Consider the following 55903-nt stretch of genomic DNA (forward strand, 5'->3'; position numbering starts at 1 on the left):
TAGCTGTCGAACGCCTCCTGCTGCGCCCGCGCCTGCGCGATCTCCCGGCGCCCCATGTTCTTGCCGCGGGCGATCACGTAGACGAAGACGCCCAGGAAGGGCAGGACGACCGTGAACACCAGCCAGCCCGCCTTGGCCCAGCCGCTGAGGTCGTCGTCGCGGAAGATGTCCATGACGACCCGGAAGAGCAGGATGATCCACATGATCCACAGGAAGAAGACCAGCAGGGTCCAGAAGGCGCTCAGCAGGGGATAGTCGTACGCGAGATACGTGACACCGCTCATCTTCGTCCTCCGTCCCGGGCGTGCGCCCGACAGGTCGTTCGGCCCCGTTCTCAGCGTCCGCTCGCCGGACGGACACCGCCTCACCCGGGGCGGGTGAAGGGCGACCGGGCGGGGCCCCCGTCCCCGCCGGGGCCGCCGGATTCCGTCGGGCGGCTCCTCAGCCCGCGCCGGCCCGGCCGTGGGCCCCGATGCCCGACCTGCGCAGCGCGGACCGCCAGGCCAGGGCCACGGCCGCTTCGACCAGTCCCATGAGGACGAGCCACAGGCCGAGGAGGCGGGTCAGTGCCAGGGCGGACTCGGCGGGCAGGGCCAGCACCACGATGCCCGCGATCACCGCCAGCAGCGCCGCCCCGAGAACGACCGCACGGTGCGGCAGATCCCGCGAGGCGAGGGCCGTGAAGAGGGTGAGCATCCCCGACACCAGCCAGACGACCCCGACGATCAGGGACAGGGCGGCGATCGTCTGCAGCGGGTTGCGCAGGCAGAGCACCCCGGCCAGGACGTAGAGCACCGCCAGCAGCAATTCGGGCAGCCGCTGGCTCGGCTCCTCCCGTCCGAACACGCCGACGAACCGGAACACCCCGGCCGCCAGCAGGTACAGGCCGATGAGCACGGCGAGGACGTGCAGCGTGGTGTCCGGCCACACCAGCACGATGATGCCCGGGACGAAGGTGGCGGCCGCGGAGGCGAGGATCCACTTCCATGAGCGCCCGAGTGCCGCCAGCAGGTCATCCGGCGAACCGAGGGCCGCACCGCGGGACAGGTACTCCTCGTGTCCGGCCCCCGGCGCCGGACCAGGTGTCGCAGCCATGGCTCCTCCTCCCGCACGGTGCGGCAGCGCACGCGGGCCGCCGCACGAGCGCATGACCAGCCTCCCGCCCGGCCGCGGTCGCCGGGTCACCCCCGACGGGTGATCCGGCCGGGGACGCCTCGCGGTGGGATGGGTAGTCGTCCACGGTGCAGGCGGGAGACAGCCATGGCCGTACCGAGTCCCTTCATCGCCTCCCTCACCCCGGCCGAGCGCGCCGCGTACGGCAAGGAGGCCCGGGGCCGGGCCCCGCGCTCGTCCCACGGCTCGTTCGAGGCGCCGCAGGACCGGCCGGACCCGGTCGACGTGATCGAGCGGCAGTCGGCGACCCGGCTGCCCGAGCTGGTGCCGGTCCGCTACGGCCGCATGCTGGAATCGCCCTTCCGGTTCTACCGGGGCGCTGCGGCGATCATGGCGGAGGACCTCGGCCGGGCCCCGAGCACCGGGCTGGCCGTGCAGCTCTGCGGTGACGCCCATCTGCTCAACTTCCGCCTGCTGGCCTCCCCCGAACGGCGTCTCGTCTTCGACATCAACGACTTCGACGAGACGCACACCGGCCCCTTCGAGTGGGACGTGAAACGGCTGGCGGCGAGCTTCGCCATCGCGGGCCGGGCGAACGGCTTCCCGGCCGGGGAGCAGAACCGCGCGGTGCGCGCCTGCGGGGAGGCGTATCGGCGCCGCATGCGGGAGTTCGCGGGCATGCGCACCCTCGACATCTGGTACGCCCAGGACGACGCCGACCAGTTGCGGGAGCTGATGGCCTCGTCGATGACGCGGGAGGCCCGGCGCCGTACCGAGGAGGCGACGGAGCGCGCCCGGACCCGCACCCACCTGCAGGCCTTCGCCAAGCTCACCCACGTCTCCGCCGGGGCACGCCGCATCACCGCGGATCCGCCGCTGATCACCCCCCTGCGCGATCTGCTGGACGACCCGTCCGCCGAGGAGAAGGGCCTGCGCGAGGTCCTGGACGGCTATGTGCGCTCGCTGTCGTCACAGCACCGCCATCTCCTGGGCCGGTACCACCTGGTCGACGTGGCCCGGAAGGTGGTCGGCGTCGGCAGTGTCGGCACCCGCTGCTGGATCGTGCTGCTGCTCGGCAGGGACGACGACGACCCCCTGCTGCTGCAGGCCAAGGAGGCGCAGGAGTCGGTGCTCGCCCCGTACGCGGGCGGTGAACGCTTCGACAACCAGGGCCGGCGCGTGGTGGCGGGCCAGCGGCTGATCCAGACCACCAGCGACATCCTGCTCGGCTGGACGCACGCCGTGGGTCTCGACAGCCGCCCCCGGGACTTCTACGTGCGTCAGCTGCGCGACTGGAAGGGCATCGCGCGCCCGGAGACCATGGACCCGGGCATGCTGCGGCTCTTCGCCCGCCTGTGCGGGGCGAGTCTGGCGCGGGCCCACGCGCGCTCCGGGGACCCTGTCGCCATCGCCGCCTACCTGGGGCGCGGCGACCGCTTCGACGGGGCGCTGGCCGGGTTCGCGCAGGACTACGCCGACCGGAACGAGCGCGACTTCGAGACGCTGGCCGCCGCCGTCCGCTCGGGCCGGGTGCGTGCCGAGAGCGCCTGAGGCCCAGGGCGGGCACGTTCACTCCGGCACCTGGCGCATCTCCAGGACGCGCAGGCCGAGGGACTGGCAGCGGGCCAGCAGCCCGTACAGATGGGCCTCGTCGACGACGTGCCCGAACAGCAGGGTCTGCCCCGACATGGTCACGTGGTCGAGTTCCGGAAAAACCTTGATCAGCGGTTCCGAGAGATGCCCGTCCACACGGATCTCGTAGCGCATGAGCCGCTCCCCGGGTGGCTGGAACGGACCGGCCGCCCCCGTACCCGTCCATCGTCCGCCCACGGGCGCCGGCCCGGTTCACCCCGTACAGGTGAGGCACCGCCCGTCCGCCTGCCGTGGCCCTCAGTGTTTCAGCCAGAGCTTGCCCGAGAGGATCACCAGGCCCAGCACGAGGTTCACCAGGGCCGACAGTACGATCAGGCGCCGCGTGGCACCGGCCGTGCGGGCCGCCGCCACCGACCAGCCCACCTGCCCCGCCACGGCGACGGACAGCGCGAACCACTGGCTGCCCTGCACCCCGAGACCCAGCACGGGGCTGACGCCCACGGCGACCGCCGGCGGCACGGCGGCCTTGACGATCGTCCACTCCTCCCGGCACACCCGCAGCACGACGGCACGGTCCGGGCTGCGCTGCGCCAGCCGCGCCCCGAACAGCTGCGCGTGCACGTGCGCGATCCAGAAGACCCCGCCGGTGAGCAACAGCAGCAGCACCAGCTCGAGGCGCGGGAACGAGCCGAGCGTGCCGGCCCCGACGATCACCGACGCCGCGAGCATGGAGCCGTAGACACCGCCCGTGTAGTCGGCGTGCGCCACCCGTCCGGCGGTTCGTGGTGGGGGGGCCGTGGGTCCGGGGCCGGCCATCACGCCCTCCTCCGGCCGGACCGGTCCGGGGCGTTCGTCCCCTGGCGCTCGGACGCCGGGCCCGGCAGCCGGGATGTGACGAGGAAACTGGCGAGGGTGATACCGCCGGTGGCCAGGATCGCCGCCTTCAGCCCGTCGAGCTGCGCCGACGCATAGGACTCCGTCACGGCGTCCACCTCGCCGGGCGGCAGTCCGGCGCGGGTGGCCGCGTCGCGCACCTGCGCGGTCGGGACGAAGGTGACTCCGGCCTCCAGGGCGACGCCGACCTCCTGTCTGGCCTCCTCGGACAGCCGGACGTCGTCCTCGACGTGCGAGGTGAAGGCCTGCGCGAGGGAACCGACGAGGAGCGAGCCGATCAGCGCGGTGCCGAGGGCCGAGCCCAGGTTCTGCGCCGTGTACTGGAGCCCGCCGACCTCACTGCGCTCGTCCTCCTGGGCGCTGGACTGGACGACGTTGCCGAGCTGCGAGGCGAACAGTCCCATGCCGACGCCGAGCAGGGCCATCGCCCAGGCGAACTGGGCGTCGTCGATGACCGGGTCGATGGTGGCCAGCAGCCACACGACGGCCGCCGCCACGGTGACCAGGGCCAGCCGGACGATCCGGCGGGGTCCCGCCAGGCGCCCCAGGCGGGCCGCGCCCAGCGAGGTGACCAGCATGGCGGCGGACACCGGCAGCAGCCTGAGCCCCGTCTCGAAGGCGTCGAAACCCTGGACGACCTGGAGGTACAGCGGAATGGTGAAGAACAGGCCCAGCAGGATCAGGTTCTGGCTCACCAGCGACAAGAGGCCGGAGCCCAGGGCCGGCCGTCGCAGCAGGGACAGATGCACCAACGGATCGTCGCCGCGCCCGTCCCGGTGCCGCTCCCACCGGCGGAAGACCGCGAGGACGGCCACCCCGGCGGCGATCACGAACAGCGTCGGCGCGAAGCCGAGGACGGTGAAGGGCGGGTTGCGCGGCTGCACCCAGCCCCATGTGCCGCTCTGCAGGACGCCGAGCACCCCGAGGGCCAGACCCGCCGCCGAGAGCACGGCACCGACCCCGTCCAGCCGGGGACGCGTCCCGGCCCTCGGTTCCTCGGTGATCGCGCCGCGCAGGAGCAGGACGGCCAGCACGACCACGACCTCTCCCACGAAGACCAGCCGCCACGTGAGATACGTCGTCACCCAGCCGCCGAGCAGCGGCCCGACCGCGATCCCCGCTCCGGCCAGTCCGCCGACGACTCCGTAGGCGACGGCCCGGTCGCGGCCCCGGTAGGACTCCGCGACGAGCGCCGCCATGGCGGGCAGGACCAGCGCGGCGCCGAGCCCTTCGATGACCGACCAGCCGAGGACGAGGACCCACAGCGTGGGAGCGACGGCGGTCAGCGCGGAACCTGTGGCGTACACGACGAGACCGGAGAGGAAGACCCGCCGCCGTCCGAGGATGTCCCCCAGCCGCCCACCGATGATCATGAACGCCGCCATGACCAGGGCGTACAGCGTGATGACGGCCTGGATCGCGGTGACCTCGGTGTCGAAGTCGTCGACCAGTTGGCTGATGGAGACGTTCATGACCGACGTGTCGAGGACCATGAGGAACTGCGCGGTCCCCAGGACGATCAGCGCCCTCCAGTGCGTCACGGCGTCCGTCCCTTCACAGCAGGTCCAGCTCGCGGGCGCGGCGCACCGCCTCGTTGCGGCGGCTCACGGACAGCTTCCGGTAGACGCTCTTGAGGTGGGTCTTGACCGTGTTCACCGACACGTACAGGTCGGCGGCGATCTCCTCCGTGGACATCGTCAGCGCCAGGCGCCGCAGCACGTCGAGCTCGCGACCGCTCAGTTCCTCGACGAGCGGGGGCGGGGGCACCGGCCGGCTCGGGGACGGCCCCCTGGTGCCGGGTGCCGACGGCCTGCCCCCGACCCGCCCGCGTGGTGCCGCCGCGCCCTGACGGGGCCGGATTCCCGGCCTCTCCTCCGCCGAGGGGCGCCGCAGCCAGGCGGCGGCCCGCCGGTGCAGCTCGGGTTCCAGTCCCGGCCTGCGCAACCGCAGATGGGCGCGGAGGATCTCCGCGAACAGCGGGTGGAGTCGGTACGCGTCGTGACCGAGCTGCTCCACGAAGGCGTTGCCCCGGCTCAGCCGGGCCAGAACGGCCCCGGCGTCGTCGCACCCCGTCACCGCGTTCGCCAGCCCGGCCTTGAACCGGTCGAGCACGCTCACCCGCAGCAGGAGTTCCCGCGTCCTTGCGTCCTGCTGCCTGAGCACCTCCGCCAGCAGAAAGTCGGCGATCGTGCTCCGGTCGGCTTCGAACTCCTTGAGGTACATCTCGGGATCCGGGCTCTCCCCGGCCGCCAGCGCGGCCAGCCGCAGCCCGGCGGCCCAGCCCCGAGTGCGCTCCACGAGCGCCCGCACCGCCGCCGGGGGCAGCCGCAGTCCGTGCAGTTCCAGCAACCGGGCCGCCTCGTGCGGGGTGAAGGCCAGCTCCGCGCCCCTGATCTCGGTCAGCGCGCCGGCGGCCCGGTAGCGGTGCAGGGGCAGCAGCGGCTCGGTACGGGTGACCAGGACGAGGCGCAGCCCGGCCCCCGCGTGGTGCAGGACGAACTCCAACTGCTCGGCGATCTCGGGGGCGGTGACGCGATCGAACTCGTCGAGCACCACGACCACCGGCAGTTCCCGGGCGCTCAGCTCCGCCGCGAGCCGGGTCAGCAGGGCCGGGTCCACCCGGTTCGCGTCCACCGGGACACCGACGTCGGCGGACAGCGGCACACCGGCCGTCCGCAGCGCCCGCAGCAGATACGCCCAGAACATCCCGGGCCCCTCCCCGGTCACGTCGGTGGTCAGCCAGGCCACGGGGAGCCTGACGCGGTCCGCGACCCAGTCCGCGACCAGCAGGGTCTTCCCCGCCCCGGCCGAGCCGTTGACCATGGTCAGCGGGGTGTCCAGCGCCTGGTCGAGGTGCCTGGTCAGCCGCTCCCGCCGCAGGTACGTCGCGGGGCGCGCGGGTACGGCGAACCGGGTGCGCAGAAACGGGTCGCCGCGTGGGTCGGCGAGGTCGTCCGCCACCGAGTGATCGTCCGCTTCGAGGCCGGTCATGGCACTCACCGCCCCTGTTCGGCTGTGCTCCCTCTCAGCATCCCAGCACCGGGGCCGGAGGGCGCGCCGTGACGGGCGGGTCGGTTAGCGTCGCCGGTATGAGCACCACTCCCGACCTGGCGTCGGCCCTCGCGGACGGCACGGTCGTCCTCGACGGCGGCATGTCCAACCAGCTCGCGTCGGCGGGACACGACCTGAGCGACGAACTGTGGTCGGCGCGGCTGCTCGCCGAGGATCCCGGGGCCGTGACGGCGGCGCACCTCGCGTACTTCGAGTCGGGCGCGGACGTGGCGATCACAGCGAGCTACCAGGCGACGTTCGAGGGCTTCGCACGGCGCGGGATCGGCCGGGAGGAGGCGTCCGAGTTGCTCGCGCTGAGCGTCGAGTGCGCCCGGGAGGCGGCCCGGCGGGCGCGCGTCTCCCGACCGCTGTGGGTGGCGGCCTCGGTCGGCCCGTACGGGGCGATGCTCGCGGACGGCTCCGAGTACCGGGGCCGGTACGGGCTGTCCGTCACGGAGCTGGAACGCTTCCACCGCCCCAGGATGGAGGTCCTGGCCGCCGCCGCACCCGATGTCCTGGCCCTGGAGACGATCCCCGACACGGACGAGGCGGAGGCGCTGCTGCGCGCGCTGCGCGGGCTGGACGTACCGGCCTGGCTGTCCTACTCGGCGGCCGGCGACCGCACCCGCGCGGGCCGGCCGCTGGAGGACGCGTTCGCGCTCGCCGCGCGGGCGGACGAGGTGATCGCGGTCGGCGTGAACTGCTGCACGCCGGACGACGCGGACCACGCGGTCGCACTCGCCGCCCGGGTGACGGGGAAGCCGGTCGTCGTCTACCCCAACAGCGGGGAGGCGTGGGACGCCGGGGCGCGAGCGTGGACCGGCGTTCCGACGTTCACCGCCTCCCGGGTCACGGGGTGGCGGGCGTCGGGGGCCCGGCTGATCGGGGGCTGCTGCCGGGTGGGACCGGAGACCATCTCGACGGTCGCCGAGGCGCTGCGGGGGCAGCCGTAGCGACCTCACGCCGGCCCCGGCACGTCCCACACCGCCCCGACGCCCCACGCACCACGCAGCGCCGCGTTCCGACCGGACAGGGATCCACACCTCCAACGCCCCACGCCCCGCCCCACGCCCCCCGCACCGTCCAACGCACCTACACCGCCACCAACCCCCACCGGCCGGACGCGTCTCGCCTCGACCTGCACACGCCCCGCCGCCCCGTCAGCGGTCGGTGCCCGGCCCGTCCGGATCGGGCACGGCGAGCAGGAGCAGGGTCACGTCGTCGTCGTGGTCGGCCGGGGCCGGGATGAGGGTACTGATCAGCCGGTCCGCCACTCGGTCAAGGACCTCCGGGTCCGCGCGGACGCCCTCCAGTGCGGCGCCGGCGGTAGTGGCGAGGACGTCGATCCGCTCCTCGATGTCGGTGCCGGGCTGTTCGACCAGCCCGTCCGTGTAGAGGACGAGGACGCTGCCGGGCGGCAGCGGCCGGGTCACCTCCTCGAACGGCACCCCACCGCCGGCCGGGTCGTTGACTCCCAGGGGCACGCCGACCGGTGCCCGCAGCCGGCCCGGAGGCCCGCCGGGAGGCAGGACGACGACGGGCGGGTGACCCGCGGAGCAGACGGTGACCTCGCCGGTGTCCTGGTCCAGGATCAGATAGAGACAGGTGACGAGCTGACCGGCCAGGTCGCCGACGAAGGCGTCCAGTGAGGTCATCAGGCGGCTGGGCGCAGCGCCCGTACGGGCCAGCGCGTGGGAGGCGGCGCGCAGCTGGCCCATGACAGCCGCCGCCTCCAGTCCCCGGCCCATCACGTCGCCGATGATGACGCCGGTGCGGCGACCGCCGAGGGGGATGACGTCGAACCAGTCGCCGCCGACCCCGGGATCCTGGACGGAGGCCAGGTACCGGCGCGCGCTGGGCAGGTACGCGAGGGTGGGCGGCTCCCCCATCAGGCTGTGCTGCAGGGTGTAGGCGATGCGCCGCTGCTGCTCGTAGCGTTCGGCGCGCTCGGCCTCCGCCCGCCTGCGCTCGGTGATGTCCCGTACGAACAGCACGGCGAGGGTCTCCCGCTCGGTCTGGAGACTGCTGATACTGACCTCGACGGGGAAGGAGGAGCCGTCGCCGCGCAGCCCGTAAAGGTCCCGGTCCACGACCGCCGGCTGCGGGTCACGCCGTCGCAGGTAGGCGTCGAGGAGGGCCCCCTGCCGCCGGCGCGTCGAGGAGGGCGCCAGGTCGGCGACCCGGGTGCCGACGAGGTCGCCGGGCGATCGGCCGAAGACACGCTCCACCTGGGCGTTGGCCATGACGACGATGCCGCTGCCGTCCGTGATGAGCGTGGCGTCGGGTGCGGATTCCAGCAGCGCGCGGAACCGCCGTTGCGCCCGCTCCACCTCGCGCTGGGCGGCGACACGTTCGGTGATGTCGGTGACCACCCCGCAGACGGCATAGGGGTCACCGGACGCGTCGTTGAGCGGGAAGAGGGTGGTGAAGAACTCCCTCGGACCGTCGGGCAGGGTGAGCAGTTCCTCCCGCTGCACGGGCCTGCCCCGGGCCAGCATCGCGAGGTCGGCATCCCGCGCGTGGCGGGCGAGGCCGGACGGCATGACGTCCACGTCGCGGCGGCCCAGCACCCGGTCACGGGGCAGCTCCAGACTCTCCTCGAACCGCGTGTTCACCGCCAGGAAGCGGCCCTCCAGGTCCTTGATGAACACCACCGCGGGCGTGTGGTCCATGAAGTCCTGCAGCAGTGCGTTCTGGCGCACCTGCCACTCGAGACGGGCGTGGGACACCTCGATCCGGCGGCCCACGGCCAGGACGGGGAAGATCACCACGGTGAGGGCGGCCACGTGGCCCCACACCAACAGGGCGGTCCCCAGCCTCGGCCCGAAGAGCCCCGCGGTCTCGCCCGCCAGGACGCCCCAGCCGAGCAGGGGCGGCACGACCACGGCGATGACGATCAGGCGCCGCCCCAGCGCCCCCGTCGTGCCCGCGTTCATGACGAGCCCGCTCAGCCCTTCGTCCGGCCGGGCCAGAAAGGCGGCCGCGCCCAGGAGGACCAGGGCCGGCGCGGTATGCAGGGCCATGCCCGTGTAGGCGCCGAACCGCTCCAGTTCGGGCACCGCGTAGGCGGCCCCGTACAACCGCAGCATGCCGATGGCCCCGACGGCCAGCCCCAGTGTCTGACCGAACCACGCGGGGAGCCGGCGCGCGCTCAAGCCCAGGGACGCGGCACCCGCGAGCGCCACGGCCACGGCGGTGTTCGGCGCCATCCGTCCCGGCGCCGTCGTCTGGACGTCGGCGGTGTCGTCCTCGACGAGGACCTCGTCGATGCCGAGATTCGTCCCCGCGACGTACTCCACCAGCGTGAGCACCCCGAGCACCAGTGCCAAGCCTGCCCCCGCACGGGCCGCCGCGGTCGCCCACGGGCGCACCGGGCCGCGTGCGACGACACACAACGAGGCACCGAGCGCCACGACGGCCACGGCGGAATTCGCCTTCATGGACACCGCGACACCGGGCAGCACGCTCTTCAGCACGTCGAGGTCGAGGATCCACCCGGTCAGGCCCACCAGACCCAGGAGAGCGGCGAGCAGCGCCATGACCGCGGCCGCCGCGCGGGCGGCCGCCAGAGCGGGCGGGTGGAAGGGCAGGCCGTCGGCCCGTTCCGCCCCCTGTACGCCGGGCAGTCCGGACGCGCGCTGCTGTCTCGTCACCGCGTTCTCATCCCTGACGGATGGCACACCCGCCGCATCCAACGGCTCATACCATGCTAAATAGCGCGCAATACCTGGGCATCCGCCCCGCACGGCACCAGGGGTGGGCCACGCTGGAGCGCTGTGACCAGGGCGGGTGCCGGGCGAGGAGGGTGGCCGGCCGCAGGCCGTCGTCGCCCCGCTCCGCGCATGACGCGCGGTCACGGGTGAGGGACGGTAGGAGTGGAGTGAGGAGGCGAGACGACGGGCGTGGGACGTCGGCGGGACGGGATCGTCGCGGCGGGGCGGGACGGTCCGCGGTAGTGCCGGTGCCCCCGTGCCCGGGCGCCGGCCTCGAGGCCAGAACAGGCGATGATCATATGCGCGACGCCATCTCGTTCGACGGCGATGCGGACGGTCTCCCGGACCGGGCGGCCCCCGCGCTGGCCGTCGTCGACGCCCAGGGGGTGGTGGTGGGGTGGAGCCCGTCCGCCGAGCGCGTGTTCGGGTACCCGCCCCAGGCGGCCATCGGGCATCCCGTGGACCGTCTGCTCGGCGCGGACGCCGGTACGGACAACGGGGCGACGGTCCGCGCGGCCCTCGACGGGCGGAACGCAACGGCCCTGCTCCGGCACCGGGACGGCAGGCGGCTGGAGGTGCGGCTGCGGGCGTATCCCTGGGTGGACGGCGAGGGCCGCGCTCGGCGGCTCGTCGTGGCGACGCCGCCCGGGGGGCCCGAGGCGGACGAGCCGCCGAGCGCGGCCCCGGCGCCCGAGGAGGCGGCGGCGTTCGCGCAGTGCCGTCTGCCGGTCATGGTGTTCGACTCCTCGCTGCGGGCCGTACGGGCGAGCGCCGGCGCCCAGCACGAGCTCGGCCGGAGCGAGGAGCGCATGGCGGGCGTGCGGGTCGCGGACCTCCTGCCCGACGACCATGCCTGCCAGCAGGTGGAGGACAGCATGCGCCGTGTCCTCGCCACCGGCGAGACCGAGCAGTTCCGGGTGCGGGGCAGGGCACGGCCCGCACTGCGCGAGGGCGTCTGGTCCATGACCGTGTCACCGCTCAAAGGCCCCGACGGACGGACACGGCAGGTGGAGGTGTCCGCCCTCGACGTCACCGAGCAGCACCTCGCCCGGGAGCGGCTCACCCTGCTGAACGACGCCAGCACCCGGATCGGCACCACCCTGGACGTGATGCGGACGGCGCAGGAGATGGCCGACCTGGTGGTGGGCCATCTGGCGGACTTCGTCACCGTCGACCTGCTGGACTCCCTGTTCCGCGGGATCGAACCGCGTCCCTCCCCCTCCGGCGCCGTCACTCTGCGGCGCGCGGCGCAGCAGTCGGTGCTGCCCGGGGTCCCCGAGGCGCTGTACCGGCCCGGCGACGTGGACGACTACCCTCCGTCCACACCTCCCGCCCGGTGCCTGGCCACCGGAGAGGCCTCGCTGCACCGCACCGTCGACCCGGCCATCAGGGCCTGGCAGCGGGTCGACGAGGCCCGCTCGGGAGTGCTGCGGACCTTCGGGGTCCATTCGGTGATGGTCATTCCGCTGCGGGCCCGCGCCATCACCCTCGGCGTGGCACTCCTCGTCCGGCACCGCCGCGAGGAGCCCTTCACGGAGGACGACCTGGTGCTGGCCGAGGAGATCGGCGCGCGGGCCGCCGTGGCCGTGGACAACGCCCGCCGCTACACCCTCGAACGCGAGACCGCGCTGGCCCTGCAGCGAAGCCTGCTGCCCCGGCGGACCGCCGCCCAGGAGGGGGTCGAGGTGGCTCACCGCTACCTTCCGGCCCGCACACGGGCGGGGCTGGGCGGCGACTGGTACGACGTCATCCCGCTGTCCGGCGCCCGGGTCGCGCTGGTGGTGGGGGACGTGGTGGGCCACGGGCTGCGGGCCTCGGCCACCATGGGGCGCCTGCGGACCGCCGTCCGCACCCTGGCCGACGTCGATCTGCCCCCCGACGAACTGCTGACGCACCTCGACGACCTGGTCACCCACGTGGTGTCCGAGGAGGAGACGCCGGCGCCCCGCGGGCCCGACCTGGAGGTGCCCACCGACCTCGTCGCCACGTGCCTGTACGTCGTCCACGACCCCGTGTCGGGGAGATGCACGGCCGCCTCCGCCGGTCATCCGGCACCCGCGGTCGTCACGCCCGTCGGCACGGTGGACTTCGTGGACATCCGTCCCGGTCCTCCGCTCGGCCTGGGCGGTCTGCCCTTCGAGACCCGTGAGTGGGACATGCCGCCGGGTGGCCTGCTCGTGCTGTACACGGACGGACTCGTCCAGGGCACCCGCCACGACCTGGGCAGCGGCCTCGCCCGGCTGCGCCACTGCCTGGAGCGGCCCGCCGCATCGCTGGAAGCCATCGGCGACGACCTGTTCCGCACGCTGCTGCCGGCACAGCCCCAGGACGACGCCGCCCTGCTGCTCGCCCGCACCCGAACCTTCGACGCGGACCACGTCGCCACCTGGGACCTGCCGTCCGACCCCGCCGCGGTGGCCGACGCCCGAGCGGACGTGGCGGCCCGGCTGGCCGCGTGGGACCTGGAGGACGTGGCGTTCACCGCCGAACTCGTGGTGAGCGAACTCGTCACCAACGCCATCCGCTACGGCCAACCGCCCCTCCAGCTACGGCTGATCCTCGGATCCGCCCTCACCTGCGAGGTGTACGACAGCAGCGACACCGCCCCGCATCTGCGGCGGGCCCGCAAGTTCGACGAGGGCGGCCGGGGCCTGCTGCTGGTCGCCCAGTTCTCCCGGCGCTGGGGGACGCGCCATCGCGCCCGGGGGAAGACCATCTGGGCGGAGATCGAACTGCCGGCCCGCGGCACGTGACGGCACGGGGGCCGCGCCCGGGTCGGCCGGACGGTCGCGCCGAAAGCGGGACGCGGCGGACGCGGTGACGAACTCGCACCACACCGTCGTGCCCGGCGTCCGCGCAGCCACGCTCGGCCCACGCCGATGGGGTATCGGTGAGGTGGGGGGCGTGCGGGGTCTTGGAGTCGCGGATGTGGATGGCGGTGGCGTGGGCCGCCTTCCTCTCCGTACCCACGGAGTCGGACGCACCGTAAGCGGCGTTCTCACCCGCGCGGTGCCTCCAAGTACCGCAACACAGCCAGCACCCGGCGATGCCCCTCCTCCGTGCGAGGAAGGTCGAGCTTCGTGAAGATGCTCGCCGTGTGCTTCTCGACCGCTCGCTGTGAAATGCCGAGGGCCGTGGCGACGGCCGCGTTGGTGCGGCCCTCGGCCATGAGGGTCAGGATCTCGTGCTCACGGGGGGTCAGGGCCGCCAGGCCCTCCCCCGCGCGGCGGGCCGCGAAGAGCTGGGCGACGACCTCCGGGTCCAGCGCCGTGCCGCCCGCCGCCACGCGGTGCAGCGCTTCGACGAACTCGTCCACGTCGACCACCCGCTCCTTGAGCAGATAGCCGAAGCCCGCCATCCCGGTCGCCGCCAGCCGGTCCGCGTACCGCGTCTCGACGTACTGCGAGAAGAGCAGCACCCCCAGCCCCGGATGCCGTTCCCGCAGCTGCAGTGCCGCGCGCAGGCCCTCGTCACGGTGTCCCGGCGGCATCCTGATGTCGGCGACGACGGCGTCCGGGCGGTACTCGTCCACGGCCGCCAGCAGCGCCTCGGCATCCGCGACGGCCGCCACCACCTCCAGCCCCCGGTCGCGCAGCAACTGCGCCAGGCCCTCCCGGACGACGGCCGCGTCCTCGGCGATCACGATGCGCATGCGTGGAGTGCTCCTACCCGAGCGGCAGTTCGGCGGTGACGGTGGTGGGTCCGCCGTCCGGGCTGTCGATCAGCAGCCGTCCGTCCACCGTACTCACCCGTTCCGCCAGCCCGGTGAGGCCCGTACCGCTTCCGGCCCCCTTGCGAGCGCCGCCCCGGCCGTCGTCGCGCACGACGAGACGCAGGACGCCGTCGCGGTCGTACGCCTCGATCTCGGCGCGTGTGGCCCGCGCGTGGCGGGCGGCGTTGGCGACGAGCTCGGCCGCGCAGAAGTAGGCGATGGACTCGATGGCCTGCGACGGCCGTGTCGACAGGTCGACACGTGCGGTCACCGGCAGCCCGGCCCGCGCGGCGAGCGTCTCAAGGGCCACGTCGAGCCCGTCGTTGAGGGCGGGCGGATGGATACCCCGTACGAGGTCGCGCAACTCGGCGATGGCCGCACGGGAGTTGTCCAGCGCGGAGCCCACCAGCTCCCGGCCACGTACCAGTTGGGGCGCGTCGCCCGGGGTCCGGGCCAGTTGGTCCCGCGCCCCGGCGAGCGCCATGGCGATGGCGATGAGCCGTGACTGGGTCCCGTCGTGCAGGTCTCGTTCGATGCGGCGCAGTACGGCCGCCGAGTCCTGCACGGCCAGCGCGCGGGTCTCCTCCAGCACCTGCACCCGCTCGTCGAGCCGCCCCGGCCCGAGCAGCGCCCGCGCCAGGGGACGTACGACGAGCGTGAGCAGCCCCCGCGTGGACCAGGCGGACAGGGCCAGCACCGCCAGGCCCGCGAGGGCGGTGAGCAGCGCGGCCGGCCAGTTGTCCATGCGGATGTCGCCCGCCAGTCCGATGCCCCGTTCGCCGTTCTCCTCCACCTGCCGCCACCACAGCGGGTAGGTCAGCGCGGCGAGCCCGTACAGCCGTACGCCGACGGAGACGACGAGCAGGAGCACCCCGACGGGCGCGAACGCCACGGCGAACGCCGCCGCCCGCCATCCGTCGCCGTCGGTGAGGGCGGCGCAGCCTGGCGAACAGGCCGTGCGGCTGGGACCGTCGTGGCGGCGGCGCGATGTCCTCGCCGAGCATCCCCCGCAGCATCGCCCGGTGCAGCGCGCCGGTGGCGCGGGCGACGGCGAGCACGCCGACCAGCAGGATCAGCCCGATCTGGGTGACGGAGGCGACGAGGGACACCGCGAGCAGCGCCAGCATGGCGACACCGCAGACGAAGCCGGGCACCGGGGCCAGGAGTGCGTACACAGCGTCGCGGGGGCTGCCGAGCAGTCGGCGGAGGACAGAGTGCATGGGTGGCTTTCGTGGGGGTCGTCGGGTCCATGGTGACCGGTGGGACCGCCGCCGGGCGGCAGGCGGCTCAACTGCTGCGCCGCGTCACCCCCTCGACCGGCCGCACCCGCAGCAGCCGCCCGAGCGGCGCACACGAAGCCGCCCACACCAGCGCGGCACCACAGGCGAGGACCGCGGCCCACGCCCACAGGGGCAGCCCCGAGACGGGCGTCCCGGTCTTCTCCCCCAGCGGCACCATCACCGCGCAGCCGACGAGCACCCCCGATCCCGCCCCGGCCAGCGTGATCACGGCACCCTCGGCCACCACCACGGCGACGACCTGCCGTTTCCCGGCACCCACCGTCCGCAGCAGCGAGAACTCCCGGAGCCGCTCCAGCGTCAGCATGACCAGCGTGTTCGCGGCCACCAGCCCGGCGAAACCGGCGTACAGCAGGGTGCCGAAGATCTCCATCCAGTCCGGCTCCCCGACACCTGTCAGGGACACGAACTTGGCCACCGCGAACGCCGTCACCAGGGCGACCGGAGTGATGGCCGCCGACAGCCGTCGCGCACGCGCCCGGCAGCCCGCCACGGCCAGTTCCCCGGCGACCCCGCCGAGACGGTTGAGCAGCGGAGCCGCGAGCGCCGTCGCCAGTCGGCCGATCCACGGGCCGGCGAGCCCGATGGCGACGAGATACGCCAGAAGCACGAGGGGGATCACGGAGGCCGCGTCCTCCGCCGGGCCGGCCGCGGCCGCGACGGTGAGCGCCCCCGCGCCGACGAGAAAGACGATCGAGGCCGCTCCCCGCACCCGCCCCGGCCGTTCGCCGCCCTGCACGGCGGAGCCGGCGAGCGCGGCGGAGGGCCGGGTCCGGGACGCGCGCCAGGCCCCGACCACCCCGCCGAGCTGCGAACAGACGAGAAGCACCCCACCCGCGGCGTACAACGGGGGCAGCCCCACGTCCAGTGTCATCCCGTCCGGGATCATCCCCTCCCCCGCCATGCCGTCGAACCAGACCCGCGCCAGCAGCGCCCCCAGCCCGTACCCGACGGGCAGGGCGAGCAGCGCCGCCCAGAGCGCCTCGGTCGCCACCATGCGCCGTATCTGCCAGGGCCCGGCCCCGACGGCCCGCAGCAGGGCGCTCTCCCGGTGCCGCTGGGCGACGGCGAGGGACATCACCTGCCCGATCACGAAAACCGACATGTAGACCGTGACCAGAGTGAACGCGACCCCCATCTCGGAGACGTTCGCCTGCTTGGGGTAAGCCGGCACCCCGGCCGCCGAGACCGCCATGGCCACGCACGCGGTGACGACGGTCGCGGAGAAGACCAGCGCGGCGAACGTCCCGGCGAAGGCGGACGGCCGGGCGCGGACGGAGGCGGTGGCGAGACCGGTGGAGCGGAGCGGCCTCATGCGCATACCGGCGTCGCCCCCGCCGTGTCCTGCACCAACCGGCCGTCCGCCAGCCGCAGTACGCGGTCCGCGCGGGCGGCGACGGCGGGGTCGTGGGTGACGACGACCACCGTGGCGCCGTGCGCGCTCACCGCCTCCCGCAGCAGGGCCAGCACCTCCGCCGCCGTTTCCTGGTCGAGCGAACCGGTGGGCTCGTCGGCGAAGACGACGTCCGGGTCGGTGATCAGCGCGCGGGCGATCGCCACCCGCTGCTGCTGGCCGCCGGACAGTTCCCCGGGCCGGGCCCTCTCCCGTCCCTCCAGCCCGACACGGGCGAGCATGCGGCGGGCCGCCGCCGTGTCCCGCCGCCGTCCGGCGAGACGCAGAGGCAGCAGGACATTCTGCTCGGCGGTGAGGGTGGGCAGCAGATTGAACGACTGGAAGACGAACCCGATCCGCTCCCGCCGCAGCCGGGTGAGCTCCTTCTCCCCCATGCGGCTGATCTCCCGCCCGGCCAGCCGGACGGTCCCGTGGGTCGGCCGGTCCAGCCCGGCGGCGCATTGCAGAAAGGTCGACTTGCCGGAGCCGGAGGGCCCCATGACGGCGGTCAGCGAGCGGGCGTACACGGTCGCGTCGAGCTCCCGCAGCGCGTGCACACTGCGCGCCCCACGCCCGTAACTGCGCCCGACGCGCTCCATCTCAAGAACGGTTTCCATGTCTCCGACGGTACGAATCCCCAGCTCAGGGCCGCTATGGGGAAGGCACCCGGATCGGAGGTTCGGTTCTTCCGAACCCTCACTCGCCGAGGACCGGCCACTCCCGGCGGACGCTTTGTAAGAGGCGCTCGCGTATGCCGCCGCCGGTCTGGTGGGGTTGTGGGGGGTCTCGCATGTGATCCCGACGCGGGCCGTCGTCGACGGATTCGGGGAGATCTCCGCGGACAACCGTCGCGTACTGGTCCAGGAGTGGCTGGCTGAGGCGGTGACCATGTGGTCTCTTGCTGCGCTGGTCATCGTGGTCACCGTGGTCGGTGGGGGGACGTCCGTGGCCGACTGGGTATACCGCGTGATCTCGGGAACGTTGCTCGTCCTCGCGGTGCTGACAACTGTCACCGGCGCCCGCACGAAGGTCGTCTGGTTCAAGGTTTGCCCAGTGTTGCTGACCGGCTCGGCAGTGCTGTTGCTCGTTGCCGGCCTCAGCTGAATCGCGATCCTGGAAGAACGATCACGGTGACTCGGCCTGTCAGGCGGCCTGAGCTTCACCCACCGGCCCGTCGGGCCGTTCGGCGATTTCCGCGACGTCGTGGAGGGCAAACGGGCGGTTCCTCCGAACGAATGAGTCCGCCCGTGGACAGGGCAGGCCGCCGAGGGCACGTGGTAGGTCCCTGGAAAGGACCCTCCGTACAACGGGAGCAAGGGTGCGACGCATTCTCGTCATCGACGGCCATCCGGACGCCGGCAGTTACTGCGCCGCCTTGGCGGACGCTTACGTCGAGGGCGCCGGGGAGGGCGGGCACGAGGTACGACTGTTGCGCTTGAGGGACATGCGTTTCGACCCGGTCCTCCACGGCGGTTTCACCCGCCCGCAGCCGCTGGAGCCCGATCTCGTGGAGGCGCGGGACGCGGTGCGTTGGAACCGCCGTCGTAGCGGAACATCGACGCCCCGTCGGTCACCTTGCGCTCGAAGGCAGAGGGTGCGGCCTGGTTGACGGTCCGTCAGGGCCTGCGGAGTGCGGCTGTGCCGTACTCCCAGAGGCGGTCCGCTGTCTGTGGGGCGAGCGCGTGGGTGGCCACGCCGGCGGTCGGGTTCTCGTCGCCCCGGACGGTGCGCGCCTCCTGGTTGTCCTCGAAGTAGCGGCCGGTGACGCCCTCGACGAGGGGCGAGGCGGCCAGCAGGACGGAGGTCGCGGCGCCCTGGGCGGGGGTCTTGTAGTACGGCAGCGGCCGCAGGTTGCCCTCGTCGTCCATGACACCGAACGCGCGCATCGTGTCGTCGTCGAGGTGCCGTTGCAGGCCGGTGAGGATGTAGCCCGGGGTGAGGGCGTTGGCCGTGATTCCGTCGGCCGCCCAGCGGCGGGCGGCGCCCACGGTGAGGAGGACACCGGCGGTCTTCGACTGCCCGTAGGCGACCCAGGGGTCGTACGGCCGCCGCTCGAAGTGGGGGTCCTCGAAGTCGAAGGGCGCGCCCAGGTGGGCGCCGGAGCTGACGACGACGATGCGGGCGGAACCGGCGGACCTCAGGGCCGGATGCAGGCCGGCGGCCAGGGCGAAGTGGCCCAGGTAGTTGGTGGCGAGCTGCATCTCCCAGCCGCCGGGAGTGAGGGTGCGCGCAGGCAGGGCCATGATCCCCGCGTTCGCGACGAGGACGTCGAGCGGGCCGTGCCACGCCCGCGCGAAGGCGTCGACGGACGCCGGGTCGGAGAGGTCCAGGGGGGCCGCGCGCACGGTTCCCGCGCCGGGTACGGCGGCCAGTTCCCGGACGAGCGGTTCGGCGGACTCCGGGCGGCGCGTGGCGACGGTGACCTCCGCGCCGGCGGTGGCCAGAGCCCGGACGGTCTCGGCGCCGAGGCCGGAGGCGCCACCGGTGACCACGGCCCGTCGGCCGGCGAGGTCCACGCCGTCGATCACCTCCTGCGCGTCGGACCGGGAGGTGAAGGGGGTGGTGAGGAGGGCGGGACCGGGGTCGTTCGGTACGGGCCGGCCGGCTTGAGGGGTCGTCGTCATGCCTTCACGCTACGGTGGGTGGACTGGACGCTCCATGGGTGAGCGTCCGCCATCCTTTAGTCATCGTCCAACAGGGAGGTCTCTCGTGGATCCGCTCGAGGATGTGCTCACCCTGCTGGAGACGCGCAGCCATCTCTCGACGAGCCTGGCGGCGGGAGGGCGCTGGGCGGTGCGGTTCGCACCGCCTGGCGGTGTGAAGTTCAACGCCGTCCGGCGCGGCTCCTGCCTGCTGGAGGTCGACGGCGTCGACGAGTCGATCGCACTGGCGAAGGGTGACTGCTACCTCCTCGCGCACCGGCGCCGCTTCACCCTGCGCAGCGATCCGGGGACCACCCCGGTGGCCGCCGGTCCCGTGTTCGCCCGGGCCGAGGGCGGCGTCGCGAGGGTGGGCTCGGGCGACGACGTGTTCCTGGTCGGAGGGCGGTTCTCGTTCGGCGCCCGCGCCCAGGAGCTGCTGCTGGACCGGTTGCCACCGGTGATCCTCGTTCCGGCCGGCACCCAGCACGCGGAGACGGTGCACTGGGCGCTCACCACGATCGACGAGGAACTGGCGCGCGGGCGGATGGCCGCGACTCTCGTGGCCGAGCACCTCGCCGTCGTCATGCTCGTCCACGTGCTGCGCCTGCACCTCGCGCGCGAGCCCGACGCGGTGTCGGGGTGGCTGGCCGGCCTCGCGGATCCGGTGATCGCGGCGGCGCTGGCCTCGCTGCACCGCGAGCCGGCGCGCTCCTGGACCGTGGCCGACCTGGCACGAACCGCAGCGGTGTCCCGGTCCACGCTGGCCGCCCGCTTCAAGTCCACCGTCGGACAGGGGCCGCTGGAGTACCTCACGCGGTGGCGCATCGAGCTCGCGGCCCGGCAGTTGCGGGACGGCGGCGCCACGCTCGCCTCCATCGCCCACTCGGTGGGATACGGATCCGAGAGCGCCCTCAGCGTCGCCTTCAAGCGAGTCATGGGAACGTCCCCCGGCAACTACCGCAGGCGCCGGGCGAAGCCCCCGTCATAAGCTGAGGCCCGCCGGCGAGGGACGGGAGGGCCCCGATGACCGGGACGACGACGGCGACGGTGGCCGAGGTGATGGCCGAGCTGGCCGCGCTCGAGGATCCGAAGGTCCGTGCGGTGAACGAGAAGCACGGCGACGACCACGGGGTGAACCTCGGCAAGCTGCGTGCGCTCGCCAAGCGGCTGAAGACGCAGCAGGACCTCGCCCGCGAGCTCTGGGGCACGGGGGACACCGCGGCCCGGCTGCTGGCGCTGCTCATCTGCCGCCCGAAGGCGTTCGAGCGCGACGAGCTGGACGGCATGCTGCGCGAGGCGCGCACGCCGAAGGTGCACGACTGGCTCGTGAACTACGTGGTGAAGAAGAGCCCGCACGCCGAGGAGCTGCGCGTCGCCTGGTTCGCCGATCCCGATCCGGTCGTCGCGAGCGCCGGCTGGGCGCTGACCACCGACCGTGTGGCGAAGAAGCCCGAGGGACTGGATCTACCGGCGCTGCTCGACGTCGTCGAGGCGGAGATGAAACATGCCCCGGACCGTCTGCAGTGGGCGATGAACCACTGTCTGGCCCGGATCGGGATCGAGCACGCCGAACACCGCGCCCGCGCGATCGGCATCGGTGAGCGTCTGGAGGTGCTCAAGGACTACCCGACGTCCCCGGGCTGCACATCGCCGTTCGCACCGGTCTGGATCGATGAGATGGTGCGCCGGCAGCAGGGTGAGTAGCTCCAGCGGCTTCGCCCCACCCCGGGCGGCGAAAAGGAATGGCGGTCCCATGGGCGCGGCGTCGAGCATGTGGCCCATGACTGATGAACCCGCGCGATGGACCAAGGCGACCGTCTACCCCGACATGTGGGCCGACCCGGACGACGATCCCCGGAACAACGAAGGGCCGGGCCCGGACGGGGAGTTGCCGACACTGGAGGGGGTCCTCAGGGATTACCGGCTGACCCTGCGGATGAAGTGCGAGGGCCTGGACGCGGAGCAGTTGGCGCGGCGGTCGGTGCCGCCGTCGACGATGTCGCTGCTCGGGCTGCTGCGTCACCTCGCCGAGGCGGAACGGGACTGGCGCAACTGGATCAGCGACGGGGAGCCGCTGCCGAAGCTGTACGGCAGGCGCGACGGGGACTTCGACGGGGCCGTGGCGGATCAGGCCGTGGTCGACGCCGCGTACGCCGATCTGGAGCGCGAGCAGGCCGCGACCGACGCCGCGCTGGCCGGACACCCGGACCTGGGTGAGCGGTTGGGGCAGGAGGGCGTCGCGGTCCGGGAGCTGCTCGTGCACCGGATCGAGGAGTACGCCCGGCACTGCGGCCACGCCGACCTGTTGCGTGAGTGCGTCGACGGACGGGTGGGCCAGTAGAGGGTTGGACGGGGGCTGTCGTCCGCCGGGGGTCAGGTGCGGCGGAGGGCGCCGCTGCGGCGTAGGCGGCGTACGACGGAGCGGAGTTCGGGGGTCGGCGCGGGGGCGGGCTCCCCGGGGGTGGGCGCGGTCCACAGGGCCAGTTCGCGGTCGTGGGGGCCGTGGACGGTGTGCGGGGTGCCGTCGCCGAAGACGCGGACCGGGTGGTCCTCGTTCCAGCGTTCCCACCCCGGGGACCCGTCGGTGACGAACCGTACCCACGCCCCGTGCATCGCGTCGGCCAGGTCCTGCGGCGCGCCCTCGCCGGCGAGCTTGCGGGCGTCGGGCTCGTCGCCGCTGTCGAAGACGAAACCCAGTTCCAGGGCATGGCAGGCGCCCATGCCGGGGCGCCGCGAGGGCCAGGCGAACTCGTAGACGTACGACGGCTCTTCGCGGCCGTCGGCGAGGCGGTGCAGGGGGATGCGGAGCAGGTGGTCGGTGACCATCTGGCCGACGAGTTCCGCGGTGCCGGCGTCCGGGCGCAGGGCGCGGTAGCCGCGCGGCACCTCGCTGCCGACACGGCAGCGGGCCATCGCGCCGGCGAGGGCGACCGCGCCCAGGCGGTCGACGCGTTCCACCAGGCCGCCGGGGACGAGCCAGAGACGGTACTCGTCGCGGGTCCAGCCGGTCAGGAGGCCGACGCCCCGGGCCGCGCCGTCGGTGAGGGCCTCCAGGGGGTCGCGCGGTACGAGGTCACCGTCGACGACGACGCCGAAGGCGGGGCCGCCGAGTATCGGGCTGCTGCGGCGGCCGATGTCGGCCTGGACGCGCAGCAGGTGGCCGCGGTCGACGGCGGCGAAGGCCTCCGCGGTCGCGGGGACCTTCAGGCGGTGCGCCATGCGGCGGACCATACGGCGCACCTTGTCGCGGTCCGTGACCTCGGGCGGGCCGCTCTGCAGCACGGCCCGTCGGACCAGCCCCCGGGCCTGCGGGGCGGCGAGGAGCGCACCCGTGCTGATCGCTCCGGCGGACTGGCCGCCGAGGGTGATGCGGTCCGGGTCGCCGCCGAACGCCTCGATCGAGTCGTGCACCCAGCGGAGCGCGGCGAGCTGGTCGCGCAGGCCGGGGTTGGCGGGGGCGTCCGGGAAGAGGCCGTAGCCCTCGACGCCGAGGCGGTAGTTGAGCGACACGAACACCACGCCGTCGCGGGCGAAGGTGTGGCCGTCGTAGACGGGGACCGCCGAGGAGCCCCTGGTCAGGGCGCCGCCGTGGAGCCATATGAAGACCGGCAGGCGGGCGCCGGGGCCGGGGTCGGGGGTCCACACGTTGAGGTTGAGGCAGTCGTCGCCGGGGATCGCCGGGTCGGAGAGGTACTGGGCGAAGGCGTCCGAGTACGGGGGTTTGGGGGCCGTCGGGCCGAAGGCGGCTGCTTCGCGTATGCCGTCCCAGTGGTCCGGCGGGACCGGCGGGCGGAAGCGGCGGGGACCGAAGGGGGGTGCCGCGTAGGGGATGCCCCGGAAGACGGCCACGGACCGCTCCCAGCGGCCGCGCACGGCTCCGTACGGGGTTCTGATCACGGGGTTCTCACGGTCTGCCGTCATGTGTGCCCACCAGCCCTTCATGGCGCCGCGCCGCTTCGCGCACCGGCCGAACCCGCCGGTAACAGAGAAGCACCTCTGCGCCCCCCGGTATTCCTGGGGGCATGTCGGCGTTCTTCCCGCCCCGGTACGCCGGATCTACAGTAGGAGCACAATAGGAAGCGCTTTCTATCGCGCTGTCCGATCGGTGAGGGGTGGGGACTCGATGGCCCGTGCGGGGAGTGCCGGCGCGACGGCGGGGCCGACGCTGGCGGTGGTGGCCCGGGAGGCGGGGGTGTCGGTGCCGACCGCGTCCAAGGTGGTCAACGGCCGTCAGGACGTGGCTCCCGAGACCCGCCGCCGCGTCACCGAGGCACTGGACCGGCTCGGCTACGTCAGAAGACCCCGGTTCGACGGCGGCAGGCCGCCGCGTCTGGTGGATCTGGTCGTGCACTCGCTGGACACCTCCGGTGCGGGCGCGGTGCTGCACGGCGCGGAGGACGCCGCCGACGACGCGGGACTGGAGCTCGTCGTCTCGGCCGCCCTGCCGCGCAGCCGTCCGGAACGTCCGGAGCCGCCGGAGCGTCCGGAGCGGAGCTGGCTGGACAAGCTCGTCCTGCGGGGGTCGTCGGGGGTGCTGTTCCACCTGGCCGAGCTGAGCGACCCGCAGTACGCGTGGCTCGAGCAGCACCGCATCCCGTACGTGATGATCGACCCGGCGCGCGAACCGCCGGCGGGCGTGGTCTCGGTGGGGGCGGCGAACTGGCGGGGCGGGGTGACGGCGACCGAGCACCTGCTGTCGCTGGGCCATGAGCGCATCGCGGTCATGGCCGGGCACCGCCACACGCTGGGCGCCGACGCGCGGATCGCCGGCTACCGCTCGGCGCTCGCCGCGGCGGGCGTACGGCACCGGCCCGAGTACGTGCGGCACGCCGGTTCCGGTGAGAGCGCGGCCGGCCGCCGCATGCGTGAACTCCTCGCGCTGCCCGAGCCGCCCACGGCCGTCTTCGTCTGCTCGGACCGCATGGCGCTCGGGGTCTACGCGGCCCTGGCCGAGCGCGGTCTGCGCGTGCCGGACGACATCAGCGTGGTCGGCTTCGACGACCTGCCCGAGGCCCGCTGGCTCACCCCCGCGCTGACGACCGTCCGCCAGCCCCTCTCCGAGATGGCGGCGACGGCGCTCCGCCTCCTCCTGCGCATGATGGACGGCCACCGCCCGGAGAGCACCCGTACGGAACTGTCGACCCGGCTCGTGCAGCGGGCCAGCACGGCACGGCCGCAGGGTCCGGCCGACGGGGCGGGGAGGCTTCCTTAGCACGGCGGAACACGTGGGAGGACCGTTTCGGCCCGCCATCAACCGTGCCGGTGACATGGCCCGTTGTGTCCCCGTCCCTCCCCATATCCTGCGCGCGTGACGAACGACGTGACGAGCGCCATACCGGGCGCGTCCGCCGGGACCGGATCCCCGGAGGGCGACGGGACACCGCGTCCCCCGTGGCTGCGGCGCGCCGCGCTGCGGGTGCGCGACGCCGCCGCCGGAGCCTGGGTGATCACCCTCCTGCTGCTGGCCGATCTCGTGACCGTCCTCGGGGCGGGCGCGGTCTGGCTGACGCTCGGCGGGGACCCCGCGGTGGTGGGCGTGACGGCGGCGGCCCTGCTGGCCTTCGCCGCCGCGATGCTGCCGCTGATCGCGCGCCGGGGTCCGGACGGACAGCCGCCGCTGTGGCCGCCGTTCGTCCTGGTGGTGATTCCGCTGGCGGTGCTGGCCGTCGGCCTGCCCGCCTTCGGCACGTGGATGTTCCTGGACAGCCGTCCCGTGGACGTGAGGCATCGCGTCACGCTCGACGGCACCCCTCCGCTGGCGCACGGCGACACCGTCGTCGCCACCGTGCGCACCGACGACCCCAGGCCTCGGCTCACCATCGCCTTCGACGTGGCCCCGCACGACCCCGCCGCCCCGGTGTGCGTGCCCGGCACGAAGCTGACCGTGACCTCCAAGGCGGGCGCGGGCAAGGACCAGGCGCGTACGGGCGTCCCCGGTCAGGAGTTCACCTTCGACCTGGGACGGGGCATGCGCGAGGTCGAGCTGTCCGTCCTGCTCCACGCGGAGCCCGGCTGCGAAGTGAACCTGTCCGTCGCCTCCGCGCACCTGGACGACTAGGAAGAAGGCCCAGTGACGAACGAGCCACGCCGCCCGCGCCCCCTCCGCTCCCTCGGTCACCGGTGCGCGCGGGTCGCTGCCGCGGCCCTGCTGCTCGCCCTCGCGGGCTGCGGCTGGACGGCGGACGGAGCGGACGAGAAGTCCTCCCTGATCGGCCATGTCTTCATCGGCGGCAAGAACGACCAGCCCGGCTTCAACCTCCACAGCGGGCACACCGACCGCGGTTTCGAACCGGACCTGGCCGCCTACCTCGGCAAGCGGATCGGTTTCGCACCGAAGTGGCACGACGTGGTGTCCGCCAAGCGGGAGCAGGAACTCGTCGACAAGGCTTCCGCCCTGGTCATCGCCACCTACTCCATCACCCCGCAGCGGGACGAGCAGGTCGACTTCGTGGGGCCCTACTTCGTCACCCGGCAGGGCTTCCTGGTCCGCGAGGACTACCAGGGCATCAGGACCGAGAAGGACGTGGCGGGAAAGGTGATCTGCACCGTCGAGGGTTCGACGTCGGCCCTCGCCGCGCTGCCCGGCGGAGCGACGCCGCACACGGAGAGCGACTACTCGACCTGCGTGCGCAAGCTCCAACAGGGCGACATCGACGCCGTGTTCACCGACGAGGCGCTGCTCTACGGGTACGTGGAACAGCAGAAGAACAGCAGCACACCCGTGAGGGTGGTGCCCGACGTCTCCTTCGGCAACATCAACCGGTACGGCATCGCGCTGCCGGAGGACCGGCGGGGCGACTGCGACAAGCTGCGCGAGGCCCTGCGCGACTACATCAGCGAGGAATGGGCCAGCGATGTGAAGGCCCAGCTGCCCGCGCTGGTCGCCGCCTATCCGGGCGACTGGGAGAACCGCTTCCGGCCCGACCCCGAGGACGTGGACACGTACTCCTCGTGCAAGCCGTGATCAACGGCCGGCGGCCCAGGTGATGCCGCCGAGCAGATGGGCGCGGAAGTCCGGGTCGGCATAGGCCTCGGCGGTGTGGCCGAGGGCCGTGTAGAAGACCCGGCCCGCGCCCTGCTCGCGGCACCAGACCAGCGGGTGGTCCTCGCCCATGCCGCCGCCGTCGTACGACGTCTCGTCGGCGGAGACCAGGACCCGCGCCTTCCCGCGCGGGCTGGTGCGGAAGTCGTACCACTCGTCCGTGCGGTGCCAGACGGGGGGCAGGTGCCGGGTGGCCGGGTGGTCGCCGTCCTCGACCACCGCCCGGCCCGGCTGGAGGGCGGGGTGGCGTGCGAAGCGGGCGCCGAGGAGTTCCCCGTAGTACGGCCATGCGTACTCCGTGCAGGCGGCGGCGTGCACCCCGACGAACCCGCCGCCCGACTCGACGTACCGCGTGAGCCGCTCGCGTCCGGCCGGCGTGAGCACCGTTCCGCTGGTGGAGAGGAAGACGACGGCCGCATACCGGTCGAGGGCGTCTTCGAGGGCCTCCGGGGCCTCGGTGGCGTGCACGTCGAAGCCGCCCGGGCCGCGCAGGGCGGCGACACCGGCCGGGATGGATTCGTGCCGGTAGTCGGTTGTGCGGGTGTAGACGAGAAGTGCGGGCGCGGCCATAGCCGGAGCCTACGACGACCACAGCGGGGCGGGCCGGCGGTCCGCCGCGGAGAGGGGACGGGAGCCGATGAGCCTTCGTCAGTTCGAGTACGCCCTGGCCATCGCCGAGGAGGGCTCGGTGACGGCGGCGGCGGAGCGGCTGCACGTCGCCCAGCCGTCGGTGTCCCAGCAGATCCGCGGCCTGGAACGGGAGCTCGGTGTGCAGCTGTTCGCCCGCACACCGACCGGGCTGGTGCCGACCGTGGTCGGCCGTGCGTTCCTGCGGGAGGCGCAGGTCGCGGTGAGCGCGTCGCGGCGGGCGCGGGCGACGGCGCGGGCCGGTGCCGACGACCTGGTGGGCGAGCTGGTGGTGGCGGTGCAGATGGGCTTCGGCACCCGCCAGTTGCCACGCGCGCTGGGCGAGCTGCGCCGGCGCTTCCCCCGGCTGGAGGTCAGTGTCTTCGAGGAGCCGAGCGGCGCCGAGCTGGACCGGCTGTGCCGCCGGGGCACGCTGGACTTCTCCCTGATGGCGGCGTGCGAGCGGAGCCCCGCCAACGCCCACCACCTCGGCGACGAGGAGCTCGTCGTGGTGCTGGGCGAAGGGCATCCGCAGCTCGCCGCGGACCGGGTCGAGCTGCGGGAACTGGACGGGGAGCCGTGGGTGAGGTTCGACCGTGACAGCGTGCTCGACGGCGCACTGCTGAAGGTGCTGCGGGACAACGATCTGGCCCCGGTCACGGCCGCCCGCGTGTCCCAGACGTCGACGGCCGTGCGCTGGGCCGCCCACGGGCTGGGGGTGACGCTGGTCCCGGCCTCGGCGGTGCCCCAGGGTCATGAGCACCTCGTCCGCCCGGTGTCCCCGGCGGTGTCCCAGCCCGTCATCGCCGTGGTACGGCAGGAGGCGGGCCCGGCGGAGACGGCGTTGCTCGAACTGCTGCGGCAGGAAAGCTGGTCCGGGTCCGAGGCCCGCTCCTCGTCGAAGGCCCCGTCCGTTCCCGCACCCGCTTCGTACACCCCCGTGGCCTGACGACCGGCGCCAACCCGGGGGTGCCGGTTCAGAGCTGGGTGGCGCCCCCGTCCACGGCCAGCTCGGTTCCCGCCGTGTACGTGGCGTCGAAGGCGAGGAAGGCGGCCGCTCGCGCGATCTCCTCCGGGGTGCCGAAGCGGCGCATGGGATTGGCCGCGACCCGCTCCGCCTTGAACTGCTCGGCGGCCTCCGCGGTCATCGTCTTCTCCAGGATCCCCGTGTCGATGGGACCGGGGCTGATCGCGTTGACACGGATGCCGCGCGGCAGCAGGTCGCCGGAGAGGGTGCGGGCCATCGAGCGCAGAGCCGCCTTTCCGGCCGAGTAGACACTGCTCTCCGGCAGGCCCATGACGTTCGCGGCCGAGGTGGTGAGGACCACCCCCGCGCCCGGGGTCAGCAGCGGGGCGAGTTTCTGCACGGTGAAGAAGGCGCCCTTGACGTTGATCGCGAACAGCTCGTCGTAGACCTCCTCGGTCGTCGACTCGAACGGCGTCGGGACGGTGACACCGGCGTTGATGAACAGCGCGTCGACCGTGCCGAGTTCGCCCTTCACCCGGTCGGCCAGGGCGTCCAGGTCGGGCAGTGAGGCCACATCGCCCCGGACGGCCGGCGCGTTCTCACCGAGCCGCTCCCGCGCCGCGTCGAGCGTGTCCTGCGAACGGCCGGTGATCACCACGCGCGCTCCGCCGTCCACCAGCAGCTTCGCCGTCGCGAATCCGATTCCGCTGCCGCCGCCGGTGACCACCGCTTTCTTGCCGTCGTACGCACCCATACCGAAGTCCTTTCGGTCCATCTGTCAGACATTGATTCCAGAGATCGGTTGCGGAATTCCGCCGTGGTCACGCCCGGGGGAATTCGCCGCCGTCCACGACGAGATGGGCGCTGGTGATCCAGCTCGCCCGGTCGGACACGAGGAACAGCACCGCCTGGGCGAGGTCGTCGGGCGTGCCGTCGCGTCCCAGCGGCGGGGTGGCGGTGGCGGTGCCGTCCCCGTACAGGCGGGCCCACTCCTCCCGCGTCGCCTCGCCGCCGGGGGTGGCGGTCCTGCCGGGAGACACGGTGTTGACCCGGATCCCGGAGGGGGCCAGCTCCGTGGCCAGTCCCCGGCTGTAGTTCTCCAGCGCCGCCTTGGCCGCCGTGTAGTGCAGGAAGTAGGGGCCCGGCACGGGCGTCGCGGCCGAGGAGACGTGCACGATCGCTCCCGAGCCGCGTTCGCGCATCTCCGGGATCACGAGCCGGTCCAGCCGCACCGCCGCGAGCAGGTTCAGGTCCAGCGTGTCCTGCCACGCCTCGTCGGAGGTGCCCGTGGCGCCGCCCTGCGCCCGCGCCCCGCCCACGGTGTGGACCACGATGTCGACCCCGCCCAGGACCTCCCGCGCGGACGCGGCGACCGCGTCGATTCCCGCCCGGGTCCGCACGTCGGCCGCCACGAAGTGGGCCTTCCCGGGTATCCCGCTCGTCGCCGACCGGGCGGTCGTGAGCACCTCGGCGCCCGCGTCCAGCAGATGGCGCACCACGGCGGCTCCGATGCCCTGGGAACCGCCCGTGACCACGGCCCGCTTTTCCGCGAGTTCCGGCTTTTCGAATTCGCTCCGGACTGTGCCCATGCCACCCACTCATTTCTCTCGATTGCTTTTCCGTTCACGCCGTTTCACCGTACGTTCGCGAAATGGCGAGGGGCAAAGACGAAAAGGCAGCAGGGGGCATAGGCGTGCCCTATGGGCTCGCAGGTCCGGTCTTCCGGTCCGGTCTTCCGGGTCCCACCCGTGTCCGATTCCTTCAAGACCCGTCCGCCCGGCCGGCCCTACGGTGGGCCGCATGAGCGCACGATTCGATGCCATCGGGATGGTCGTCTCCGACATGGCCGCCTCTGTCGCCTTCTACCGGCGGCTCGGGTTCGCCTTTCCGGAGGGGGCCGGGACACAAGGACATGTGGAGGCCGAACTGCCGGGCGGGCTCCGGCTGTTGCTGGACACGGAGGAGGTGGTCCGGTCCTTCCACCCGGAATGGGAACCGCCGTCCGGCGGGGGCAGGACGTCAATCGCGCTGCGGTGCGACAGTCCCGCGGAGGTGGACGCCCTGTTCGCGGAGCTCACCGCGGCCGGAAGCGAGGGCGAGCTGAAGCCGTGGGACGCGGTGTGGGGGCAGCGGTACGCCGTCGTCCTCGACCCGGACGGCAACGGGGTGGACCTGTTCGCCCCGCTATCCGCGGGCGAGTAGGTCGCCCAACGGCACACCCGTCAACTGCTTGACGTCGCGGGCCAGATGGGGCTGGTCCGCGTAGCCGGTACGGAGCGCCGTCTCCGCGAACGGGACGCCCGAACGGGCGAGGTCCAGGGCGCGGCGCAGGCGGAGGATGCGGGCCAGGGTCTTGGGCCCGTAGCCGAACGCCGCGAGGGACCGGCGGTGCAACTGGCGGGCGCCCAGGCCCAGTTCGTCGGCGGCCGCGGAGACCGGGCGGCCCGCGTCGAGGGCGGCCACGAGACGGCCGAGCAGGGGGTCGGGCGGGGCGGTCTCCGCGGCCCGTTGCAGGGCCAGTTCCTCCAGGCCCCGCGCCGGGTCGTCTCCGGCGTTGACGCGGGCGGTGAGGCGTCGTACGGCCGCGGCCGGCCACAGGTCGGCCAGGTCGACGCGGCGGTCGCGCAGTTCGTGGGCGGGGACGCCGAGCAGGGCGGGGGCGGTGCCGGGAGCGAAACGGACGCCCGCCCAGACGGTCGGCGGTCCCGTGGTGAGGTGTGCGTGGGTGTCGGGGCCGGCGACCAGGAGGCGTCCGTCGTGCCAGAGGAGGTCCATGCAGCCGTCCGGCAGCACCGCGCCCTGCCCGTCCCTGGACGGCGTGTTGGTCCACACGACCGCGCCCGTCAGCCGCGACGCCCGCTCCCTGTACACGCCCCCAGGCTACGACGCGCGCGTCCGCCACTCCTGGGGGCTGACGTCGTAGGCCCGTTTGAAGGCCGTGGACAGGGCGAAAGCGCTGCCGTAGCCGACCTGGCGGGCGACGGCGCCGATGGTGTCGTCGGTGTCGCGGAGACGGTCCGCGGCGAGGGCGAGGCGCCAGCCCGTGAGGTACGTCATCGGGGGTTCGCCGACGAGTTCCGTGAAGCGGCGGGCCAGCGCGGCGCGGGAGACCCCGGCCTTCGCGGCGAGGGCGGCGACCGTCCAGGGGTGGGCCGGGTCGTCCTGGAGCAGGCGTACGACCGGGCCGACGACCGGGTCGGACAGGGCCAGGTACCAGGCGGGCGGTTCCGCCTCCGGCCGGTCGAACCAGGCACGCAGCGCGGCGATGACCAGCAGGTCGAGCAGCCGGTCCAGGACGACCTCCTGGCCGGGGGCGTCGCGCACGATCTCGTCCATGAGGAAGGGCGTGAGCGGGCAGTCCCACACGTCGGCGGTGAGGGACAGCAGCGGCGGCAGCGCGTCCAGCAGCCGGCCGCCGATCTCGCCGCGCATCTGGTAGGTGCCGATCAGCATCACCGTCCCGCCGTCCGCGCGGTCGCCCCAGGTGCGGACGCCGAGGTCCATGACACCGTTCAGGGGCCGCCCGTCGGGGTAGTGGCACGCGCCGCCGGGCAGGATCAGCGCCTGCGGGGCCGTGTCCGGGTCGTCGGCGCAGGTGTACGCGTCGGGGCCGCGCGCGATGGCGAGGTCGCCGGGGCGCAGCAGGAGCCGCTCCCCCGCGTCCGGCAGGAGCCATGCCTCACCGCGGACGAGGAGCATCACCGTCAGCGGGGCGCGGTCCTCCACACGGACCGCCCAGGGCGGGTCGAAACAGGCCCGGATCATGAACGCGCCGCGGGCTCGGGGGCCCTCGAGCAGGCCGGTGAGAGCGTCCATGGGGTCAGCGTAGACGCGCGCACATGGGAACGAGCCGTTCGGAGATGGTTCCGCGCGGTGTGCGGCAGTTGACTCGGTGGCATGACGGAGAACACGCAGCATGCGAAGGACATGACCCTCGTCGTCACGGGCGCCACGGGACGTACGGGACGGCGGGTGGCGCAGGCAGCCGAAGCGGCCGGGCTGACGGTGCGGGCGGCGTCGCGGGCGACCGGGTTCGACTGGTCGGACCGGGCGACCTGGGCGGACACCCTGCGGGGCGCCGACGCGGCGTACCTGGTGCACCCGGCCGATGTGGGCGCCCCCGGTACGGCGGAGGCGGTCGGCGAGCTCGCCGGGATGGCGCTGGGGCTGGGGGTGCGGCGACTGGTGCTGCTGTCCGCGCGGGGTGAGGACCAGGCGCTGCCCACCGAGGAGGCGCTGCGCGCGTCGGGCGCGGACTGGACGGTCGTCCGGGCGGCGTGGTTCGCGCAGAACTTCAGCGAGGGGCCGCTGGTGGAGGAGCTGCGGCGGGGGGAGCTGGTGTTCCCGGCGGGTGAGGTGGCCGAGCCGTTCGTGGATGTGCGGGACGTCGCGGAGGTGGTGGTGGCCGCGCTGGTGGGTGGGGAGCGGTATGCGAGGCGGACGGTCACGGTGACGGGGCCGCGGCTGCTGACCTGGCGGGAGGCGGTGGCGGAGATCGCGGCGGCGGTGGGGAGGCCGCTGGTGTATCGGGCGGTGCCGGTGCGGGCGTACGGGGAGGCGCTGGTGGGCTTCGGGGTGCCGGCTGGGGAGGCGGCGTTCCTCACGGAGGTGTTCGGGACGTTGCTCGACGGGCGCAATGCGAGCGTGGAGGACGGGGTGCGGCAGGTCTTGGGGCGGGGCCCGCGGGACTTCGCGGAGTTCGCGGCGGAGGAGGCGGCGTCCGGCACGTGGGCGGCGTGAGCCGCGCTTCCTCGCCCCCGCCGCCCCTTCCCGTCCCTGGGGGGCTGCGCCCCCAGCCCCCTTTCGGCCCTTCGGGCCTCGTCCTCAAACGCCGGACGGGCTGAAATGTTCAGCCCGTCCGGCACAATCCAGCCCCTCCGGCGTTTGAGGCGAGGAAGAGTTACTTGTCCTCGCGCGGCGGGGGGCCCTCGCCGTTCTTGGGGTGCGGGGTCTTCGCGTGCGTGCGCAGGCGGCCCGTGACGTCCTCCGGGGGGAGGAAGCGGGACCAGCGTTCCGGGAACTCCGACGGCATGTCGGGATCCGCCTCGCCGGACACCGCCGCGGTGCGGGCGACGTACTCGGCGACCTGCGCCTGCCGCAGCCGCTCGTTCGTCTCGCGCGCCGCGGCCGTGGCGGCGGCGGGCCAGACCCGGTCGATGGCCGCGTTGACGGCCGCGCCCACCAGCACGGCGAACGCCGACACACCGATCCACAGCAGTACGGCGACGGGGGCCGCGAGAGAGCCGTAGATGGTGGGGCCCTCGACGGTGTTGGTGAGGTAGATCCGCAGCAGGAAGCTGCCGAGCACCCACATGCCGAGGGCGACCAGCGCACCGGGCACGTCCTCGATCCACGGGGAGCGCACAGGCACGGAGACGTGGTAGAGCGTCGTGAGGAAGGCGACCGACAGCAGGATCACGACCGGCCAGTACAGGATCTGCACGAGCGTCGTCGACCCGGGCACGAGCCGTACCACCGCGTCCGGCCCCGCGACCATCAACGGCAGGGCGACCGAGCCGATCAGCAGGGCCACGAGGAACAGCAGGAAGGCCAGCAGCCGCGTCTTGACGATGCCCCGGACGCCGTCCAGGCCGTACATGACGGTGATGGTGTCGATGAAGACGTTCACCGCGCGGGAGCCCGACCACACGGCGATCAGGAAGCCGAGGGAGATCACGTCGGGCCGGCCGCCCTTCGTCACGTCCCGCAGGATCGGCTCAGCGATCTGTGACACACCCCGGTCGGAGAGCACCGTGCGGGAGGCGTCCAGAAGGTTGCGCTGCAGGCTCTGGATGGTTTCGGCGCCGGTCCAGGCGTCGACGTAGCCGAGCAGGCCGATCATGCTGAGCAGCAGCGGCGGGACCGACAGCAGCGTGAAGAACGCCGCCTCGGCCGCCAGGCCCAGGATGCGGTACTCCATGCACGAATTGACGGTGTCCTTCAGCAGCAGCCAGGCGGTCCTGCGTTTGGAGACGTTCCGGTAGAGGGCCCGGGCACGGTGGAGGCGGCCGGAGGGCTCGTCGGGGGATTCACTTGCTGGCTGCACGACCTAAAGGTATCCGTCGTGCCTGGTCGCACTCACCCAGAGGCGGGACCGGGGGTGAGCGGACCGGACCGCGGGGTACGTTCGGGACATGGCAGGCACCACGCACACCGTGACCAACCAGGCTCCCCCGCTGGTGCAGTACGACGTCTTCGGCTCCGACCGGGCTCTCGTGGAGGCGGTGGAGCGGCATCTGGCGGCGGACGTGCGGGACGAGGGGCTCTCCGAGCTGTCGGCGCTCGGTCGCACCACCGGGTCCGCGCAGGTGCAGGAGTGGGGGGTGCGGGCCAATGAGCATCCCCCACGGCTGCGCACGCACGACCGCTACGGGCACCGGATCGACGAGGTCGACTTCCACCCCGCCTGGCACCGGCTGCTCGGCAAGGGAGTCTCGGCAGGGCTGACCGCGGCGTGGGGGCGGCCGGGCGGTCATGTGCGGCGGGCTGCGGCGTTCCAGATGTGGACACAGGTGGAGGCGGGCAACGGGTGCCCGCTGTCGATGACCCATGCGGCGGTGCCCGCGCTGCGCGCGGAGCCGGAGCTGGCGGCCGCGTGGGAGCCCCGGCTGACGTCGACGATCTACGACCGGGAGCTGCGGCCTCCCGGGCAGAAGCCCGGTGCCCTGTTCGGGATGGGCATGACGGAGAAGCAGGGCGGCAGCGACGTACGGGCGAACACGACGTCCGCGCGGCCGCTGGCGGAGGACGGCGCCTACGAGCTGACCGGGCACAAGTGGTTCTGCTCGGCGCCGATGTCGGACGCCTTCCTGGTGCTGGCGCAGGCGCCCGGGGGGCTGACGTGTTTCCTGGTGCCGCGCGTGCTGGAGGACGGCACGCGCAACGTGTTCCTCATCCAGCGGCTGAAGGACAAGCTCGGCAACCGGTCCAACGCCTCCGCCGAGGTCGAGTTCGACGGGACGTGGGCGCGCCGGGTCGGGGAGGAGGGGCGCGGGGTGCGCACCATCATCGGGATGGTGGCGGCGACCCGGCTCGACTGTGTGCTGGGCTCGGCGGGGCTGATGCGGCAGGCCGTGGCGCAGGCGGTGCACCACTGCGGGTACCGGGAGGCGTTCGGCGGGAAGCTCGTCGACAAGCCGCTGATGCGCAATGTGCTGGCCGATCTCGCACTGGAGTCGGAGGCGGCCACCACGCTGGCGATGCGGCTGGCGGCGGCGTACGACGACGGCGGTGAGCAGGAGCGGGCGCTGCTGCGGATCGCGGTTCCGGCGGCGAAGTACTGGGTGACCAAGCGGTGCGCGCCGGTCGCGGTGGAGGCGGCGGAGTGCCTGGGCGGGAACGGGTACGTCGAGGAGTCGGGGATGCCGAGGCTGGTGCGGGAGTCGCCGCTGAACTCGATCTGGGAGGGCGCGGGCAACGTCCAGGCGCTGGACGTGCTGCGGGCGCTGCGCCGGGAGCCTGCGGCGCTGGACGCCTATCTGCGGGAGGTCGGGCAGGCGCGCGGGGCGGACCACCGGCTGGACGGGGCGATCAAGAACCTGCTGACGGAGATGGCGGACCTGGAGGGCGTCGAGGGCCGTGCGCGACGGCTGGTGGAACGGCTGGCCCTGGTGCTCCAGGGATCCCTGCTGGTGCGCTACGCGCCGCCGGAGGTGGCGGACGCGTTCTGCGCGGCCCGCCTGGGCGGCGACGCGGGCACGGCCTTCGGCACCCTCCCCCACACCCTGGACCTGGCAACGATCGTGGACCGAGCCCGGCCGGTCTTCTGACAAGGCCGCGCGCACCCGCCCAAGGGGCGCGGGGAGCTGCGCGACCCGCCCTCGCCGCCCCGCAGCCGCCGACGCGCATCAAGCCACACCCCGTGCCGCGCACACCACGGGGGTGGTGCTGCGCCGACACGGCACCACCCCCGCCCCACAGGCCCTGATGAGCCGTGGACGCCGCTCGGGACGGCGTGTCGGTCAAGCTTCAACGAGTGGGGAGCCCGTCCACCAGAGTTGCAGGGGGTTGCAACTTGCTGTTCCCGTGTCGGTACTGAGCGTCTTCACCGGGGGGCAGACGGCAGTATGGATCCGACAGCATTTCTTCCGGGAGGTCCGGTGGCGCTCTCGCCGATGGACGTGACGCATCTGGCCGCCGTCGACACGGCGCGTGCGGCGCGGGTGCTCGACGAGGTCCGCTCCGCCGCGTTGTCCGGACAACGCGCGCCGGTGGCTCCCCGTCCGGTGATCGGACAGTCGTGGGAGCGGATGCTGCGCAGCGGGGTGGACCCCGACCACGGCTTGCGCAGCGGGCTGCTGTCCCGTGAGGAGGTGCAGCGGCGGCGGGAGGCCTCGACGCTGCGGCATGTGCTGCCGGTGCTGCGGGAGGGGCTGCTGTCGGTCGCGGACGTCGCGCACCACATCATGGTGGTGGCCGACGAGGAGGGCCGGGTGCTGTGGCGGGAGGGCAGCGCGCCGGTGCTGCGCAAGGCGGACGGGCTGGGTTTTGAAGTCGGGGCGGACTGGCGCGAGGACGTCGTCGGCACCAACGGGGTGGGCACGCCGGCCGTGACGCGGCGCCCTGTGCAGGTGTTCGCGTCCGAGCACTTCGTACGGTCGCACGCCGCCTGGACGTGCGCCGGGGCGCCGATCACCGACCCCCGGGACGGGCGTCTGATCGGCGTGGTGGACGTGAGCGGCCCGCTGGAGACGATGCACCCGGCCACGCTGGCGTGGGTCGACTCGGTGGCGAAGCTCGCCGAGGCACGCCTGCGGGAGTGGCACGTGCGGTCGCTGGAGCGGCTGCGGGCGGTGGCCGCCCCGGTGCTGGCGCGGGTCGACGGGCGTGCGCTGGTGGTGGACCGGCACGGGTGGACGGCCGCGGTGACGGGCATGCCCTACACGCAGCGGCTGGCGCTGCCCAAGTCGGCGTCGGCGGGCATGCGGTGGCTGCCGGCGCTGGGGCGGTGCTCGCTGGAGCCGCTGGCCGGGGGCTGGCTGGTGCGGGCGGCGGACGAACCGGTGGCGCGGGCGGCGACGCGGATCGTGCTGGACTTCCGGGAGCCGCGCCGCTGGTCCGTGGAGGTGTCCGGCGGGGCGGGCTCCTGGTCCCGCGAACTGAGTCCCCGGCACGGCGAGTTGCTGCATCTGCTGGCCGTGCACCGCGCGGGGCGGAGCGCCGCCGACCTCGCCCGGGACGTCTTCGGCGACCCGGGCCGTACAGTGACGGTCCGCGCGGAGATGTCCCGTGTCCGCCGCTATCTCGGGTCCCTCCTGGACCACCGTCCCTACCGCTTCACGGAGTCGGCGGAGGTGGAGGTCCTCCTGCCGCGCGGCTCGGGCTGAGCGGTCCGTCAAGGGCGCCGAGGGGCGTACACATGTACGTGGGTACGTGCCCGGTGGCGGTTGGTTCGCATAATTGCAGGGTCTTTGTCTCCTCCGGCGGCCGGCTGTCGTAACATCCGGGTACGGGCCACCCCATCTGCTCCACGGTCAACCCGCGGATCACCGGACGCAGTTGGCTCGTCCCGGGAGGACGTTATGAAGCATCGCGGCAGACACCGCCGGCGCAGACGGGGCAGGGCCCTGCGGGCGGCGCTGGCCGGAACCGCCCTCGGGCTGACCGCCGCCGCCACCATGATCAGCGCCTCGCAGGCCACCGACGCCGACGACCCCGGGGCGCTGAAGCCGCTGACCGCGTCCACGGAGACCGCGCCGCTGCGGCTGACCGAGCAGGGTGTCCCGGGCGACGCACTCGACCGCCTCGCCGGCGAGATGGGCCGGCCCGTCGGCGTCGGTGCCGTGCTCGCCGACCCCGACGGCTCCCTGCGGGACGCGCGGGACTGTTCGGACGACGAACGGCGGGCGCTGCCCGTCGAACCCGCCGCGACGAAGGCGTACTGCTGGCCGGGCGGCGACACCGAAGGCTGGCGGGCCGGCGCGGTCACGACGTCCGGGGACGCGGACGAGGACGGCCGCTGGGGCGAGCACCGCGTGATCCTCTCCGGGTGGAGCAGGACCACGGGACCGGCGGCGGAGCAAGGGCTCGCGCGGGTCGCCTTCGTGGACGCCGACGACTCCCGCGCGCCGCACTACACCTGGGCGCTGCTGGCCGTTCCGGTGGACGACGGCCGCGACTACCGCGGGCTGGGCTCCGACGTGACCGGCATGGTCTGGTACCAGGACAAGCTGCTGGTGACCACGGGCCGGGGCGAGGGCGGCGCGCTGTACGTGTACGACCTGGACCGGGTGCAGCGGGCCACCGTGGAGGGCACGTCGGTGGGCAGGGTGCCCGGCGGCTGGTCGGCGGCCGGCGCCCGGTACGTCCTGCCGGCGGTCGCCTCCTACCGGACGAGCCGTGCGGACGCCCCGCAGCCGGGCGGTATCTCCCTGGACCGCAGCACCGCGCCGGACAGCCTGGTCGCACACGAGGCGAGACCCGCCGAGGAGGACGGGCCGACCCGGCTGTGGCGGTATGCGTTCAGCACGGAGCCGGGGCGTGCCGGACTGCTGGACACGGACCCGGTCGCGGTGTACGAGACCGAGCTGACCCATGTGCGCAGCGTGCTGTCGTACCGGTCGGGCTGGTATCTGGGCCGGATGACCGGCACCCCGGACGAGCGGGGCACGCTGTGGCGGCAGGACACGAACGGGGCCCTGCCCACCCGCTGCGGCGCGGACGAGACGCACCGCTGCTGGAGCGGCGAGGCGACGTCCCTGTCGTACTGGCAGGAGACCGGTGACGTGTGGTCGCAGTCCGGACGGATGCTGTTCGCGCTGCCGCTGGCGTCGGTCGACCGGTCCCTCGACCGTTAGGGGCCTGGCGTTCGGATCAGACGTTCGGATCAGGCGTTCGACAGGAACGCGTACCGGATGGTTCCCTTTCGGACATGACGACCATCTCCGTGACCACCTGGTCCCTGGAGCAGACCGCGCCCACCGACCTCCGCCCGGCCGCCGTGCCCGAAGGAGACGTACGGGTGGTCCGCTCCGAGGTGCCCTCCCCCGAGTTCAGCCGTTTCCTGTACGCGTCCGTCGGCGGTGACATCCGCTGGACCGACCGGCTGGGCTGGACGTACGCGCAGTGGACGGAGCACCTGGACCGGCCCGGGGTGGAGACCTGGGTCGCCTACGACCGGGGGACACCGGCGGGGTACGTCGAACTGGAGGCGCAGCAGGACGGGGTCGTCGAGATCGTCTACTTCGGCCTCGTCGCCGCCTTCCGCGGGCGGCGCATCGGCGGACATCTGCTGTCCTGCGGCACGGCCCGCGCCTGGGACCTGGCGGACCGCTGGCCGGGGCTGAAGCCGACCACGCGGGTGTGGCTGCACACGTGCAGCAAGGACGGTGAGCACGCCATGGACAACTACCGGCGCCGGGGCTTCACCCTCTTCGACACCAAGGTCGAGGACGAGCCGGAGGTGCCGACGCCGGGTCCGTGGCCGGGGGCCTACCCGGCCTGACCAGCACCGACAAGACCGCGCGCGGCTCTTGTGACCAAGGACACCCTTGTCTCCCATTCCGAGACAAGGGTGTCCACATTTCGGATAACGGTGGACTGTGTCCAAGCGGCCGTGCCAGGCTTCCGCCATGCCTGGAACTGGAATCGCCTTGGTGAGTCGGCGGCACGTCGACCTCGGCCGCATGTCCAGCGCCATCTGTCCGGCGCGCTGAGAGCACCCAGCACCGCCCGACATCTCTTCCTCGCCTCATTCCCCGCGCAATGACGCGCACTTGAATCCGTGCGCACGTATGCGCAGGTCAGAGCCGCATTTTCGCCTGTCCCGAAGGACGTATCAGACATGGCCGCCACCCCGCAGAAGACTGCCGCCGCGACTCCCCGCCGCAAGGTGAGCCGTCACCGCGGAGAGGGACAGTGGGCCGTGGGGCACCTGACCCCGCTCAACGGCAACGAGCAGCTCAAGAAGGACGACGACGGTCTCAATGTGCGGACACGCATTGAGACGATCTACTCCAAGCGGGGTTTCGACTCCATCGACCCCAACGACCTGCGCGGACGCTTCCGTTGGTGGGGTCTGTACACGCAGCGCCGTCCCGGGATCGACGGCGGGCGCACCGGTTTCCTGGAGCCGGAGGAGCTCGAGGACAAGTACTTCATGATGCGCGTGCGCATCACCGGCGGCCGGCTCACCACCGAGCAGCTGCGGGTGATCGGTGAGGTCGCCGAGACCTACGCGCGCGGCACCGCCGACATCACCGACCGGCAGAACATCCAGTTCCACTGGGTGCGCATCGAGGACGTGCCCGCCATCTGGGAGCGCCTGGAGGCGGTCGGCCTGTCCACCACCGAGGCGTGCGGCGACTGCCCGCGCGGCATGCTCGGCTCCCCGGTCGCCGGGGTCGCCGCCGACGAGATCATCGACGGCACGGCGGCACTGGACGAGATCGTCCGCCGCTACATCGGCGACCCGCGCTTCTCCAACCTGCCGCGCAAGTACAAGACGGCCGTCTCGGGATCCCCGCTCCTCGACGTCGCCCACGAGATCAACGACATCTCCTTCGTCGGCGTGGTCCACCCCGAGCACGGCCCCGGCTTCGACCTGTGGGTCGGCGGCGGTCTGTCCACCAACCCCAAGTTCGGTGTGCGCCTGGGCGCCTGGGTGCCCGAGGCGGACGTGCCGGACGTCTGGGAGGCCGTGACCTCCGTCTTCCGTGACTACGGCTACCGCCGGCTGCGCAACCGCGCCCGGCTGAAGTTCCTGGTCGCCGACTGGGGCCCGGAGAAGTTCCGCCAGGTCGTGGAGGACGAGTACCTGGGCCGCAAGCTGATCGACGGCCCCGCCGTCGAGATGCCGGCGCAGGCGTGGCGCGACCACATCGGCGTGCACCCCCAGAAGGACGGCCGCTTCTACGTCGGGTTCGCCCCGCGCGTGGGCCGCATGGACGGCTCGCTGCTCACCAAGGTCGCCGAACTGGCGGAGAACCACGGCTCGGGCCGCGTCTCCACCACCGTCGAACAGAAGATGATCATCCTCGATGTGCCGGCCGACCGGGTCGACTCGCTGGTCGACGGCCTGGAGGCGCTGGACCTTAGGGTCAGCCCCTCCCCGTTCCGCCGCGGCACGATGGCCTGCACGGGCATCGAGTTCTGCAAGCTCGCCATCGTCGAGACCAAGGAGCGCGGCAGCGACCTCATCGACGAACTCGAGCGCCGGCTCCCCGACTTCGACGAGCCGCTCACCATCAACATCAACGGCTGCCCCAACGCCTGCGCCCGTATCCAGACCGCGGACATCGGTCTCAAGGGCCAGCTGGTCACCGATGCCGAGGGCAACCAGGTCGGCGGCTACCAGGTGCACCTGGGCGGCGCGCTCGGCCTTGAGCCGTCCTTCGGGCGCAAGGTCCGCGGTCTGAAGGTGACCTCCGACGAGCTGCCCGACTACATCGAACGGGTCGTCAAGCGCTTCCAGGCGGAGCGCGAGGACGGCGAGCGGTTCGCGGCCTGGGTCGGCCGCGCCACGGAAGAGGCGCTGTCGTGAGCGAGCGTGCCGCGCCGTTCCACTGCCCCTACTGCGGCGACGAGGACCTGCGCCCCGGCGAGCAGGGCCACGGCGCCTGGGAATGCGGCGCGTGCAACCGGGCCTTTCAGCTGAAGTTCCTCGGACTGCTCGCCCGAGGGCTCGAGCGATCCGACACGGGAGGGGACCGGACATGACGGCCGTACAGGAAGAGCGCGCCACCGCCGACTTGAAGGCGCTGGCCGAGCAGGCGGGCCGCGACCTGGAGGACGCCTCCGCGCCGGAGATCCTGCGGTGGGCCGCCGAGACCTTCGGCAACCGCTTCTGCGTGACCTCCTCCATGGAGGACGCGGTGGTCGCCCACCTCGCCTCCCGCGCCCTGCCCGGCGTGGACGTGGTGTTCCTCGACACCGGCTACCACTTCCCGGAGACCATCGGCACCCGGGACGCGGTCGAGGCCGTGATGGACGTCAACCTCATCACGCTGACCCCGCGGCAGACGGTCGCCGAACAGGACGCGGAGTACGGCCCGAAGCTGCACGACCGCGACCCCGACCTGTGCTGCGCACTGCGCAAGGTGCGGCCGCTGGAGGAGGGTCTGAAGAACTATCTGGCCTGGGCGACCGGCCTGCGCCGCGACGAGTCCCCGACCCGGGCGAACACCCCGGTGGTCGGCTGGGACGAGAAGCGGCAGAAGGTGAAGATCTCCCCCATCGCCCGGTGGTCACAGGAAGATGTGGCAGCCTACGTCGCCGAGCACGGCGTCCTCACCAATCCGCTGCTGATGGACGGCTACGCCTCCGTGGGCTGCGCGCCCTGCACCCGCCGGGTGCTTCAGGGCGAGGACGCGCGCGCCGGCCGGTGGGCGGGCCGCTCCAAGACCGAGTGCGGGCTGCACGGCTGACCATGACCGCGCCTTCGACGAACCAGGAGAACCACGTGACGACCGGAGCCACCGTCTGGCTCACGGGTCTGCCGAGCGCCGGCAAGACCACCATCGCCCACGAGCTGGCCGCCCGGCTGCGCGAGCAGGGCCGGCGGGTCGAGGTGCTCGACGGCGACGAGATCCGCGAGTTCATCTCGGCGGGTCTGGGCTTCAGCCGCGAGGACCGGCACACCAACGTGCAGCGCATCGGCTTCGTCGCCGAACTGCTCGCCCGCAACGGCGTCACCGCGCTGGTGCCGGTGATCGCGCCGTACGCCGACAGCCGGGACGCGGTCCGCAAGCGGCACGCGGCGAACGGCACACCGTACGTCGAGGTCCATGTGGCGACGCCGGTCGAGGTGTGCTCGGAACGCGATGTGAAGGGTCTGTACGCCAAGCAGGCCGCGGGTGAACTCACCGGGCTCACCGGAGTGGACGACCCGTACGAGGAACCCGAGACGCCCGATCTGCGCATCGAGTCGCAGAACCAGACCGTGCAGGAGTCCGCGGCGTCGGTGTACGCCCTGCTCAGCGAAAGGGGACTGGCATGAGAGCCGTCGCCACTGTCGAGGAGGGCACGGCCAGTCCGTACGCCCTCTCGCACCTGGACGCCCTCGAGTCCGAGGCGGTGCACATCTTCCGTGAGGTGGCGGGCGAGTTCGAGAAGCCGGTGATCCTGTTCTCCGGCGGCAAGGACTCCATCCTCATGCTGCACCTGGCGCTGAAGGCGTTCGCCCCGGCGGCGGTCCCCTTCTCACTGCTGCACGTGGACACCGGGCACAACTTCCCGGAGGTCCTCGACTACCGCGACCGCACCGTCGCCCGGCACGGGCTGCGGCTGCACGTCGCCTCCGTGCAGGACTACATCGACCGCGGGGTGCTCAAGGAGCGTCCCGACGGCACCCGCAACCCGCTGCAGACCCTGCCGCTCACCGAGAAGATCCAGAGCGAGAAGTTCGACGCCGTGTTCGGCGGCGGACGCCGGGACGAGGAGAAGGCCCGCGCGAAGGAGCGGGTGTTCTCGCTGCGCGACGAGTTCTCCCAGTGGGACCCGCGCCGTCAGCGCCCCGAGCTGTGGAACCTGTACAACGGCCGGCACGCCCCCGGTGAGCACGTCCGCGTGTTCCCGCTGTCCAACTGGACCGAGCTGGACGTGTGGCAGTACATCGCCCGCGAGGGCATCGAACTGCCGCAGATCTACTACGCGCACGAGCGCGAGGTGTTCCGCCGCTCCAACATGTGGCTGACCGCCGGTGAGTGGGGCGGCCCGAAGGACGGCGAGACGGTCGAGAAGCGGCTGGTGCGCTACCGGACCGTGGGCGACATGTCCTGCACCGGCGCGGTGGACTCCGACGCCGACACCATCGAGAAGGTGATCACCGAGATCGCCGCCTCCCGGCTCACCGAGCGCGGCGCCACCCGCGCCGACGACAGGCTCTCCGAGGCCGCGATGGAAGACCGCAAGCGCGAGGGGTACTTCTAGAGATGAGCACCATCACGACCGAGGAGCTCGCGGCCACCACGCTGCTGCGGTTCGCCACCGCGGGCTCCGTGGACGACGGCAAGTCCACCCTGGTGGGCCGGCTGCTGCACGACTCCAAGTCGGTTCTCACCGACCAACTGGAGGCCGTGGAGCGCGCGTCGGCGAGCCGGGGCCAGGACGCTCCCGACCTCGCGCTGCTCACCGACGGTCTGCGGGCCGAGCGGGAGCAGGGCATCACCATCGACGTGGCCTACCGCTACTTCGCCACGCCCCGGCGCCGGTTCATCCTCGCCGACACCCCCGGCCATGTGCAGTACACGCGGAACATGGTCACCGGCGCCTCCACGGCCGAACTGACGGTGATCCTCGTCGACGCCCGCAACGGTGTGGTCGAGCAGACCCGGCGGCACGCCGCCATCGCCGCGCTGCTGCGCGTCCCGCACGTGGTCCTCGCCGTCAACAAGATGGACCTGGTCGACTACCGGGAGTCCGTGTTCGCGGGCATCGCCGAGGAGTTCACGGCGTACGCGACCGAGCTGGGCGTCCCCGAGGTGACCGCGATCCCGATCTCGGCGCTGGTCGGCGACAACGTGGTGGAGCCGTCCGCCCACATGGACTGGTACGGCGGCCCGACGGTGCTGGAGCACCTGGAGACCGTCCCGGTCAGCCACGACCTGGCGCACTGCCACGCCCGGCTGCCCGTGCAGTACGTGATCCGGCCGCAGAGCACCGAGCACCCGGACTACCGGGGGTACGCCGGCCAGATCGCGGCGGGCACCTTCCGGGTGGGTGACCCGGTGACCGTGCTCCCGTCCGGCCGCACGACGACGGTGACGGGGATCGACCTGCTGGGCAAGCCGGTCGACATCGCCTGGACTCCGCAGTCGGTGACGCTGCTGCTGGCCGACGACATCGACATCTCCCGCGGTGACCTGATCGTCCCCAGCAAGGACGCGCCGGCCACCTCGCAGGACGTCGAGGCCACCGTGTGCCATGTCGCCGACCAGCCGCTGACCGTGGGCCACCGCGTGCTGCTCAAGCACGGCACGCGCACGGTCAAGGCGATCGTGAAGGACATCCCGTCCCGGCTGACGCTGGACGACCTGTCCCTGCACCCGCACCCCGGCACGCTCGGCGCCAACGACATCGGCCGGGTGAAGATCCGTACCGCCGAACCGCTGCCCGCCGACTCCTACGCGGACTCGCGGCGCACCGGCTCGTTCATCCTCATCGACCCCAGCGACGGCACGACGCTGACCGCCGGCATGGTCGGTGAGTCCTTCGCCGCGCCGGAGCCCGTCAAGGACGGGACCGAGGACGACGGATGGGACTTCTGAGCATGAACTCCCATGAGTCGCGCGCCGGATCCCCCACCGACTTCTACTCGGAGTTCGCGAAGGAGGGCGGCCGGGTCGGCAGCGGTGCTCTCGGCTGGGGGTCCCCCCGGACGAAGTCTGGGGGAGGGCAGGGCGGGGTGGAGCGATGTGTGCGATGACGTACGCGCACCGCTCGCGCGCCCTCACGCCCCACCGCCGTAGACGAAAACCCGCCGACTTCCCGGCCGCGACCTGAGAACGTGACCGCCGGGCCTCCGAGAGGACAGCCTCCCGTGCCTGCCCCATCAGCTCTTCGCCGCACCCTCGCGGTGATGGCCGTGCTTCTGCTGCTCACCCTGGCCGGGTGCGGCTACGGCTCCCAGGCGAAGGACGACGGCGCCGCGAAGGTCGCCGCGGGCGCGGAGAGGACCGACGGTCTCGACTCCGTCAGGATCGGGTACTTCGGCAACCTCACCCACGGGACCGCGCTGGTGGCCAACAGGAAGGGCTTCTTCCAGAAGGAGCTCGGCGGTACGGAGGCGAAGTACGCCGTCTTCAACGCGGGGCCGTCGGAGATCGAGGCCCTCAACTCGGGTTCCCTCGACATCGGTTTCATCGGCCCGTCGCCGGCCGTCAACGGCTACGCCCGGTCGAACGGCAAGAACCTGCGGATCGTCGGCGGTTCGGCGTCCGGCGGGGTGAAACTGGTGGTGAACCCGGACCGGGTGAAGTCGCTGAAGGACGTCGAGGGCAAGCGGATCGCGACCCCGCAACTCGGCAACACCCAGGACGTCGCGTTCCTCAACTGGGCGGCCGAGCAGGGCTGGAAGGTCGACGCGCAGAGCGGCAAGGGCGATGTCACGGTCGTCCGCAGCGACAACAAGGTCACCCCCGACGCGTTCCGGGCGGGGTCGGTCGACGGCGCCTGGGTGCCGGAGCCGACCGCCTCGAGGCTGGTCGCCGAGGGCGGCAAGGTGCTGCTGGACGAGACGTCCCTGTGGCCGGACGGGAAGTTCGTGATCACGAACGTGATCGTGCGCCAGGAGTTCCTCGACGAGCACCCGAAGGCGGTCGAGGCGGTGCTGCGGGCCTCCGTCGAGGCGAACGAGTGGATCAACGCCCACCGTGACGAGGCGAAGACGGTCGCCAACGAGCAGCTGGAGACCGACTCCGGGAAGGCGCTGCCCGCCGAGGTGCTCGACCCGGCGTGGGAGTCCATCCGGTTCACCGACGACCCGCTGGCGTCGACGCTCGACGCCCAGGCGGACCACTCGGTCGAGGCGGGCCTGCTGGAGCAGCCGGACCTGACCGGCATCTATGACCTCAGGCTGCTCAACAAGGTCCTCGAGGCGGCCGGCAGACCCGCCGTCGACGACGCCGGACTCGGCGCCGAATAAGCCCGCATCACGAAGAGTTCCCAGGAGGTGACGACCATGGCCACGACCCTTGCCAAGGCCGCCGACGGCGTCGGGACGGCCACGCACGCCGCCCGGATCGAGCATGTCTCGAAGTCGTTCACGGGCCCGGCCGGGCAGCAGCTCGTGCTGGACGACATCACGCTCGATGTAGCGCCCGGTGAGTTCGTCACCCTGCTGGGTGCGTCGGGGTGCGGCAAGTCGACGCTGCTGAACCTGGTCGCGGGCCTGGACCGGCCCACGGCCGGCGCGATCAGCACGGACGGGCGGCCCGCCCTGATGTTCCAGGAGCACGCTCTCTTCCCGTGGCTGACCGCGGGCAAGAACATCGAACTCGCCCTGAAGCTGCGGGGGGTGCCGAAGAACGAGCGGCGCGGTCGGGCCGAGGAGCTGCTGGAGCTCGTCCGGCTGAAGGGCGCCCACGGCAAGCGGGTGCACGAGCTGTCCGGCGGGATGCGGCAGCGGGTGGCGCTGGCCCGGGCGCTCGCCCAGGAGAGCAAACTGCTGCTGATGGACGAGCCGTTCGCGGCCCTGGACGCCATCACCCGGGACGTGCTGCACGACGAGCTGACCCGGATCTGGCGCGAGACACGTCTGTCGGTCCTCTTCGTCACGCACAACGTGCGCGAAGCGGTCCGGCTCGCGGAGCGGGTGGTGCTGCTGTCCTCCCGTCCGGGCCGGATCGCCCGTGAGTGGACGGTCGGCATCCCGCATCCGCGCCGTATCGAGGACACCGCCGTGGCGGAACTGTCCGTCGAGATCACCGAAGAACTCCGTGGGGAGATCCGCCGTCATGGCCAGCACTGAGACGACCGCGAAGGACAGGGACGGGGGCGACCTCGCCGGTCTGGAGGCGGGCCTCGACGCACTGGAGACGGTGCAGACCGGCCGCACGCCGTTCCGGCAGACCCTCACCCAGAAGATCCTGCCGCCGCTCGTCGCCGTGGCGCTGGTGCTGGCCGTGTGGCAGGCCCTGGTCTCCTTCAAGATCGTCGACGATCCGACCAAGCTGCCCTCGCCGGGCGCGGTGTGGCACGTCCTGCGCGAGGCGTGGCTCCAGGGCGAACTGCTCGGCTACATCTGGACCAGCGTCTCGCGCGGTCTGCTCGGCTTCTTCTTCGCGCTCCTGATCGGCACCCCGCTGGGACTGCTGGTGGCGCGCGTGAAGGTGGTGCGCGCGGCGATCGGACCGATCCTGTCCGGTCTGCAGTCGCTGCCGTCGGTGGCGTGGGTGCCGCCGGCGGTGATCTGGCTGGGCCTGAACAACTCGATGATGTACGCGGTGATCCTGCTCGGCGCGGTCCCCTCGATCGCCAACGGCCTGGTCTCCGGCGTCTCCCAGGTGCCGCCGCTCTTCCTGCGGGCGGGGCGCACCCTGGGCGCGACGGGGCTGAAGGGCACCTGGCACATCGTGCTGCCGGCCGCGCTGCCCGGCTATGTGGCGGGGCTGAAGCAGGGCTGGGCGTTCTCCTGGCGCTCGCTGATGGCGGCGGAGATCATCGCGTCCTTCCCCGACCTCGGCATCGGCCTCGGCCAGCTGCTGGAGAACGGCCGCAACGCCAGCGACATGGCCATGGTCTTCGAGGCCATCCTGCTGATCCTGACCGTCGGTATCGCCATCGACCTGCTGATCTTCAGTCCGCTGGAGCGGTGGGTGCTGCGCAGCCGCGGTCTGCTGGTGAAGGGCTGAGGCACCCCATGAACCGTCCGGTACTTCTCGTCGTCGCCCACGGCAGCCGCGATCCCCGGCACGCCGCGACCGTGCACGACCTGGTGCGGCGGGTGCGGTCGCTGCGGCCAGGACTGCGGGTGGAGACCGGGTTCCTGGACTTCAACATCCCCTCGGTGAAAGGGGTGCTGGAGTCCCTGGACGCGGAGGGCGTCCGCGAGGTGGTCGCCCTCCCGCTGCTGCTGACCCGGGCCTTCCACGCCAAGGCCGACATCCCGGCGGTGCTGGCCGAGGCCCCGCCGCGGCTGCGGATCCGCCAGGCCGAGGTGCTGGGCCCGTCCCCGCTGCTGCTGACGGCCCTGGAGCGGCGGCTGCACGAGGCGGGCCTGACGCCCGCCGACAAGTCCTCGACCGGGGTCGTGCTGGCCTCGGCGGGGTCCTCCGACCCGGAGGCGATCGCAGTGATCGCAGAAATCGCGCGGGAGTGGCGGCACACCGGTTGGTGCGCCGTGCGGCCTGCGTTCGCCTCCGCATCACTCCCCCGCACCGAGGACGCGGTCCGCGAACTGCGGGCGCTGGGCTGTGCGCGCGTCGCCGTGGCGCCCTACGTCCTCGCCCCCGGCTTCCTCCCGGACCGTATCGCCCGGGGCGCGGCGGAGGCGGACGTCCTGGCGGACGTGCTGGGTCCCGCGCCGGAGGTGGCGCGGGTGCTGCTGGAGCGGTACGAACAGGCGCGGGTGCCGCGGCTGGCCGCGGTCGGCGCCTGACCTGTCCGCTCAGCCGAAGCTCAGGCCGCCGGTCCTGGTCCGCTTCAGTTCGAAGAAGTCCGGGTCGCGGGCCAGTACCCGGAAGCTGTCGAAGAGTTCGGCCGCCCGCTCGCCCCGGGGAACGGCTCGCAGCACGGGTCCGAACCACACCGTTTGGTCGACATGGAGGGTGGGCGTCCCCACGTAGGCGCCCGTCTCCGCTTCGGCGCCCGCCTCGTGGCTGCGGCGCACGGCGTCGTCGTACGCCGGGTCGTGCGCGGCGGCGGCCAGGTCCGCGGGCAGGCCGAGTTCACCGAGGGACTCGGCGATCACGGTGTCGAAGTCCTCGACACCGCGCTCGTGGATGCGGGTGCCGAGGGTGGTGTAGAGGTCGCGCAGCACCTTCTCGCCGTGCCGTTCGGCGGCGGCCACCGCCACCCGCACCGGGCCCAGGGAGCGGTCGACCAGGTCCCGGTACCAGTCGGGCAGCTCGTTGCCGGTGTTGTGCAGGTAGAGGCTCATCACGCGGAAGCGCAGATCGAGGGGGCGGTGCCGCTCGACCTCGAGCAGCCAGCGGGAGGTGATCCAGGCGAAGGGACAGGCGGGGTCGAAGAAGCAGTCGACGCGGGTGGGCGATCCATGGCTCATACCGTCGACCGTAGGCGCGGCGGGGCCCGGTGACGTGGTCCACTTCGCGGCGCCGCCACTGGTCCACTTCCCCGCCGTGCCACGGGTCCCGTCCCGGTCGGCGCCAGGTCAGTCCCGGGTGAGCTCCACGAGTTTCGTCACCGTGTTCCAGTTGCGGCTGGTGGCGACGACGCCCTTGTTGATGCGCGGCTTGGACAGGTGCTCGGCGAGTTTGGAGCGGCCCAGCCCGTTCGGGGCGTACAGGTAGAGCACACGGTCGCCGAGGCGGAACTCCTCGGGGAGGTAGGCGGCCGGATCGATCTCGGCGAAGCGCTCGGCCGTGACGGGCCCGGAGAAGTAGGTGACGTGGAGCTGCTTGGGCTCCAGTGTGCCGGCCGGGAACGGGCAGGCGTCGGCGACCGCCTTCAGATAGGCGTGGTCGCGCACGATCACGTCGACGGCGAAGCCGAAGTGCCGCTCGATCGCCGCGGCCAACACGGCGGCCAGTGACTCCTCGTCGCCGGGCCCGGAGGTGAACACCGCCTGGCCGCTCTGCAGATGGGTGCGCACGTCCTCGTGACCGAGGCCCTCGATGAGCGTGCGGAGTTCGGCCATCGGGACTTTCCTGCTGCCGCCCACGTTGATCCCGCGCAGCAGCGCCGCGTATCTCGTCGCCATGGGCACAGCGTAGAGAAGCCGTCGTGCCCCGTGGGGGTGGGCACGACGGCTGGGTCCGCGTGGGGCGGACTGCGCGAAAGACTGGCCGACCGGTGGGTGCGGGATCAACCACTACACGCGCCTGTGATTTATTCAACAAGGTTGCGGAAACGCGTGCGGCGCCCCCGCAACCCTGATCATCGTCCCCCACCTCTCCGGGTCCGTGTAGGGGGCCACTGTCCTCCTCAGTGGGGAGGAGGTGGACGCCGATGGGATGAGGACGGTCCTTCGAGCTTCACCGGTCAGCACGACGAGACGCGCTTACGCGGCCCATACCTTCGAAAACGTCAGGTGGCGGCAGGGGGTCGCTGCCGAGCACGAGGGAGCGAGCCCGTCATGGGGAACGGAGATTCGCGGGTACGGGGCCTCGCCGCCCGGGCCGGCGGCTGGAGCGCCCGGCACCGCTGGGCGGCCGTCGGCATCTGGGTGCTGTTCGTGGTGCTGGCGATGGGACTCGGTTCGGCCGCCGGCCGGGTCGACGTCGGCAACAGCGACCAGCTCAAGGGAGAGACCAGCACCGCCGCCCGCATCATCGAGGACGCCGGCATCGAGGAACCCGCCGGTGAGACCGTGCTCGTCCAGGCGAAGGACGAGGGCCTGACGGCCACGGACGAGGAGTTCCGGGCGGCGGTCACCGCGGTCGTCGCGGCGGTGGAGGAGACCGGCGAGGTCACCGCTGTCACCTCGCCGTACGAGAGCGACACCATCTCGGAGGACGGGCGCAGCGCGCTGGTCCAGTTCGACATGCGGGGCGACTCCGACACCGCCGGTGAGCGGGTCGAACCGGTGCTGAAGGCCGTGGAGGACGTCCAGCGGGACCACGGCTCGCTGCGGATCGAGGAGATCGGCGGCGCCAGCATGATGAAGACCTTCGGCGACGCGTTCGGCGACGACTTCAAGAAGGCCGAGTACTCCGCGGTGCCGGTGGCGTTCGGCATCCTGCTGATCGCGTTCGGCGCGCTGGTCGCGGCGCTGCTGCCGTTGGTTCTGGCACTCACCGCGATCATGGCGACGATGGGTCTGATGGGCCTGGTCAGCCATCTGCAGCCGATGAGCGATACCGCGAACTCGGTGATGCTGCTGGTCGGCCTGGCCGTCGGTGTCGACTACTGCCTGTTCTACCTGCGCCGCGAGCGCGAGGAGCGGGCGGCCGGACGGGACGCGCACACGGCGCTGCGGATCGCCGCCGCCACCAGCGGCCGGGCGATCGTCGTCTCCGGTGTCACGGTGTGTGTCGCGATGGCGGGCATGCTGTTCACCGGACTCGCGGAGTTCGAGGCGATGGGCCTGGCCTCGCTGATGGTCGTGGCGGTCGCCATGGTCGGTTCCGTCACCGTGCTGCCCGCGCTCCTGTCGCTGCTGGGCGAGCGGGTCGAGAAGGGCCGTGTGCCGTTCCTGCGCAGGCGCCGCACGAACGGCAGCACGGACAGCCGCTTCTGGACGGCCGTACTGAAGCGGGTGCTCGCCAAGCCGGTGCTTGCCGTCGTCGTGGCCACCGGTGCGCTGCTCGCCGTGGCCGCGCCCGCGGTCGGGATGAAGACGCAGAACCTCACGCTGGACCAGGAGTTCGGGGACTCGCTGCCGATCGTGCAGACCTACAACCGGGTCAACGAGGCGTTCCCGGGCGGCTCCGAGCCGGCGGAGGTGGTCGTCAGGGCCGACGACATCAACGCGCCGGAGGTCAAGGCCGCGCTCGCCGACTTCCGTGAGCAGGCGGTTGATTCGGGCGCCTCGCAAGGCCCGGTCGAGATCAAGGTGCACGACCGGGAGAACGTCGCCTTCGTCTACGTGCCGTTGGTCGGCGGCTCCGACCAGGACAAGGCGGGCGCGAGCCTGGAGAAGCTGCGCGACGAGGTACGGCCGGCCACGCTCGGCGAGGTCGACGGCGTCGAGGCGCCGATCACCGGGCAGATCGCCGGCTCCAAGGACTTCAACGACCAGCTGGTGGGTGCCGTCGTCCCGGTCTTCGCCTTCGTGGTGGTCTTCGCCTTCCTGCTGATGCTGCTGTCGTTCCGCTCGCTGACGGTCGCGATCACCTCGATCGTGCTGAACCTGCTGTCGGTGGGCGCCGCATACGGCATCCTCGTGGCGGTCTTCCAGCACGGCTGGGGCGCGTCCCTGGTGGGCGCGGAGGGCGTCGGCGCGATCATCACCTGGCTGCCGCTGTTCCTCTTCGTGATCCTGTTCGGCCTGTCGATGGACTACCACGTGTTCGTGGTCTCCCGGATCCGCGAGGCACGGCTGCGGGGCCGCACGACGCGGGACGCGATCCAGCACGGTGTGGTCACCACGGCCGGTGTCGTCACCAGCGCCGCGGTCATCATGGTGGCCGTGTTCGCGATCTTCGGGACGCTGTCCATGCAGTCCATGAAGCAGATGGGCGTCGGCCTCGCGGCGGCGGTGCTCATCGACGCGACGATCATCCGGGGTGTGCTGCTCCCGGCGGTGATGGCGCTGCTCGGCGAGCGCAACTGGTATCTGCCGAAGTGGCTGCACCGGATGCCGGACCTGACCCACGACGAGTCGCCGGAGGCGGTGGCGGGGCCGGTGACGCGGGACGACAAGGACGAGCGGGTGCCGGTGTGATCCGGTAGACGCGTTGCGAGAAGGGCCCGGCGATGCTCCCGGGCCCTTCCTCGTGCGCAGGGGCGGAGGTCGCGCCGCCCGGCGCTTCCGGGGTGCCGCCGCGCCCACCCTCCCCCGTGAGGTACCCCCATCGCCCTGGGGATACCTCCCAGGCCCTTTCGGGCACGGGTGGGTGTGGCCGCGCTAGGGCAGTTCCGCCTCGATGAGGTCGGCCGCCCTGTGGGTGCCGCCCTCATCCGCCATCTCGGACTGGATGTCCTTCAGCCGGCGGGCGACCTCCGGGTCGTCGACGAGGGCGAGGGCCGCCGCCCGCAGCACCTCGGCGTTCGCCTCGCCGGCGGGGACGTGCCGGGCCACACCGAGCGTCTGGAGCATGTCCGCGTTCCCGAACTGGTCCACCGCCTGCGGTACGGCGATCATCGGCGTGGCCGTGGCCAGCCCTTCCTGGCTGCCGCCGGCCCCCGCGTGGGTGACGAACAGGTCGGCCTGCCGGAGCACCGCGAGCTGCGGCACCCAGTCCCGCACCTCCACGTTCTCCGGTACGTCCCCCAGCTCCAAGGGGTCGACGTGCTTGCCGATCTGGAGCACCAGATGCCAGCCGGGCAGGCCGGCGAACGCCTTGACGCACTCCCGGTAGAAGTCCGGCTGCTTGGTGAACGACGACCCGAGTGACACCAGGACGACCCTCTCGGCACCCGCGGGCCGCTGCCAGTCCCCCTCGGCGCCGCGTTCGCCCTGACAGGCACCGACGAAGGAGTGCACCCGTTCGTCGACCCGGTCGGCGTTGGGCTGGAGCGCCTTGGGGATGAGGACGATCGAGCGGGCGGGGCGGCCCACGAAGGGGTCCGGGTGCTCGGTGATCCCGTTCTCCTCCAGCCACGCGTGGAAGCGGGCGTAGTACGCCTGCCCCCGCTCGGTCTTCCGGGGCTCCTCCCACATCGGCTCGGCGACCTCCTGCTCGTACCCGTCCCAGGCGACGAGGTTGGGGGAGAGGGAGATCGCGGGCACCCCCCAGCGGTGGGCGAGCACGCGCGCCGGATAGGAGGTGATGTCGTGCAGGACGAGGTCGGGGGTGTCCCCCTCGTAGGCCTCGAGGAGCTGCGGGAGCGCCTGGATCGCGTCGTCCAGGAACGGCTCCACGTTGTCCAGCAGCGTGGAGCCCCAGGCCTCCGGGTCGTCGTCGGGGCCCGGGAGCGTGCTGTTCCACGGCTTGGGTTCGGCGCCCGTCCCGGCGACCTTCTCGGCGAAGAGGGGCGGGATGGCGTAGGTCACGCGGTGGCCGCGTGCCACGAGCTCGCGGATCACCTCGAGGCTCGGGTTCACGTGCCCGTGGGCGGCGATGGAGAACATGGCGATGTGAGCGGGACTGGTCATGTCGGGATCGTATGCGAGACGAGACGTCTCGTGCAATCTGTTTGTGATCACGATGCCGGCACCTCGTGCAGCCGCAGCCACCGCTCCGGCGCGGGGAGGCGTGCAGCGAGCCGCCGACTCCGGAGAAGCCCGGCGCAACGGGTTCTCGGGGCGGGGCACTCAGCGCTGGTAGCGGGCCAGCACCAGATTGCCGTCCTCCTCCAGGCGGGCGCGCAGCTCGTCGAGGCCGATCGCCCCGCTGTAGTACTCCTGGAGCGCCGGGGTGGCCACCTTGTCCTTCCACTCGGGGTAGCCCCGCACGGTCTGTGCGGGGGCCGGGCGCAGATGGGCGGCGAGCGCGGTGCCGGTGGCCCAGCCGTGTTCGTCGGTGTGCAGGGCGGGGTCGGCCAGGGCCCGGCTGCCGGTGGGCAGCATCCAGTCGCCGAGGGCGAGACGGACCATGTTCTGCGGCCGGAGCAGGAAGTCGAGGAAGGCGACGGCCTCCTTCTTGTGCGGGCAGTCCTCGGCGACGGACAGGGTCTGCGGGCTGACACCCTGGGTGAGTCCGCCGGCTCCGGCCGGGGCGGGCAGCACCTGCCAGTCGAAGCCCTCCGGCGCCTGCTGGGCGATCTGCTGGCGGTAGGAGAACCCGAGCGGCACCATCGCGTACTTGCCGGCGAAGAAACCGGGCAGGGTGTCGGAGCCGCCGCTGCCGAGCGTCGTGGGCGAGGCGCTGCGGTCGGTGGTCACCTGCTCGTGGACGGTGCGCGGGACGACCTCGTCGCCCTCCTCGAACCGCACGGTCACCTTGCCGTCGGCGCCCCGGTGGAAGAGCCGGCCGCCCGCGGAGAGGGAGAGGTTGAGGGTGGCGGACACGGGCTCCTTGAGCGGCCAGGCGACACCGTACCTCCCCTCGCCCGCCAGCTCCTTCGTCACCTGCCGGAACTCCGTCCAGCTCCAGGGGTCCGCGGGCGTCGGGACGCGGACGCCGGACTCCTTCAGCCAGGCGGCGTTGGCGACGAGGACGCGCGGTTCCTGGAGGAAGGGCACGCCGTAGACGCCGTCCCCGAAGGCGACGGTCCGCCAGCTGCGCGGCGGGATGTCGGACTTCAGCCGCTCGGGCAGCAGCTCGGTCAGATCGGCCAGGTAGCCGCCGTACGCGAAGTCGGCGAGGTCGTCGGAGGCGTCGTGGACGATGTCGGGCGCCTCCCCGCCCTCGAAGGAGGTGAGCAGCTGGTCGTGGACGCTGTCCCAGCTGCCCTGGACGTACTCCACCCGGACGTCCGGGTGGGCGGCGTTCCACTCCTCGACCAGGTCCCTGGTGGCCTCGACCGACTCCTCCTGCCAGGCCAGGGACAGAAAGCGCAGGGTGATCCGTCCGTCGTCGCGGGTGCCGCCGGAGGAGCAGCCCGCGAGGAGCAGGACGACGGCGAGGGCCGTCACGAGGATTCTGGTGCGCATCAGCTCTTCACCGCCCCGGCGAGCATGCCGCCCGTGATCCGCCGCTGGATGATCGCGAAGACGACGAGGGAGGGCAGCGTCGCGAGGAACGCGGCGGCCGC

Annotated in this window: 54 protein-coding genes and 3 pseudogenes (2 of these 57 only partly in view); 30 read left to right on the forward strand and 27 right to left on the reverse strand. The window is 72.7% G+C overall.

From position 1 onward, the window contains the following. Positions 1-284: the 5' portion of an SHOCT domain-containing protein gene (locus ACZ44S_RS05675; RefSeq protein ID WP_466924802.1), read on the reverse strand. It extends 181 nt beyond the left edge of the window; 284 of the gene's 465 nt are visible here — the first part of the coding sequence; its start codon is at positions 282-284; its stop codon lies off the left edge, out of view. A gap of 157 nt (positions 285-441) precedes the next feature. Continuing rightward, positions 442-1095, reverse strand: a complete 654-nt coding sequence (locus ACZ44S_RS05680) for an HdeD family acid-resistance protein (RefSeq protein ID WP_466924805.1) — start codon at positions 1093-1095, stop codon at positions 442-444. A gap of 165 nt (positions 1096-1260) precedes the next feature. Between ACZ44S_RS05680 and ACZ44S_RS05685 the strand changes: the two genes are divergently transcribed. Continuing rightward, positions 1261-2664: a DUF2252 domain-containing protein gene (locus ACZ44S_RS05685; RefSeq protein ID WP_466924808.1), complete on the forward strand. Its 1404-nt coding sequence runs from the start codon at positions 1261-1263 to the stop codon at positions 2662-2664. 18 nt (positions 2665-2682) lie between these two features. On the opposite strand, the gene ACZ44S_RS05690 is transcribed toward ACZ44S_RS05685, so the two are convergent. From ACZ44S_RS05690 to ACZ44S_RS05710, 5 genes and pseudogenes are all read right to left on the reverse strand, one after another. Next, on the reverse strand, positions 2683-2880 hold the full coding sequence (locus ACZ44S_RS05690) for a hypothetical protein (protein WP_085575256.1): 198 nt from the start codon (positions 2878-2880) through the stop codon (positions 2683-2685). 123 nt (positions 2881-3003) lie between these two features. Continuing rightward, positions 3004-3522: a hypothetical protein gene (locus ACZ44S_RS05695; protein ID WP_466924811.1), complete on the reverse strand. Its 519-nt coding sequence runs from the start codon at positions 3520-3522 to the stop codon at positions 3004-3006. Further along, positions 3522-5141, reverse strand: a complete 1620-nt coding sequence (locus tag ACZ44S_RS05700; protein WP_466924814.1) for an MFS transporter — start codon at positions 5139-5141, stop codon at positions 3522-3524. Before ACZ44S_RS05700 ends, ACZ44S_RS05695 begins: the two co-directional genes overlap by 1 nt. Positions 5142-5154: 13 nt before the next feature. Beyond that, positions 5155-5367: a response regulator transcription factor gene (locus ACZ44S_RS05705; RefSeq protein ID WP_466925185.1), complete on the reverse strand. Its 213-nt coding sequence runs from the start codon at positions 5365-5367 to the stop codon at positions 5155-5157. A 117-nt stretch (positions 5368-5484) separates the two neighbouring features. After that, a pseudogene (locus ACZ44S_RS05710) lies at positions 5485-6591 on the reverse strand (winged helix-turn-helix domain-containing protein); the annotation flags it as partial. Positions 6592-6689: 98 nt separating this feature from the next. Between ACZ44S_RS05710 and mmuM the strand changes: the two are divergent. Next, positions 6690-7604, forward strand: coding sequence for a homocysteine S-methyltransferase (gene mmuM, locus ACZ44S_RS05715; protein WP_466924816.1), 915 nt, complete (start codon positions 6690-6692; stop codon positions 7602-7604). Positions 7605-7811: 207 nt separating this feature from the next. On the opposite strand, the gene ACZ44S_RS05720 is transcribed toward mmuM, so the two are convergent. After that, positions 7812-10304, reverse strand: coding sequence for a PP2C family protein-serine/threonine phosphatase (locus ACZ44S_RS05720; RefSeq protein WP_466924819.1), 2493 nt, complete (start codon positions 10302-10304; stop codon positions 7812-7814). Between the two features lie 359 nt (positions 10305-10663). Between ACZ44S_RS05720 and ACZ44S_RS05725 the strand changes: the two genes are divergently transcribed. Then, positions 10664-13117: a SpoIIE family protein phosphatase gene (locus ACZ44S_RS05725; RefSeq protein WP_466924822.1), complete on the forward strand. Its 2454-nt coding sequence runs from the start codon at positions 10664-10666 to the stop codon at positions 13115-13117. A gap of 124 nt (positions 13118-13241) precedes the next feature. On the opposite strand, the pseudogene ACZ44S_RS05730 reads toward ACZ44S_RS05725, so the two are convergent. The 6 genes and pseudogenes from ACZ44S_RS05730 to ACZ44S_RS05755 all read right to left on the reverse strand — a co-directional run. Then, positions 13242-13334: pseudogene (locus tag ACZ44S_RS05730) on the reverse strand (DUF397 domain-containing protein); the annotation flags it as partial. A gap of 28 nt (positions 13335-13362) precedes the next feature. Further along, the gene (locus ACZ44S_RS05735; RefSeq protein ID WP_466924824.1) at positions 13363-14016 is read right to left on the reverse strand and encodes a response regulator; all 654 of its coding nucleotides are present in this window, start codon (positions 14014-14016) and stop codon (positions 13363-13365) included. Between the two features lie 13 nt (positions 14017-14029). Next, the gene (locus ACZ44S_RS05740; protein ID WP_466925186.1) at positions 14030-14773 is read right to left on the reverse strand and encodes a sensor histidine kinase; all 744 of its coding nucleotides are present in this window, start codon (positions 14771-14773) and stop codon (positions 14030-14032) included. Then, a pseudogene (locus ACZ44S_RS05745) lies at positions 14759-15296 on the reverse strand (sensor domain-containing protein); the annotation flags it as partial. The gene ACZ44S_RS05740 and the pseudogene ACZ44S_RS05745, both read right to left, overlap by 15 nt. 67 nt (positions 15297-15363) lie before the next feature. Continuing rightward, entirely contained in the window at positions 15364-16689 is a 1326-nt protein-coding gene (locus tag ACZ44S_RS05750) for an ABC transporter permease (RefSeq protein WP_466924826.1), read from the reverse strand. Further along, positions 16686-17384, reverse strand: coding sequence for an ABC transporter ATP-binding protein (locus ACZ44S_RS05755; RefSeq protein ID WP_466924829.1), 699 nt, complete (start codon positions 17382-17384; stop codon positions 16686-16688). Before ACZ44S_RS05755 ends, ACZ44S_RS05750 begins: the two co-directional genes overlap by 4 nt. A gap of 175 nt (positions 17385-17559) precedes the next feature. Here ACZ44S_RS05755 and ACZ44S_RS05760 point away from each other — a divergent pair, with 175 nt between their 5' ends. Both ACZ44S_RS05760 and ACZ44S_RS05765 read left to right on the forward strand, forming a co-directional pair. After that, positions 17560-17871 (forward strand): hypothetical protein, encoded by a 312-nt coding sequence (locus ACZ44S_RS05760; protein WP_466924831.1) that lies wholly within the window; start codon positions 17560-17562, stop codon positions 17869-17871. Between the two features lie 214 nt (positions 17872-18085). After that, the gene (locus ACZ44S_RS05765) at positions 18086-18376 is read left to right on the forward strand and encodes an NAD(P)H-dependent oxidoreductase (protein ID WP_466924833.1); all 291 of its coding nucleotides are present in this window, start codon (positions 18086-18088) and stop codon (positions 18374-18376) included. Positions 18377-18383: 7 nt separating this feature from the next. Here the strand turns inward: ACZ44S_RS05765 and ACZ44S_RS05770 are convergent, their stop codons facing one another. Next, on the reverse strand, positions 18384-19391 hold the full coding sequence (locus ACZ44S_RS05770; protein WP_466924835.1) for an SDR family NAD(P)-dependent oxidoreductase: 1008 nt from the start codon (positions 19389-19391) through the stop codon (positions 18384-18386). Positions 19392-19476: 85 nt separating this feature from the next. On the opposite strand from ACZ44S_RS05770, the gene ACZ44S_RS05775 reads away from it, so the two are divergent. From ACZ44S_RS05775 to ACZ44S_RS05785, 3 genes are all read left to right on the forward strand, one after another. Continuing rightward, positions 19477-20397: an AraC family transcriptional regulator gene (locus ACZ44S_RS05775; RefSeq protein WP_466924838.1), complete on the forward strand. Its 921-nt coding sequence runs from the start codon at positions 19477-19479 to the stop codon at positions 20395-20397. 35 nt (positions 20398-20432) lie between these two features. Then, positions 20433-21113 carry a DNA alkylation repair protein gene (locus tag ACZ44S_RS05780; RefSeq protein WP_466924841.1) on the forward strand — a complete coding sequence of 227 codons (681 nt, stop codon included), beginning with the start codon at positions 20433-20435 and terminating at the stop codon, positions 21111-21113. A gap of 76 nt (positions 21114-21189) precedes the next feature. Beyond that, on the forward strand, positions 21190-21750 hold the full coding sequence (locus tag ACZ44S_RS05785; protein WP_466924844.1) for a DinB family protein: 561 nt from the start codon (positions 21190-21192) through the stop codon (positions 21748-21750). A 32-nt stretch (positions 21751-21782) separates the two neighbouring features. Here the strand turns inward: ACZ44S_RS05785 and ACZ44S_RS05790 are convergent, their stop codons facing one another. Further along, positions 21783-23330 (reverse strand): carboxylesterase/lipase family protein, encoded by a 1548-nt coding sequence (locus tag ACZ44S_RS05790; RefSeq protein ID WP_466924846.1) that lies wholly within the window; start codon positions 23328-23330, stop codon positions 21783-21785. A gap of 202 nt (positions 23331-23532) precedes the next feature. On the opposite strand from ACZ44S_RS05790, the gene ACZ44S_RS05795 reads away from it, so the two are divergent. The 3 genes from ACZ44S_RS05795 (at position 23533) to ACZ44S_RS05805 (ending at position 26373) form a co-directional block, all read left to right on the forward strand. Continuing rightward, positions 23533-24621 (forward strand): LacI family DNA-binding transcriptional regulator, encoded by a 1089-nt coding sequence (locus tag ACZ44S_RS05795; RefSeq protein ID WP_466924848.1) that lies wholly within the window; start codon positions 23533-23535, stop codon positions 24619-24621. A gap of 96 nt (positions 24622-24717) precedes the next feature. Continuing rightward, a complete protein-coding gene (locus ACZ44S_RS05800; protein WP_466924850.1) occupies positions 24718-25467 on the forward strand; it encodes a hypothetical protein in 750 nt (249 codons plus the stop codon). A gap of 12 nt (positions 25468-25479) precedes the next feature. Next, a complete protein-coding gene (locus ACZ44S_RS05805) occupies positions 25480-26373 on the forward strand; it encodes a transporter substrate-binding domain-containing protein (RefSeq protein ID WP_466924853.1) in 894 nt (297 codons plus the stop codon). On the opposite strand, the gene ACZ44S_RS05810 is transcribed toward ACZ44S_RS05805, so the two are convergent. After that, the gene (locus ACZ44S_RS05810) at positions 26374-27021 is read right to left on the reverse strand and encodes a ThuA domain-containing protein (protein ID WP_466924856.1); all 648 of its coding nucleotides are present in this window, start codon (positions 27019-27021) and stop codon (positions 26374-26376) included. A gap of 67 nt (positions 27022-27088) precedes the next feature. Here ACZ44S_RS05810 and ACZ44S_RS05815 point away from each other — a divergent pair, with 67 nt between their 5' ends. Next, positions 27089-28027: a LysR family transcriptional regulator gene (locus ACZ44S_RS05815; protein WP_466924858.1), complete on the forward strand. Its 939-nt coding sequence runs from the start codon at positions 27089-27091 to the stop codon at positions 28025-28027. A 28-nt stretch (positions 28028-28055) separates the two neighbouring features. Here ACZ44S_RS05815 and ACZ44S_RS05820 read toward each other — a convergent pair whose 3' ends face one another. Then, positions 28056-28799, reverse strand: coding sequence for an SDR family oxidoreductase (locus ACZ44S_RS05820; RefSeq protein WP_466925188.1), 744 nt, complete (start codon positions 28797-28799; stop codon positions 28056-28058). Between the two features lie 67 nt (positions 28800-28866). Then, positions 28867-29634: an SDR family oxidoreductase gene (locus ACZ44S_RS05825; protein ID WP_466924860.1), complete on the reverse strand. Its 768-nt coding sequence runs from the start codon at positions 29632-29634 to the stop codon at positions 28867-28869. Between the two features lie 211 nt (positions 29635-29845). Between ACZ44S_RS05825 and ACZ44S_RS05830 the strand changes: the two genes are divergently transcribed. Beyond that, positions 29846-30247, forward strand: coding sequence for a VOC family protein (locus ACZ44S_RS05830; protein ID WP_466924863.1), 402 nt, complete (start codon positions 29846-29848; stop codon positions 30245-30247). Here the strand turns inward: ACZ44S_RS05830 and ACZ44S_RS05835 are convergent. Continuing rightward, on the reverse strand, positions 30230-30916 hold the full coding sequence (locus tag ACZ44S_RS05835; RefSeq protein ID WP_466924865.1) for a helix-turn-helix domain-containing protein: 687 nt from the start codon (positions 30914-30916) through the stop codon (positions 30230-30232). The genes ACZ44S_RS05830 and ACZ44S_RS05835 overlap by 18 nt on opposite strands. A gap of 9 nt (positions 30917-30925) precedes the next feature. Further along, the gene (locus ACZ44S_RS05840) at positions 30926-31861 is read right to left on the reverse strand and encodes an AraC family transcriptional regulator (protein ID WP_466924867.1); all 936 of its coding nucleotides are present in this window, start codon (positions 31859-31861) and stop codon (positions 30926-30928) included. Between the two features lie 81 nt (positions 31862-31942). Between ACZ44S_RS05840 and ACZ44S_RS05845 the strand changes: the two genes are divergently transcribed. Beyond that, positions 31943-32785, forward strand: a complete 843-nt coding sequence (locus ACZ44S_RS05845; RefSeq protein ID WP_466924869.1) for an NmrA family NAD(P)-binding protein — start codon at positions 31943-31945, stop codon at positions 32783-32785. Positions 32786-32945: 160 nt separating this feature from the next. Here the strand turns inward: ACZ44S_RS05845 and ACZ44S_RS05850 are convergent, their stop codons facing one another. Beyond that, the gene (locus ACZ44S_RS05850) at positions 32946-34091 is read right to left on the reverse strand and encodes a YihY/virulence factor BrkB family protein (protein WP_466924871.1); all 1146 of its coding nucleotides are present in this window, start codon (positions 34089-34091) and stop codon (positions 32946-32948) included. 88 nt (positions 34092-34179) lie between these two features. Here ACZ44S_RS05850 and ACZ44S_RS05855 point away from each other — a divergent pair, with 88 nt between their 5' ends. The 15 genes from ACZ44S_RS05855 to ACZ44S_RS05925 all read left to right on the forward strand — a co-directional run bounded on the left by ACZ44S_RS05855 (position 34180) and on the right by ACZ44S_RS05925 (position 49079). Beyond that, the gene (locus ACZ44S_RS05855) at positions 34180-35814 is read left to right on the forward strand and encodes an acyl-CoA dehydrogenase family protein (protein ID WP_466924873.1); all 1635 of its coding nucleotides are present in this window, start codon (positions 34180-34182) and stop codon (positions 35812-35814) included. A 345-nt stretch (positions 35815-36159) separates the two neighbouring features. Then, complete coding sequence (locus tag ACZ44S_RS05860; protein WP_466925191.1) at positions 36160-37371, forward strand: helix-turn-helix domain-containing protein; 1212 nt, start codon at positions 36160-36162, stop codon at positions 37369-37371. A gap of 195 nt (positions 37372-37566) precedes the next feature. Beyond that, positions 37567-38841 carry a hypothetical protein gene (locus ACZ44S_RS05865; RefSeq protein ID WP_466924875.1) on the forward strand — a complete coding sequence of 425 codons (1275 nt, stop codon included), beginning with the start codon at positions 37567-37569 and terminating at the stop codon, positions 38839-38841. 74 nt (positions 38842-38915) lie between these two features. Next, positions 38916-39488 carry a GNAT family N-acetyltransferase gene (locus ACZ44S_RS05870; RefSeq protein WP_190165874.1) on the forward strand — a complete coding sequence of 191 codons (573 nt, stop codon included), beginning with the start codon at positions 38916-38918 and terminating at the stop codon, positions 39486-39488. A 127-nt stretch (positions 39489-39615) separates the two neighbouring features. Further along, positions 39616-39699 carry a putative leader peptide gene (locus tag ACZ44S_RS05875; protein ID WP_310887545.1) on the forward strand — a complete coding sequence of 28 codons (84 nt, stop codon included), beginning with the start codon at positions 39616-39618 and terminating at the stop codon, positions 39697-39699. Between the two features lie 128 nt (positions 39700-39827). Next, entirely contained in the window at positions 39828-41525 is a 1698-nt protein-coding gene (locus ACZ44S_RS05880) for a nitrite/sulfite reductase (protein WP_466924877.1), read from the forward strand. Continuing rightward, entirely contained in the window at positions 41522-41701 is a 180-nt protein-coding gene (locus ACZ44S_RS05885; RefSeq protein WP_149547040.1) for a hypothetical protein, read from the forward strand. Before ACZ44S_RS05880 ends, ACZ44S_RS05885 begins: the two co-directional genes overlap by 4 nt. Beyond that, positions 41698-42408, forward strand: coding sequence for a phosphoadenylyl-sulfate reductase (locus ACZ44S_RS05890; protein ID WP_466924879.1), 711 nt, complete (start codon positions 41698-41700; stop codon positions 42406-42408). The genes ACZ44S_RS05885 and ACZ44S_RS05890 overlap by 4 nt, the downstream gene beginning before the upstream one ends. 35 nt (positions 42409-42443) lie before the next feature. Continuing rightward, positions 42444-42980 carry an adenylyl-sulfate kinase gene (cysC, locus tag ACZ44S_RS05895; protein WP_466924881.1) on the forward strand — a complete coding sequence of 179 codons (537 nt, stop codon included), beginning with the start codon at positions 42444-42446 and terminating at the stop codon, positions 42978-42980. Beyond that, positions 42977-43912, forward strand: coding sequence for a sulfate adenylyltransferase subunit CysD (cysD, locus tag ACZ44S_RS05900; protein ID WP_466924883.1), 936 nt, complete (start codon positions 42977-42979; stop codon positions 43910-43912). The genes cysC and cysD overlap by 4 nt, the downstream gene beginning before the upstream one ends. Positions 43913-43914: 2 nt before the next feature. After that, positions 43915-45249 (forward strand): sulfate adenylyltransferase subunit 1, encoded by a 1335-nt coding sequence (locus tag ACZ44S_RS05905; RefSeq protein WP_466924886.1) that lies wholly within the window; start codon positions 43915-43917, stop codon positions 45247-45249. A 272-nt stretch (positions 45250-45521) separates the two neighbouring features. After that, the gene (locus ACZ44S_RS05910) at positions 45522-46625 is read left to right on the forward strand and encodes an aliphatic sulfonate ABC transporter substrate-binding protein (RefSeq protein WP_466924889.1); all 1104 of its coding nucleotides are present in this window, start codon (positions 45522-45524) and stop codon (positions 46623-46625) included. Between the two features lie 36 nt (positions 46626-46661). Beyond that, on the forward strand, positions 46662-47450 hold the full coding sequence (locus ACZ44S_RS05915; protein ID WP_466924891.1) for an ABC transporter ATP-binding protein: 789 nt from the start codon (positions 46662-46664) through the stop codon (positions 47448-47450). Beyond that, positions 47437-48333, forward strand: coding sequence for an ABC transporter permease (locus tag ACZ44S_RS05920; RefSeq protein WP_466924894.1), 897 nt, complete (start codon positions 47437-47439; stop codon positions 48331-48333). The genes ACZ44S_RS05915 and ACZ44S_RS05920 overlap by 14 nt, the downstream gene beginning before the upstream one ends. Positions 48334-48341: 8 nt before the next feature. Next, positions 48342-49079, forward strand: a complete 738-nt coding sequence (locus ACZ44S_RS05925; protein ID WP_466924897.1) for a sirohydrochlorin chelatase — start codon at positions 48342-48344, stop codon at positions 49077-49079. Between the two features lie 9 nt (positions 49080-49088). On the opposite strand, the gene ACZ44S_RS05930 is transcribed toward ACZ44S_RS05925, so the two are convergent. Beyond that, a complete protein-coding gene (locus ACZ44S_RS05930) occupies positions 49089-49706 on the reverse strand; it encodes a mycothiol-dependent nitroreductase Rv2466c family protein (RefSeq protein WP_466924900.1) in 618 nt (205 codons plus the stop codon). A 108-nt stretch (positions 49707-49814) separates the two neighbouring features. Further along, a complete protein-coding gene (locus tag ACZ44S_RS05935) occupies positions 49815-50363 on the reverse strand; it encodes a DUF1697 domain-containing protein (RefSeq protein WP_466924902.1) in 549 nt (182 codons plus the stop codon). 375 nt (positions 50364-50738) lie between these two features. On the opposite strand from ACZ44S_RS05935, the gene ACZ44S_RS05940 reads away from it, so the two are divergent. Beyond that, complete coding sequence (locus tag ACZ44S_RS05940) at positions 50739-52988, forward strand: MMPL family transporter (protein ID WP_466924905.1); 2250 nt, start codon at positions 50739-50741, stop codon at positions 52986-52988. Between the two features lie 183 nt (positions 52989-53171). Here ACZ44S_RS05940 and mgt read toward each other — a convergent pair whose 3' ends face one another. From mgt to ACZ44S_RS05955, 3 genes are all read right to left on the reverse strand, one after another. Continuing rightward, on the reverse strand, positions 53172-54362 hold the full coding sequence (gene mgt, locus ACZ44S_RS05945; RefSeq protein WP_466924908.1) for a macrolide-inactivating glycosyltransferase: 1191 nt from the start codon (positions 54360-54362) through the stop codon (positions 53172-53174). A 159-nt stretch (positions 54363-54521) separates the two neighbouring features. Further along, positions 54522-55802, reverse strand: coding sequence for an ABC transporter substrate-binding protein (locus ACZ44S_RS05950; protein WP_466924911.1), 1281 nt, complete (start codon positions 55800-55802; stop codon positions 54522-54524). Next, on the reverse strand, positions 55802-55903 hold the end of the coding sequence (locus ACZ44S_RS05955) for a carbohydrate ABC transporter permease (RefSeq protein ID WP_466924914.1). 732 nt of this gene lie beyond the right edge of the window; only the last 102 of its 834 coding nucleotides appear in the window; its start codon lies beyond the right edge, outside the window; it ends in the stop codon at positions 55802-55804. The genes ACZ44S_RS05950 and ACZ44S_RS05955 overlap by 1 nt, the downstream gene beginning before the upstream one ends.

The organism is Streptomyces malachitofuscus, assembly GCF_055571035.1.

Coding starts and splice junctions, on each gene's coding strand:
- ACZ44S_RS05825 (WP_466924860.1), bottom strand. CDS start 29,634: ATGGGCACAGTCCGGAGCGAATTCGAAAAGCCGGAACTCGCGGAAAAG.
- ACZ44S_RS05890 (WP_466924879.1), top strand. CDS start 41,698: ATGACGGCCGTACAGGAAGAGCGCGCCACCGCCGACTTGAAGGCGCTG.
- ACZ44S_RS05770 (WP_466924835.1), bottom strand. CDS start 19,391: ATGACGACGACCCCTCAAGCCGGCCGGCCCGTACCGAACGACCCCGGT.
- ACZ44S_RS05735 (WP_466924824.1), bottom strand. CDS start 14,016: ATGCGCATCGTGATCGCCGAGGACGCGGCCGTCGTCCGGGAGGGCCTG.
- ACZ44S_RS05865 (WP_466924875.1), top strand. CDS start 37,567: ATGAAGCATCGCGGCAGACACCGCCGGCGCAGACGGGGCAGGGCCCTG.
- ACZ44S_RS05785 (WP_466924844.1), top strand. CDS start 21,190: ATGACTGATGAACCCGCGCGATGGACCAAGGCGACCGTCTACCCCGAC.
- ACZ44S_RS05690 (WP_085575256.1), bottom strand. CDS start 2,880: ATGCGCTACGAGATCCGTGTGGACGGGCATCTCTCGGAACCGCTGATC.
- ACZ44S_RS05935 (WP_466924902.1), bottom strand. CDS start 50,363: ATGGCGACGAGATACGCGGCGCTGCTGCGCGGGATCAACGTGGGCGGC.
- ACZ44S_RS05915 (WP_466924891.1), top strand. CDS start 46,662: ATGGCCACGACCCTTGCCAAGGCCGCCGACGGCGTCGGGACGGCCACG.
- ACZ44S_RS05810 (WP_466924856.1), bottom strand. CDS start 27,021: ATGGCCGCGCCCGCACTTCTCGTCTACACCCGCACAACCGACTACCGG.
- ACZ44S_RS05685 (WP_466924808.1), top strand. CDS start 1,261: ATGGCCGTACCGAGTCCCTTCATCGCCTCCCTCACCCCGGCCGAGCGC.
- ACZ44S_RS05930 (WP_466924900.1), bottom strand. CDS start 49,706: ATGAGCCATGGATCGCCCACCCGCGTCGACTGCTTCTTCGACCCCGCC.
- ACZ44S_RS05905 (WP_466924886.1), top strand. CDS start 43,915: ATGAGCACCATCACGACCGAGGAGCTCGCGGCCACCACGCTGCTGCGG.
- ACZ44S_RS05880 (WP_466924877.1), top strand. CDS start 39,828: ATGGCCGCCACCCCGCAGAAGACTGCCGCCGCGACTCCCCGCCGCAAG.
- ACZ44S_RS05755 (WP_466924829.1), bottom strand. CDS start 17,384: ATGGAAACCGTTCTTGAGATGGAGCGCGTCGGGCGCAGTTACGGGCGT.
- ACZ44S_RS05695 (WP_466924811.1), bottom strand. CDS start 3,522: ATGGCCGGCCCCGGACCCACGGCCCCCCCACCACGAACCGCCGGACGG.
- ACZ44S_RS05950 (WP_466924911.1), bottom strand. CDS start 55,802: ATGCGCACCAGAATCCTCGTGACGGCCCTCGCCGTCGTCCTGCTCCTC.
- ACZ44S_RS05855 (WP_466924873.1), top strand. CDS start 34,180: ATGGCAGGCACCACGCACACCGTGACCAACCAGGCTCCCCCGCTGGTG.
- ACZ44S_RS05925 (WP_466924897.1), top strand. CDS start 48,342: ATGAACCGTCCGGTACTTCTCGTCGTCGCCCACGGCAGCCGCGATCCC.
- ACZ44S_RS05795 (WP_466924848.1), top strand. CDS start 23,533: ATGGCCCGTGCGGGGAGTGCCGGCGCGACGGCGGGGCCGACGCTGGCG.
- ACZ44S_RS05940 (WP_466924905.1), top strand. CDS start 50,739: ATGGGGAACGGAGATTCGCGGGTACGGGGCCTCGCCGCCCGGGCCGGC.
- ACZ44S_RS05870 (WP_190165874.1), top strand. CDS start 38,916: ATGACGACCATCTCCGTGACCACCTGGTCCCTGGAGCAGACCGCGCCC.
- ACZ44S_RS05840 (WP_466924867.1), bottom strand. CDS start 31,861: ATGGACGCTCTCACCGGCCTGCTCGAGGGCCCCCGAGCCCGCGGCGCG.
- ACZ44S_RS05750 (WP_466924826.1), bottom strand. CDS start 16,689: ATGAGGCCGCTCCGCTCCACCGGTCTCGCCACCGCCTCCGTCCGCGCC.
- ACZ44S_RS05920 (WP_466924894.1), top strand. CDS start 47,437: ATGGCCAGCACTGAGACGACCGCGAAGGACAGGGACGGGGGCGACCTC.
- ACZ44S_RS05815 (WP_466924858.1), top strand. CDS start 27,089: ATGAGCCTTCGTCAGTTCGAGTACGCCCTGGCCATCGCCGAGGAGGGC.
- ACZ44S_RS05830 (WP_466924863.1), top strand. CDS start 29,846: ATGAGCGCACGATTCGATGCCATCGGGATGGTCGTCTCCGACATGGCC.
- ACZ44S_RS05845 (WP_466924869.1), top strand. CDS start 31,943: ATGACGGAGAACACGCAGCATGCGAAGGACATGACCCTCGTCGTCACG.
- ACZ44S_RS05790 (WP_466924846.1), bottom strand. CDS start 23,330: ATGACGGCAGACCGTGAGAACCCCGTGATCAGAACCCCGTACGGAGCC.
- ACZ44S_RS05780 (WP_466924841.1), top strand. CDS start 20,433: ATGACCGGGACGACGACGGCGACGGTGGCCGAGGTGATGGCCGAGCTG.
- mgt (WP_466924908.1), bottom strand. CDS start 54,362: ATGACCAGTCCCGCTCACATCGCCATGTTCTCCATCGCCGCCCACGGG.
- ACZ44S_RS05680 (WP_466924805.1), bottom strand. CDS start 1,095: ATGGCTGCGACACCTGGTCCGGCGCCGGGGGCCGGACACGAGGAGTAC.
- ACZ44S_RS05860 (WP_466925191.1), top strand. CDS start 36,160: ATGGACGTGACGCATCTGGCCGCCGTCGACACGGCGCGTGCGGCGCGG.
- ACZ44S_RS05820 (WP_466925188.1), bottom strand. CDS start 28,799: ATGGGTGCGTACGACGGCAAGAAAGCGGTGGTCACCGGCGGCGGCAGC.
- ACZ44S_RS05725 (WP_466924822.1), top strand. CDS start 10,664: ATGCGCGACGCCATCTCGTTCGACGGCGATGCGGACGGTCTCCCGGAC.
- cysD (WP_466924883.1), top strand. CDS start 42,977: ATGAGAGCCGTCGCCACTGTCGAGGAGGGCACGGCCAGTCCGTACGCC.
- mmuM (WP_466924816.1), top strand. CDS start 6,690: ATGAGCACCACTCCCGACCTGGCGTCGGCCCTCGCGGACGGCACGGTC.
- ACZ44S_RS05875 (WP_310887545.1), top strand. CDS start 39,616: ATGCCTGGAACTGGAATCGCCTTGGTGAGTCGGCGGCACGTCGACCTC.